The sequence below is a fragment of the Actinomadura craniellae genome (assembly GCF_003289645.1).
GTDB lineage: Bacteria > Actinomycetota > Actinomycetes > Streptosporangiales > Streptosporangiaceae > Actinomadura_D > Actinomadura_D craniellae.
Map to the genome: position 1 here is coordinate 115,344 of NZ_QLYX01000001.1, position 56,874 is coordinate 172,217.

Genomic DNA, 56,874 nt, shown 5'->3' on the forward strand with positions numbered 1-56,874 from the left:
CGTCCCGCCGGGCAGGGAGAGGCCGTTCAGGTCGGCCCGGCCGGTGGAGACGTTCGGGGTGGGGAGCAGGTCGGCGCCCGATTCGTACCACAGGTGCAGGGAGGCGTTCGGCAGCCGTCCGGCGAGTTCGACCTGCTCGTCGCGGTGGATGTGGTCGGCGGGTGACCGGTCGGCGTGCACCACGATCACCCGGCGTCCGGAGGAGGTGGCCGCCAGGTGGTCCAGCATGGACAGCATGGGGGTGACGCCGATGCCCGCCGAGGCCAGCAGGAGCGGGGCGTCACCCTCGGGAAGCGTCAGGTCGCCGAAGGGCAGGGAGACTTCCAGGACGTCACCGGCCTGGGCGTGGGCGTGTAGCCAGGACGACACTTCGCCGTCGGGGACGGAGCCGTCGGCCGCCCTCTCCCGCTTGACGGTGATGCGCCAGTTCTCCCGGCCGGGTGCGGCTGACAGGCTGTATTGGCGGATCTGCCGGGCGCCGTCGGGGAGTTCCGCCCGCACGCTGACGTACTGCCCCGGCCGGAACGGCGGCAGCGGCAGCCCGTCGGGTCGCCGCAGGACGAAGGAGGCCGCGCCGGCGGACTCGTCCCGGCGTTCGGCGATCTCCAGTTTCCGCCAGACGTCGCCGTCGGCGACCGACGCCTGCTCGTACAGCCGGGCCTCCAGGGCGATGAGCGCGTTGGCCATCAGCCAGTAGACCTCGTCCCACGCGGCGGCGACCTCGGGGGTGACGGCGTCGCCGAGCACCTCGGCGACGGCGCCCAGCAGGTGCCGGCCGACGACCGTGTACTGGTCGGGGGTGATCCCCAGCGAGGCGTGCTTGTGGGCGATGCGCGACAGGACGGCGTCGGGGCGCTCGTCGGGGCGCTCCACCAGCATGGTGGCGAAGGCGGCGACGGCGCCGGCGAGGGCCTCCCGCTGGGCGCCGCTGGCCTGGTTCGCCCGGTTGAAGAGGTTCCGCAGCAGGTCGGGGTGCTCCTCGAACAGCCGCCGGTAGAACAGTTCGGTGATGGCGGGCAGGGCGGCGCCCACGGCCGGGAGGGTGGCTCGCACGACCGGGGTCGACTGGACGGAAAGCATCGGCACTCCTTTACTGGTATCTGATACTCCAATTTTTGGTCCGGCGCGGGCCGCGCGGGCGGCACCGGCCGGCACGCGACCGTCAGTCCGGGGCCCGGCCCAGGGACAGCAGCACGGGCCCGGTGGGGGAAGCCGCGAGATCGTCGACGGTGACGTGGTCCAGCGAGGCGTAGAAGGCCTCCTGCGCCTGGCGCAGCGCGTACCGCAACCGGCAGGCGCCCGCCAGGGGGCAGGGGTGGTCCCCTTCGCACACGACCGTCTCCCGGTCGCCCTCCAGCGCGCGGACCAGCTCGCCCACCCGCGTGCGGCGGCCCGGATCGGTGAGCGCGAGCCCGCCGTTGCGTCCCCGCCGGGCCTCGATCACGCCCAGATGCTGCAGGTGGGAGATCGCCTTCGCCATGTGCGTGTAGGGGACGTTCATGGCCTCGGCGATCTGCCGGGTGGTGAGCAGGTCCTCGCCGCCCATGACGGCCAGGCGCATCACCGCCCGGAGCGCCAGATCCGTGTACCTGGTCAGTCGCACACCTGCACGCTAGCAAAGTTGCATCCAAGATTCGTATTTAACGGACTGTGATACGCACCTCACCGGGGACCGACCCCGGGCCGGGCGCCCTGCGACGGCTCCCTTGCCCGCGCGGGCGGGAGGCCCCAGGCTGGCGGGCATGCGGTTGATGCATCTGGGCCTGCCCGTGCGCGACGTCCGGCGCAGCCGGCGGTTCTACGAGACCTACTTCGGGTTCGACCCGGCCACCGTCCAGGAGTACGAGGACGGGACGACGATCATCCGGGACGTCGGCGGGTTCGACCTCGCCCTGCACGGCGGCCAGGAGGTCGGAGCGCTGCCGGAGTTCCTGCACTTCGGCTTCCGGCTGTCCGGCCCGGAGGCGGTGCGCGAGCTGCTGGCCCGGGTGGAGGCCGGCGGGGCCGAGATCATCGAACGGTACGACACGCCCGCCCACGTGTCGTTCAAGTGCGCCGACCCGGACGGCCACCGGGTGGAGGCGTACTGGGAACCCGGGTGAGGGCTCGGTGCGGTGAACCCAGGTGCCGTGCGGTGCCGGAGCGCGGAGGAAATGCCGGTGGGCCAGGGGGCGGCCGCCGGCTCTTCGGCGGTTGCCGGGCTGCGAGGCGCGACGTGACCATGCCGGTGGTGGCGGATCCTGCGCAACGGTCGCTCAGTCACCGGGCAAGGTTGCATGCAACCTGCATGCTAAAGTGCTGGCATGGGAGTCATACAGATCCGGGACGTCCCTGACGAGACCGAGCGGACGCTGAAGGCGCGGGCCGAGCGCGAGGGCAAGTCGCTGACGGCCTACGTGCGCGACCTGCTGAACGAGGAGGCCGCCACCCCGACCCTGGACGAGGTGATGGCCAGGATCGCCGCTGATGAGCCGGTGCCCTACGACCCCGACTTCGTCCGCGAGAGCCTGCGCGAGGGGCATCGGTGAGCCTGGTCGTCGACGCCTCCATCGTCTTCCGCCTGCTGGCCAACGTGAAAGGCGACGACCTTCTCCGGCAGCGGCTGGCCCGCAAGCTCCATGCCCCGGCGGTGATCGACGTGGAGATCGCCTCGGTGGTGCGCGGGCATGTGATCACCAGCAAGCCGCAGGTGCGCATCTCCGAAGCGCGGGCGCAGATCATGCTGGAGCGCTACTCCCAGCTCAAGATCGTCCGCCATCCCATGCAACCGCTCCAGCGCCGCGTGCTGGAACTGCGGAACAACCTCACCGCCTACGACGGCATGTACGTGGCCCTCGCCGAACTGCTGGGGGTGCCGCTGCTCACCGACGACGCCAAGTTCGCCGGTTCGACGGGACACCGGGCCGAGATCCACCGCTACCCGCCACCCCAGGCGTAGCACGACGGCCGCACCGGGCACCTCGGGATGCGCCCGCGGCCCTCGGGCGGAGGCGTGCCGGAAATCCGGAAAGGCGCTCAGCGCAGTTCGACGCCGATGACGCAGGTGTCGTCGTCGGTGTCGGAGTTGCTGTGCGTGAGCAGGTGGTCCAGCCGCTGCTCCAGCGGCACGGCCGCCGCCCCCTCCGCGGTGGTCAGCAGGCGGTTCAGCGACTCGTCGAGGGAGCCGTCCCGGCGCTCCACCAGGCCGTCGGTGTACATCAGCAGGACGTCCCCGGCCTCCAGCGTCAGCCGCTCCTCGCCGTACTCGGCCTCGTCCAGCGCGCCGAGGATCAGGCCGCCGACCATCGGCAGGCCGGCCGTCCGGCCGCCGCGGAGCAGCACGGGCGGCAGGTGCCCGGCCCGCGCCCAGCGCAGCACCCGGGTCTCCGGGTCGTAGAGGGCGCACAGCGCGGTGGCGGTGACGTTGTCGGTCAGGTGGCAGGTGACCAGGTTGAGCCAGGCCAGCAACTGGCCGGGGCCGGCGCCGGTGGCGGCCAGGCCGCGCAGCGCGTTGCGCAGCACGACCATCCCGGTGGCGGCCTCGATGCCGTGCCCGGCGACGTCGCCGATGCTCAGCAGCACCTCCCCGGACGGCAAGACCACGGTGTCGTACCAGTCGCCGCCGACCAGGTGGTCGCTCTCGGCCGGCCGGTAGCGGACGGAGACGCGCAGGTCGGAGACGTCGAACGGCCCCCGGGTGGGCGGCATGATGGCGTGCTGCAACTGCCGGGCCAGCCGGTTGCGCTCGGCCGCCTGCTGCTCGGTGTGGGCGAGCCGGTCCCGGGTGGCGGCCAGCGCCACCTCCGTCCAGTGCTGGGCCGAGATGTCCTGGTAGGCGCCGCGTGTCGCGAGCAGGTGCCCGCCCTCGTCCAGGACGGGTTCGGCGACGACCCGGATGTGCCGGGTGACCCCGTCGGGGCGCTGCAACCGGAACGCGGCGGAGGCGGGCCGCCGGTGGTGCAGCAGGGCGCGCAGGAACCGGCCGATGTCGTTGCCGTCGTCGGGGTGGGCGTGCCCGGGCAGGCCGGCCAGCGGGACGGGCGGCGCCGTGGGCGGCAGCCCGTACAGGTCGAAGAGCTGGTCGTTCCAGGTGATCTCGCCGGTGAGGGCGTTCTCCTCGAACCCGCCGATGCGGCCCAGCCGCTGGGCGTGCTGGAGCAGGCTGGCCAGCCGGGCCGCCTCGTCCTGCACCCGCCAGATGAGCAGCACGCTGTCGCCGTGCCGGCTGACGCTGATCCCGGCGACGGCGGTCAGCGGCACCTCGTCCACCAGCGCGGTCAGCGCCATCCGCTCGGCGCGGAACGGCTCGCCGGTGGCGTGGACCCGCTCGACCTTGTCGAACAGCCCGCCTCCGTCGGCGGCCAGCGGGTACGCCTCCAGCAGCAGCGTCCCGGCGAGGACGCCGCGCGGGCGGCCGGCCGGGTCCACGAAACGGGCGTTGATGTGGTGGATGCGGAAGTCGGCGAGCCGCCCGTTGGCGTCCAGGTGCGGCCGGAGCACCAGGGCGGGGTCGTGCAGGCCGTCGGTGAGGTCGACGAGTTCCACCAGGTCGCGGGGCGGCGCGGGCAGGGCGGTGCCGCAGGCGGGACGGGTCTCCAGGGCGTGCGCGCACAGCTCGGCCAGGGCCTCGATCTGCCGCTCGACCCGCGGCGGCTGCGGCTCCAGCGGCTCCGGCCAGCAGATCTCCAGGACGCCGATGATGCGCCCGCCGGTGCCCGCGGGCACGGTCACCCGGCCGCCGCCGGGGACCTCGCGGTGCCCGACCGAGGGCAACCCGGACTCGGCGAGGGACGGGAACCACACCGCGCGCCGCTCCAGCAGGGCCCGGCGGGCCGGGGTGGCGACGCCCGGCGGGACGTAACGCCACCGCCCGGCCTCGCCGGCGGGGAACCCGGCGCAGCCGGCGAGGGCGAGGGACTCGTCGGGCCCGGCGGCCCAGACGGCGACCGCCGTGGCGCCCAGCGGGGCCAGCGCGTTCTGCAGCAGGGACTCGGCGACCGCCTGCGCGTCGCCGGCGGCCAGGGCGCCGCTCTCGGCGGTGCGCAGCCGCACCCCCAGGGAGGGGTCATCGGCGGCGGTCCGCTCCAGGAAGGTGCGGGTGACCTCGGCGAGGCGGTCGTGCGCCGCCTGGTTGACGATCTCGGCGGCCAGCTCCAGCGGGGACACGTTGGACTGCCCGGCGAGGGAGTCGAGCTGCCGGGCCGCCTCCGCCGGGCCGCAGCGCAGCCGCTCCACCAGGACGCCCTTGGCGAGCTCGATCACGCCGCGCCCGTCGGCCGCGGCGTGCGCCTGCCGCACCTCCAGGCGCAGCCGCTCCACGGTGGCCGCCAACCGGCCCAGGCTGGGCAGCGCCGGGGCACCGCTCCCGGCCGGCAGCCCCGGGACGGGGCTGCCGGGCGTGTCCCCCGCCGGGGCTCCGGGGGCGTCGCCGGGCGGCCGGTCCTCGGCCGCGGGCTCGCCGGGCCGCCGGGAAGAGTGCACTGGGCTTGCTCCTTGCCAGGAAGGGGACGGGTCGGGCGGTCGCGGCCTACGCGCCCAGCCAGCGGTGGATGCAGGCGATGAGGTCGTCGGCGTCCAGCGGTTTGGTGACGTAGTCGTTGGCGCCGGAGGCCAGGCTTTTCTCCTGGTCGCCGGGCATCGCCTTGGCGGTCACCATGATGATGGGCAGGTCGGCGTGTTCGGGCATCGCCCGGATCGCCGTGGTGGCGGTGTAGCCGTCCATCTCCGGCATCATCACGTCCATCAGGACCAGGTCGGTGCCGGGGTGCGCGGCGAGGGCTTCGATGCCGGCCCGGCCGTTCTCGGCGTGGATCACCTGCATGCCCTGAAGTTCCAGGATGCCGGTGAGGGCGAACACGTTGCGGGCGTCGTCGTCGACGACGAGCACCGTGCGGCCGGCCAGCGTGGTGTCGATCTCGCGGAGGGCGGGCTCGCCGGGGGCCTCGGGCCGGCCCAGCGGCAGCACGTCGCCGGGCGCCTCGGCCGACAGGTGCAGGGCGATGCGCTCGCGCAGCTCGTCCAGGCCGGACAGCAGTTCCAGCGGGCGGTCTCCGGCGCGTGACCGCAGCGCGCCCTCCCGGCCGGGGTCCAGCAGCCGGCCGGCGTGCGCCAGGACCGGGACGCCGAGCAGCGCCGAGTCGCCCGCCAGGGCGTCCAGGAAGCGCGCCGCCGCGTCCTCGGGCATGTCGAGTTGCAGCACGACGCAGTGGCAGGCCGCCGCGGCGAGCGCGGCGGCCGCCTCCTCGGGGCCGACGGCGGTGACGATCTCGACGGGGCCGCGCGGGTCGGCCGGTTCGCGGTGGTCGGTCAGGTCGGCGACTGCGCGCTCGGCGACCAGGGACAGCAGCCCGTTCGGGCGCTCCTCGATCACCAGCAGCCGGCGCCGGCGGGGGGCCGCCGGCGGCTCGGGGGCGGCGATCTCGCCCGCGGTCACCACCCGCGGCGCGTCCGCGAAGACCGCGGGGGCGTCCTCGAAGTCGGGGCGGGCGACGGGCAGGTAGAGGGTGAAGGTGCTGCCCCTGCCCGGCGTGCTCGTGGCGGTGATCGCGCCGCCCAGCAGGTAGGCGATCTCCCGGCTGATGGACAGGCCCAACCCGGTGCCGCCGTACTTGCGGCTGGTGGTGCCGTCCGCCTGCTGGAAGGCGCCGAAGATCGATTCGAGCTGGTGCTCGGCGATGCCGACCCCGGTGTCCTTCACCCGGAAGGCGAGGGCCGGGCCGTGGGCGCGGACCGAGGGCGGCGGCTCCGCGGCATCGGCCGGTTCGATCCGCAGCTCGACGGCGCCCGCCTCGGTGAACTTGACCGCGTTGGACAGCAGGTTGCGCAGCACCTGCCGTAGCCGCGAGTCGTCGGTGAGCAGGTCGCCGGGCACGCCGGGCGCGGTGGTGATCCGGAAGTCCAGGCTCTTCTGCGAGGTCATCGGCTGGAAGGTGGCCTCGACGTAGTCCAGCAGGTGGCGCAGCGGCACCCGTTCGGGGGTGATGTCCATCTTGCCCGCCTCGACCTTGGACAGGTCCAGGATGTCGTTGATCAGTTGCAGCAGGTCGGAGCCGGCGGAGTGGATGATGCCCGCGTACTCCACCTGCTTGGGGGTGAGGTTGCGGCCCGGGTTCTGGGCGAGCAGCTGGGCCAGGATCAGCAGGCTGTTGAGCGGGGTGCGCAGCTCGTGGCTCATGTTGGCCAGGAACTCCGACTTGTACTTGGACGCCAGCGAGAGCTGCTGGGCGCGGGTCTCCAGCTCCTGGCGGGCCTGCTCGATCTCCAGGTTCTTGGTCTCGATGTCGCGGTTCTGGCTGGCCAGCAGCGCGGCCTTCTCCTCCAGCTCGGCGTTGGAGAGTTGCAGCTCCTCCTGCCGGACCTGCAACTCCTCCGAGCGGGCCTGGAGCTCGGCGGCCAGCCGCTGGGACTCCTCCAGCAGCTCGTCGGTGCGGGCGTTGGCGATGATGGTGTTGACGTTGACGCCGACGGTCTCCATCAGCTGTTCGAGGAAGTCCCGCTGCACCGGGGTGAACCGGTGCACCGAGGCCAGCTCGATCACGCCCAGCACCTGGTCCTCGGCGATGATCGGCAGGATCACCAGGCTCCGCGGCGCGCTGTGGCCCAGGCCGGAGGAGACCGCCACGTAGTCGCCGGGAACCTCGTCCACCGCGATGGTCTGCCGGCTGCGCGCGGCCTGGCCGACCAGCGACCGGCCGAGGTGGAACCGGGTGGGGCGGGCGGAGGCGGCCGGGTCGCCGTCCTCGGGACGGCCGTAGGAGCCGACCAGTTCGAGGACGGTGCCGTCGCCGGTGTCCTCGGCCAGGTAGAACGCGCCGTACTGGGCGGCGACGAGCGGGGTCAGCTCGTCCATGATCAGCTCGGCGACGACGGCGAGGTCGCGGTGGCCCTGCATCAGGCCGGAGACCCGGGCGAGGTTGGTCTTGAGCCAGTCCTGCTCCTGGTTGGCGCGGGTGGTCTCGCGCAGGGACCCCACCATCGAGTTGATGTTGTCCTTGAGCTCGGCGACCTCGCCGGAGGCGTCGACGGTGATGGAGCGGGTGAGGTCCCCGGAGGTCACCGCGCTGGTCACCTCGGCGATCGCCCGCACCTGCCGGGTGAGGTTGCCGGCCAGCTCGTTGACGTTCTCGGTGAGCCGCTTCCAGGTGCCCGAGACGCCCTCGACCTCGGCCTGCCCGCCGAGCCGGCCCTCGCTGCCGACCTCGCGGGCCACCCGGGTGACCTCGGCGGCGAACGCCGAGAGCTGGTCGACCATGGTGTTGATGGTGGTCTTGAGTTCGAGGATCTCGCCGCGGGCGTCCACGTCGATCTTCTTGGTCAGGTCGCCCTGCGCGACGGCGGTGGTGACCTGGGCGATGTTGCGCACCTGGTTGGTCAGGTTGTTCGCCATCGAGTTGACGTTGTCGGTGAGGTCCTTCCAGGTGCCCGCCACGTTCGGCACCTGGGCCTGCCCGCCGAGCTGGCCCTCGGTGCCGACCTCGCGGGCGACCCGGGTGACCTCGTCGGCGAACGCCGACAGCGTGTCGACCATGGTGTTGATCGTCTGGGCCAGCGCGGCGACCTCGCCGCGGGCGTCCACGGTGATCTTCTGGGACAGGTCGCCGCGGGCGACGGCGGTGGCCACCTGGGCGATGGAGCGCACCTGGCCGGTCAGGTTGGACGCCATCACGTTGACGTTGTCGGTGAGGTCCTTCCAGGTGCCGGACACGCCGCGGACCGTGGCCTGGCCGCCGAGGTCGCCCTCGGTGCCGACCTCGCGGGCCACCCTGGTCACCTCGTCGGCGAACGCCGAGAGCTGGTCGACCATCGTGTTGATGGTCTCCTTGAGTTCGAGGATCTCACCGCGGGCGTCCACCCGGATCTTCTGGGACAGGTCGCCGCGGGCGACGGCGGTCGTCACCTCGGCGATGGAGCGGACCTGGGCGGTGAGGTTGTCGGCCATCACGTTGACCGACTCGGTGAGGTCCTTCCAGGTGCCGGAGACGCCCTTGACGTCGGCCTGGCCGCCGAGGCGTCCTTCGGTGCCGACCTCGCGGGCGACCCTGGTCACTTCGTCGGCGAAGGAGGAGAGCTGGTCGACCATCGTGTTGATGGTCTCCTTGAGTTCCAGGATCTCGCCGCGGGCGTCCACCCGGATCTTCTGGGTGAGGTCGCCGCGGGCCACCGCGGTGGCGACCTCGGCGATGGAGCGGACCTGGCCGGTGAGGTTGCCCGCCATGAAGTTGACGGAGTCGGTGAGGTCGCGCCAGGTGCCGGAGACGCCCTTGACGTCGGCCTGGCCGCCGAGGCGTCCTTCGGTGCCGACCTCGCGGGCGACGCGGGTGACCTCGTCGGCGAAGGAGGACAGCTGGTCGACCATCGTGTTGATGGTGTTCTTCAGTTCGAGGATTTCGCCGCGGGCGTCCACGGTGATCTTCTGGGACAGGTCGCCGCGGGCCACCGCGGTCGTCACCTCGGCGATGGAGCGGACCTGGCCGGTGAGGTTGCCGGCCATGAAGTTGACGGAGTCGGTGAGGTCGCGCCAGGTGCCGGAGACCCCCTGGACGTCGGCCTGGCCGCCGAGGCGGCCCTCGCTGCCGACTTCGCGGGCGACGCGGGTGACCTCGTCGGCGAAGGAGGACAGTTGGTCGACCATCGTGTTGACGGTGTTCTTGAGTTCGAGGATCTCGCCGCGGGCGTCCACGTCGATCTTCTGGGACAGGTCGCCGTTGGCGACCGCCGTGGCGACCTGGGCGATGTCGCGGACCTGGGTGGTGAGGTTGCCGGCCATGGCGTTCACCGAGTCGGTCAGGTCCTCCCAGGTGCCCGACACCCCGGGCACCTTGGCCTGGCCGCCGAGGCGGCCCTCGGTGCCGACCTCGCGGGCCACCCGGGTGACCTCGGAGGTGAACAGCGACAGCTGGTCCACCATGCCGTTGAACACCGAGGCGATCTCGCCGAGCAGCCCGTCGGCGTCGTCCGGGAGCCGGGTGCCGAAGTCGCCGTCCCGGACGGCGGTCAGCCCGGCCAGCAACTGCCGCAGCTCCGCCTCCCCGACCTTGCCGGCACCTTGCGCGGCCCTGCCGCGGCTCACCGCCTCGTCCGTGCCCACCTTCGCCCTACCCTTCATGCCGGTCCGGCCGGCTCCGCCCGTGCGAGCGTTTGCCCTGGGGCAAATGTATGGACCGTTGCGAGGCTACCCGACCTCCCAGGACGGTCGTCCCGCCGTCGCGTACCGATCCCGCACCGGTTTCCCCGGGGCCGGGGCGTGCCCCCGACGGGGAGATTCCGCCGGCGGTGCCCGCGTGAAACGATCGTGGCGGAACCGGACGCCGGGAGGGTGAGGGGACGATGAGCGTACCGAACGTCACGTTAAACAACGAGGTCACGATGCCGCAGCTCGGGTTCGGGGTGTGGCTGATGGACGACGCCGAGGCCGCGGAGTCGGTGGTGACCGCGCTCCGGGCCGGGTACCGCAGCGTGGACACCGCGATGATCTACCGCAACGAGGAGGGGACGGGCCGGGCGCTGCGCGCCTCCGGCGTCCCGCGCGCGGAGGTGTTCGTCACCACCAAGGTGTGGAACACCGACCAGGGCCACGACCCCGCGCTGCGGGCGTTCGACGCCAGCATGGCCCGGCTCGGGCTGGACGTGCTGGACCTCTACCTGATCCACTGGCCGGCGCCCGCCCAGGACCGGTACGTCGAGACCTGGCGGGCACTGGAACGGCTGCACGCCGACGGCCGGGTGCGGGCGATCGGGGTGTCCAACTTCACCGTCGCGCACCTGCGCCGGCTGCTCGACGAGACCGGGGTGGTGCCGGCGGTCAACCAGATCGAGCTGCACCCCTACCTGGCGCAGGCGGAACTGCGCGCCTTCCACGCCGAGCACGGCATCGTCACCGAGGCGTGGGCGCCGCTGGGCCAGGGCAAGAGCCTGCTGGACGATCCGGTGCTGCGGCGGATCGGCGCCGCGCACGGCCGCAGCCCCGCCCAGGTCGTGCTCCGCTGGCATCTGCGGCTCGGCAACGTGGTGATCCCCAAGTCGGTCACCCCGTCCCGCATCGCCGAGAACATCGACGTCTTCGACTTCGAGCTCACCGACGCGGAGATGGCCGAGATCGGCGCCCTGGACGAGGGGCGGCGGCTCGGCCCGGACCCGGAGGTCGTCTCCTAGCGGGCCCGGCCGCGCGGCTTGAGCGGGGTGGTCGGCAAGGACGGCGCGGCCAGCGGGGCACCGGCGTAGCCCCGCACGGTGCCGAAGCGCTCGTCGCCGGCGTTCCACGCGGCCCGGTACCCGGTGATCTCCTCGCCGGTGCGGGCGACGAAGTTCCACCACATGACGATCTTCTCGTCGAACGGCTCGCCGCCCAGCAGCATCACGCCGGCGGCCGACTCCGCGCGCAGCGGCAGCTCGGCCCGGCCGCTGCCCAGGTAGAGCAGCGAGCCGGGGACCAGCCGGACCCCGTCGACGTCGGCGGCGCCGTGCATGGCCAGCGCCGCGTACTCGAAGTCGGGTTCCAGCGGCAGCCGCACGTCCGCGCCCTCGGCCAGGGCGAGGTCGGCGCCCACCAGCGGGGAGTAGGCCCGGCCGGGCGAGACGGCGCCGTCCAGCTCACCCATGATCACTGTCGCGCACAGGCCCGGGGCGGTGACCTCGGGGAGCGCCGGGTGGTGCTCGAAGTGCGGCGCGACCTGGCGGTAAGCGTCGGGGAGGGCCACCCACAGCTGGGCGCCGTGCAGGATGGCCGGGTGGTCGGCGGGTGACTCCTCCGAGTGCGAGATGGCCCGCCCGGCGGTCATCAGGCTCAGCTGGCCGGGCCGCACCGGTTGCAGGCTGCCCAGGCTGTCGCGGTGCAGCACCTCACCGGAGTGCAGCCAGCTCACCGTCTGCAACCCGGTGTGCGGGTGCGGCGGCACCTGCATTCCGGGCTCGTCGACGATGTCGTCGGGGCCGTAGTGGTCGATGAAGCACCAGGCGCCGATCATCCGCCGGCCCAGGGTCGGCAGCAGCCGCCGCACCCGGGTGCTCTCGCCCAGTTGCACCTGGCGCGCGGCCATCAACTCGCGGACCGGCTCGCCGGGCACGCCGCCGCGGCCGCCCAGCACCGCCGGGTCGGGCCGCAGGTCGAGATTGCTCATGCTCGTTCTCCCCCCGCCCGGCGAGCGGGCCGGGCACCCCCCACTGTAGGAGAGTGCCCGGCCCTGGTGGACGGTCAGCCCGCCGAGATCGACGTCCAGTACAGCGACCGGGCGACCTGGGCGAACAGTCCCTTCGGATGGTTGCGGAACAGCGGTTCGGTGCCGAACAGCACCACCGCGGCACCGCGCTCGTCCACGCCCCGCACCACCGTGGCCTGGCCCTGCGCGGCGGCGGGACCGCCGGTGCCGTCGGCGTTGGGCCGCCAGTGCCCGGACACCAGCGGCCCGGTGCCGGCGTACCGCTGCTCGGCCGTGACCTCCGGGCCGAGCCCGGTGAACCAGCGCGGCGAGTACACGAACGAGTGCGCCGGCGCCCCAGCGGTGATCGGCCCGCCCGCGTTGGTCACCGAGACCACGCCGTTGGCGTCGCCGCGGCCCGCCACGTGGGTGGCGGTCAGCAGCCCGGCCGCCTGGTTGAACGTGGCGCCGGTGCCGCCCCGGGTGACGACCCCGCCGCGGGCGAGGAAGCCGTCCAGCGCGGTCCGCGCCGCCTCGTTCAGCTGGGCGAAGGACAGCCCGCTGGAGACGTACAGGACGTCCACCCCGGACCAGTCGAAGCCCGCGTTGAGCACGGCGGTCGAGACGGGCTTGAGGGTGAAGCCCATCTCCTGCAGCGAGTAGACCTCGTCGGCGCCACCGGCCACCGCGACGGTCAGCCGGCGCAGCGGCTGCCCGCCCGCCGACCGGGCCCGGTCGAACCGCACGCCGTACCGGTCGGCCAGCGTCCCGGCCAGGGAGCGGGCCGAGCGCGGGACGACCACGCCGCCGTCACCGCTCCACTTCACCGCGACGCCCTCGGCGAGCAGCGCGTTCAGCGCGGAGACCTCGGCCGGGGTGTCCAGCCGCAGCGCCAGGTCGCCCCAGCCCTCCACCGCGCCGGCGGGGGAGGCCACCGGCACCGGCCTGGTCTGGACCCGGCGCAGGTCCCCGGAGGTCACCGCGTCGACGGTGGCGCCCCACAGGTGGGCCAGGCTCCAGCCGGAGATGTCGTACATCGCGTCCACCTTGGGACTGATGTCGGCGCCCGGCTCCAGCATCACGTTGGCCAGGCCGCGCTTGGGCTGGTGCATGTCGACCACGTACGAGCCCGCCGGGTAGGTCTTGCCGCCCAGCGAGAACGGCCTGACGGCGCGGGTCACCCGCACGTCGTTGGCGACCATGTGGTCCACCAGCCTGGCCGCCGCGGTGGCGGACCGCTGCCCGGACCCGGCCGGCACCACGTACGCCCGGGGGAACGTCGTGGTGTAGACGTCCTCGGGGCCGAAGCCCGGCACGATGCCCAGCGGGGCGGGGCGGGAGGGCTCACCGGCCGCGCCGCGCCGGAACACCTCGATCTGGTCCGCGACCATCTGGGCCCGCTTGGCGTGCACGTGGGAGATCGTGGCGTCGATCGTGGCGCCCGCGATGGCGGTGTTGATCGCCGCGCGGCGGCGCAGTTCCGCCTCGGGCAGGTTGGTGTAGTCGGCGTTGTTGACCCGCAGCGGGATCTCGACGGTGTGCGAGGCGACCGCGCCGTGGAACGGGGCGTACTGCGGGGTGAAGATCGGCGGCCAGTCGTCCCAGCCCTCGTCCCAGTCGCGGAACGGGATCTGCGGGGGCTGGACGCCGTCGGCCTCGGGGGTGTAGCCCAGCGCCTTGACCGCGGCCTCCATGCCCAGGCCGTTGGCGTAGGTGTTCTTGATGAACAGGTCGTACTCGTAGTTCTGCCCGTGCGGCGGGGTGGTCGGCTCGATCAGCGTGCCGTTCACGTAGCCGTGCAGGTCGATCATCGCCACCGGCTGGGTGTCGATCATCACCTGCTGCATGGCCCGCACCTCGGGCTGGGAGCCGGTGATGAAGTCGCGGTTCATGTCGAACCCGGCGCCGTTGGCCCGGGTGCCGCCGGCCCGGCCGTCGGGGTTGGCGGTGACGTTGAAGTACAGCCGGGTCGAGTCCAGCAGCGCCCGGGTGGCGGGGTCCTTGGCGGCGGCCAGCCGCTCGATCGCCTTGAGGGTGGCGTCCGTGCCCTCCCACTCGTTGCCGTGGATGTTGTTGTTGATGAAGACCGGGGCCTTGTAGTCGCGCTTGATCCAGGGGTCGCGGGCCGCGGCGGCCGGGTCGTCCTCGATCTTCTCCCGCATCCGCTCCTGGGCGCGGGCCTCGGCGCCGCTCTCGGGCGCGGTCACGGTGACCAGGTACAGCTCGCGTCCCTGGTGGCTGCGGCCGATGACCTCGACGCTGACCCGGTCGCCGACCCGCTGCAGCGCGTTCAGCTTCGGCGCGATCGCGTGGTAAGGCGTCAGCCCCAGCTTGATCGAGAAGTCGGCGGGGTTGGTGGCGGGCTCGGTGAGCGTGACCCGGCGCGGGTAGCCCTTGGACCGGTCCCGGGGGAACCGGGTGTGGTCCGCGCCGCGGCCGAGGCCGCGGACGGCGCCCGCGGTGGAGTTCCGCTCCGGACCGTTGCCGAAGTCGCGGAGCGTGTGGGGGGAGCGGCGGGGCTGCGGGTCGGCCGCCGCGGGCATGGCGGGAAGGGCGAGCGTGGACACGACGACCACGCCCAGCAGCGGATGGGAGAAACGTTTCAACACCGGTGACCTCCGTGCAGAAGGTGTCATTCCGGTGTCTATCGCCCAAGATCGTCAGGCGCCAGGGGGGAGCGGATGACGATCGGCTCACAACTGTGTACGGGCGCCGCCGCTCAGGGCAGCGGGACGTTGTAGGCGAGCAGGGCGGCGTCGCCCGCCCTGTCACCGGCCGGGTCACCGGCTGGGTCGATCCGCAGTTCCATGGGGGAGCAGTTGCGCACCAGCGGGAAGACGCGCCGGTAGTCCTCCAGCGGGACGCCCAGCGACTCGCACAGCACCAGCCGGAGCAGCGTGTTGTGCGCCACCACCAGCACCCGCCCGCCGGGGGCGCCCGCCGCGATCCGGCGCAGCGCGGCGGTGCCGCGCTTGGCCGCCAGCCGGAAGTCCTCGGCGCCGGGGAACGCGCCGCCGACCGGGTCGGCCCGGAACGCGGCGGCCTGCTCGGGCGGCAGTTCGGCCAGCGTCCGGCCCTCGGCGGAGCCGAAGTCGACCTCCGCCAGGTCGGCGTCGATCCGGACCGTCAGGCCGAGCGCCCGGGCCGCCGGCGCGGCGGTCGCCCGGGCCCGGCTCAGCGGGGAGGCCCAGACCTCGGCCGGTTTCAGGCCTGGTTCCAGGCCCGCCGCCCAGCGGCCGAGCCGTTCGGCCTGCTCCGCCCCCCGGGCGGTCAGCGCCACGTCGCTGCTGCCGGCGTACCGGTTCTCGGCGTGCCACACGGTCTCGCCGTGCCGCACCAGGTACAGGGTCGTGCTCGTCATCGTCGAGATCCCACCGTCGCTCCGTGCCCCGCGTCCGCCGCCATCCTGACGCGCGGTGACGGTGCCTCGCAGGCGTTCACCGGACGGCGGTGTTCCCCGGAACGCCCGGCCCTACCGGTGCCGCCGGCCGGGCTTCGGGGGTTACGCCCTGTATGCGGGCGCTTTACCTGAGTGGGAATTAGGAGGGTATCGCACGTGTTACCTCCCATTGATAGATCCATGACCGATATGACGTGATCCCTCAAGGGTCTGTTCCGGGTGTCCGCAACTTTGGAACGCTCGAAACCCCGCGAATATGGGGATATCGTGCCCATGGGCGGTGGCGCACCCGGCGGATCACACCGAAGCGGCGGTCAGTCGTGCGTGACCTGGCATGAGGTTGTATGTTACGTAGGTATTACACCCTCGTTACGGCCGGGGTCTCGGTCCCGCTGCCTCGCACGATGGACCACGTCGTACACCGCACTCGGATGAGGTAGGGATTCGTGAGCGCTCTCACTTCGGCCGAAGCGCCCTTTGGCGCCCCGGGCCCGGACACCGCCGAACGGATCGCGCTGACCCGTCCCCAGCTCGTCGCCCGGGCGGCGTACGCCCTGCGCGGCAACGACCAGGGGCGGCTGCACGTCGCCGCGCCCAACCTGTACCCGCACATGTGGAGCTGGGACGCCGCGTTCGTCGCGATCGGCCTGGCCCGGCTGTCCACGCTCCGCGCGCTGGACGAGCTCGAGACGCTGTTCGCCGCCCAGTGGCGCACCGGCCTGGTGCCGCACATCGTCTTCACCGACGGCGACGCCCCCTACGAACCCGGCCCCAAGCGGTGGACCTGCCGTGAGCTGTGCGCCGACGCGCCGAGCGGCGCGTCCACCAGCGGGCTGATCCAGCCGCCGGTGCACGGGGTGGCGGTGCGCCGCATCCTCGACGCCGCCCGCTCCGCCCCCGCCGCCGAGCGCCGCGAGGTCGTCGAGCGCATCCGCGCGCTCTGGCCGTCGCTGCTCGCCTGGCACCGCTACCTGGCCGCCTACCGGGACGCCGACGGCCTCGGCCAGCTGATGATCTACCACGGCTGGGAGAGCGGGATGGACAACTCCCCCCGCTGGGACGCCCCCTACGCCGCCGTGCTGCCCGGCGCCGAGTTCGTCCCGTTCCGCCGCGCCGACCTGAACGCGCTCGGCCTCACCGGGGGCGCCCCCTCGCAGCGTCCGACCGACGCCGAGTACGCCAAGTACCAGTGGCTGATCCAGGAACTGCGGCAGGTCCGCTACGACGACAGCCGGGCGCGCGACTCGCTCAGCTTCCGGGTCGCCGACGTCTTCGCGGCCGCGATCTTCGTCGCCGCCAACGAGGAACTGGCCACGGTCGCCGACGAGCTCGGGCTGCCCGGCGCCGACGAGCTGATCGGGTACGCCGACCGGTTCCGGCACGGGGTGCTGGCCACCACCGACGAGCGGGGCTTCGCCGCCGACCTCGACCTGCGCGCCGGGACGGTCCTGCGCACCGAGACGATCGCCGGCTTCGCGCCGCTGTTGTCGGGCGGGCTCGACCCGGCCCGGCAGGCGGCCCTGCTCGCCGAGCTCACCTCGCCGCGCTGGTGCGGGCACCCCGCGCTGCAGTACGCCGTGCCGCCCACCACCAGCCCGCTGGCGGTCGAGTTCGACCCGGTCCGCTACTGGCGGGGCCCGCAGTGGCCGCCGATGACCTGGCTGCTGATCTGGGGGCTGGAGCGCTCCGGCGAGCAGGAGGCCGCGCTGGCCATCCGCGAGGCCGCCATCGACCAGCTCGCCGACGGGCTGTTCGCCGAGTACTACGACCCGTTCACCAGCGCCCCGCTGGGCGCCCGCCCCCAGTCCTGGAGCGCCGCGGTCGCCCTCGACCTGCTGGCCCGCTGAGGTCCTAGCCCGGAGAGGGCGCGTGGCCGGTGCGGAGCGCCGCCAGCGCCCGCCGGGCGTCCTCGGGGTCGGCGCCGAGGTCGTGGCCGCTGAACAGGTGCACGTCGTCGCCCACGTCGATCTCCAGCAGCCGTGACCGCACCCCGTGGTGCCGCCGCTCGTCGACCCGCACCGCGACCACGTCCGCCCACGGCACGTGCCGCCGGCCCGCGAACCCGCGGACCACGGTCACCCCGGTGCCGTCGGCCGCCAGCCGGACCGGGGCCAGCACGTCGCGCAGCGCCAGCACCCCGGCCGCCACGGCGCCCGCCCCGGCCAGCAGCACGCCGCGCGGGTCGCCGAGCGAGAGCGCGGCCAGCACCGCCAAAGCCAGCGCCGCCGCCCCCTTCAGGGCCGCGTGCCGGCCCGGCACCCGCCATGCGATCTCCGCCATTCCCCCAGCATGCCAGCCCGCCGGAGCCGGCGGCGCTCACGGCGTGCGGACGGGGACGCGGCGGCCCCACCGGGTCCGGCCCCAGGGCTTGAGGATCGACAGCCCGGTCATCACGACATAGAGGGTCAGCGCCACGCTCGGGCCGACGACCAGGTCGGCGGCGACGCCGCCCGGCACCGGCTCCCCGGTGCGCACCGCGGCCGCGGCCTCGTGCAGGCCGGAGCGCAGCGCGAAGGTGGAGGCGGTCAGCGCGACCACGGTCAGCACGAACTTGACCGCCACCCAGTAGTGCCGGAACAGCCCCCAGACCGTGCCGAGCGCCAGGGCCAGCCCGGTGAGCAGCGCGAGCAGGCCGATCGGGACGAGCAGCGTGTCGCCCAGCAGTTCCATCGCCAGGTAGGCGCCGTGCACCAGCGCGGGGTCCCCGCTCGCCAGCGCGGCGATGCCCAGCGCGAGCAGGCCGAGGTCGAGCCCCAGCCAGCCGGCCGAGAAGATCACGTGCAGCAGCAGGACGGCCCGGCGGGCTCGGCGGGGGAGCCGGCGGGGCGCGGAGGCGGTGTTCATGCGGCGACCCTGCCGGGCGGGTCCGCCCGCCCGCGTCGCCCCGGCAGCGGCTCGGCGACTGCTCCGGCGGACGTACGGGGCGCCCCGGCCGCTACCCCGGCCGGGGTACGGAACCCGGCGGGCCGCCGGGGAGTCCAACGGCTCGGTCCCCTGCGGTGAGGAGCACGACATGACCGAGAACGGACCACCGGACTGCCCGCGCTGCGGCACCGAGCCGCTGCCGGTCCTGTACGGCCTCCCGGGACCCGAGATGTTCGAGGCGGCCGAGCGGGGCGAGATCTCCCTCGGCGGCTGCGAGGTCTACGACGACGCTCCGCGCTGGCGGTGCCGGGGCTGCGGCGGGGAGTTCGGCCGGCTCGGCGACCCGCGATGAACCGCCCGGCCCGGTCTAGGGGGCTGCGACCGGGCCGGGCGGTGGCTCAGGTGCGGTCCAGCGCGCGGTCCAGGTTGACCGCGGCGCTGATCAGGGCCAGGTGGGTGAACGCCTGCGGGAAGTTGCCCAGCGCCTCGCCCGACGGCCCGATCTCCTCGGCGTACAGGCCCACGTGGTTGGCGTAGGTGAGCATCTTCTCGAAGACCATCCGGGCCTCCTTGACCCGTCCGGCCTGGGTGAGCGCGTCGACGTACCAGAACGAGCAGAGGTTGAAGGTGCCTTCCTCGCCGGTCAGGCCGTCGTGCCCGGTGATCGCGTACCGGTGCACCAGGCTGTCGGAGACCAGTTCGTGGCCGATCCGGTCCAGGCTCATCAGGAACCGGGGGTCGGTGGGCCCGGAGAACTTCACCAGCGGCATGCACAGCAGCGAGGCGTCCAGGTGCTTGCTGCCGGGGTACATGACGTAGCTGCCGAGGTCGGGGTCCCAGCACTCCTGCTGGACGAAGCGGTACGCCTTGGCCGCGTGCTTGCGCCACTTGGCGAGCGGGCCGGGCAGCCCCCGGTCGTGCGCCAGCCGGCCGGCCCGCTCGAAGGCCACCCAGGTCATCAGCGCCGAGTAGGTGAAGCGCTGGCGCGGGCCGCGCACCTCCCAGACGCCCTCGTCCGGCTCCTCCCAGTGGGCGGCCAGCCAGTCGAGCCGCTTCGACAGCGCCGCCCACAGGTCGTAGGAGATCGGCACCTCGCGGTTGTAGAGGTAGACCGAGTCCATCAGCTCGCCGTAGACGTCGAGCTGCCGCTGGCCGACCGCGTTGTTGCCGATCCGGACGGGCCGGGAGTCGCGGTAGCCGGAGAGGTGGTCGAGGACCTGCTCGGGGATCTTGTCGCTGCCGTCGACCGTGTACATGATCATGATGTCACGTTCCAAAGTCGCCGATTCGCAGCGCCGCTCGATCCACTCCATGAACGCGGCGGCCTCCTCCAGGAAGCCGAGCGTCATCAGCGAGTAGATGGTGAACGCGGCGTCGCGCAGCCAGCTGTAGCGGTAGTCCCAGTTGCGCACCCCGCCCACGTGCTCGGGCAGCGAGGTGGTCGGCGCCGCGACCAGGGCGCCGGTGGGGTGGTAGACCAGCAGCTTGAGCGCCAGGGCGGAGCGCTGCACCATTTCCCGCCAGCGGCCCCGGTAGCGCGACTGCCCCACCCACCGCTGCCAGAACGAGGAGGTCTGCAGGAACAGCTCGTCGACCTCGCCCGGCACCAGCGGGTGGACGTCGCCGTTCCACTCCAGGATCAGCTCGGCGGTCTCGCCCTCCTCCAGGGTGAAGCTCGCCCGGACGCCGTCCTCGACGATCGTGAGCGGGACGCTGGAGCGCAGCACGCACCGCCCGGCCGGCGACTCGAAGACGGCGCCCATGCCCGCCACGAGATGCACCGTGTGGTCCACCCGGGCGTAGTCGAAGGCCGGGTGGCAGGCGACCTCGAAGGTGGCCCGCCCGCGCACCGCCCGGGCCTGCCGGACGAGGAGGTCACGGGGCAGGGCTACGCCGCTGGTCTCCGGCACCATGAAGTCGATCACCTCGCCGACGGCCTCGGCCGTCATGTAGCGGGTCATCAGGATGTTGGTGTCGGGGAGGTAGAGCTGTTTCGGGCGGGTCATCGTGCGGCAGGACAGCGAGAAATAGCCGCCCTTTCCGGCGTCGAGCAGGGACGCGAACAGGGAGGGCGCGTCGAACCGGGCGGGACAGTACCAGTCGATGGTCCCGTCCGTGCCGACGAGCGCGACGGTGCGCAGATCGCCGATGATGGCGTGCTCTTCGATCGGGAGGTAGCGGCCGTCCTGGGCCGCGCTACGTGGGGGCACAGCTCCGATGATCCGGCCGTATGTTACATCCGCTTTTCTGGCACGTTACAACGGCAATGCGGTATGGAACGGTCCATCCTTATTTGCGGTGAATGGACGGCGACAAATCAGAACGGCTTCCGAAATGCCGGATTCAATACTTTCTGTACTGCTTGCTGTGCCCCGCGCTCCCGCCGCGCGTACGGACCTGCCAAGCTGTGCTTCGCCCCGGATTGTAGAGAAACCGCAGAGACAGCTCTCGTGGAGGACCCGTGAACCTGTTCGACCTCTCCGGCAAGGTGGCCGTCGTCACCGGAGGCACCCGAGGCATCGGGTTGATGATGGCCCGCGGCCTGCTGGAGGCCGGCGCCCGCGTCTACATCAGCTCCCGCAAGGCGGACGCCTGCGCGGCGGCCGAGGAGGAGCTCAAGGCGTACGGGACGGTCACCGCGATCCCCGCGGACCTGTCCACCGAGGAGGAGTGCCTGCGGCTCACCGCCGAGATCACCGAGCGGGAGCAGGCCGTGCACATCCTGGTCAACAACGCAGGCGCCAACTGGGGTGCGCCGCTGGAGGAGTACCCGGCCTTCGCCTGGGACAAGGTGCTGGACCTCAACCTCAAGTCCCCGTTCTTCCTCACCCGGGCGATGCTGCCGCTGCTGGAGGCGGCCGGCACCCACGACGACCCCGCCCGGGTGATCAACGTGGGCAGCATCGACGGCCTGCACGTGCCGACGCTGAACACCTACGCCTACTCCACCAGCAAGGCCGCCCTGCACCACCTGACCCGGGTGCTGGCCGGCGAACTCGGCCCGCGCCACATCACGGTGAACGCGGTGGCCCCGGGCCCGTTCGAGTCGAAGATGATGGCGGCGACCCTGGAGACGTTCGGCGACGCGATCGCCGAACGCGCCCCGCTCCGCCGGATCGGCCGCCCCGACGACATGGCCGGGGTCGCGGTCTACCTGGCGAGCCGGGCCGGCTCCTACGTCACCGGCGCGGTCATCCCGGTGGACGGCGGCATCGCCACCACCCTCTGAACTCGCGAGGGAGCGGAGGCGCGCCTCCGCTCCCTCAGCTCCAGTCGGGGTGCCCGACGCCCTTCGGGCCGATGGCCACCGGGCTGTCGGCGCCGGGCTGGCCGGTGGGCTGCGGGCTCGCGGTCGGCGGTGCGGCGAAATCGGCGCGCATCGCCCAGATCTCGGGCGTCTCCACCGGTCCGCGGACGAAGGACATCCAGGCCCCGTTGGGGGAGAAGCCCGGATCCATCTCGTGCTCCGGGGTCTCCACCACCCGGTGGCCCGAACCGTCGCGCCTGATGACGGCGATGTCGCTGTTCTGGCCACTCCCGTAGGAACGGGTGTAGCCGATCCACTGGCCGTCCGGCGACCAGATCGGGTCGCCGGCGCCGTTCGGGGACGTGTCCTCGGTGGTGATCTGGGTCCACTCCTGCGGCTCGGCCGGGTCCAGGCAGTAGATCTGGTTGGTGCCGCTCTTGTCGCTCCAGAACGCCAGCTTGCCGTCCCTGGACCAGGTGGGGTCGTCCTTGCCGTACGGGTCGGTGGTCAGCGGGGTCACCTGCCGGGACCGCACGTCGACGACGTGGATCTGGGGGCGCCCGGCCACGGTGGCCATGAAGGCGATCCGCCCGCCGTCGGGGGACCAGGCCACCCGGGTCTTCCCCCGCACCTGGTCGGAGAGCATGGTCTCACCGGAGCCGTCGGCCCGGACGATCCGCAGTTCGGAGCCGCCCTCCTTGACCCGGGTGAAGGCCACCTGCTCCCGATTGGGCGACCACTGCGGCAGGATGTCACACCCGTCGCCGTCGACCAGCCGCCGCCGGGGCGCCCCGGCGTTCGGTGTAGTGATCGCGATGTAGGCGCGGCATTCCCGGGGCCAGCCGGGCGCGACGTCGACGCGGACGAGCATCTGGTCCGTCGGCAGCGGAGCGGGGCCGCCCGACGAGTCCGAGTCGTTCTTGTCGCCGTCGGGAAGCATGGTGAACACGCCCCAGATCCCGGCGGCCACGAGCACCACGCCGAGCCCGCTCGCCAGGGCGGCACGCCGGCCGCGGTTCCCGCCCGCCGGCCGGCCCGCGGCCCGGGTGGCGGGCTGTTCCGGGAACCCCACGACCGCGGGGCCGGGCGGCGGCGGCCCGGGTGGCGGTGGCTGGACGGGCGGGCCGGGTGGCGGGGACCACCGGGGACCCTGATCCGCCACGGTCTCCCCGGCCGGCCCGCCCGCCGCGGGAGCGCTCTCGGCCGGGCGCGGCGGCTCCACCGGGGCGGGAACCGGCGGCGGGGCCGGGCGGGCGGCCTCCGGGGCGGGTGCCGGCGGCGGGAACTCGGGCGACTCGGCGGGCAGGGATCCCGCGGGCAGGGTCTCGGCCGCCGGGGCGGGCCGGGTCGGCGGGACGGCGGGCTCCTCCGGTTGCGGGACGCCCGCCTCATCGGGCCGCCAGGACTCGTGCAGCGTGGTGGTCGCCGCCTCCTCCACGGCCGCCGCCCCACCGGCGGCGGCACCCCCGCCCACCAGGGCCAGCAGCAGTTCCTGGGCGGACGGCCGGTTGCCGGGCTCCTTGTCGAGGGCCCGCCGGACCAGGTCGCCCAGCGGTTCGGGCAGCGCGCCGACCTCGGGCTCGGCGTGCACCACCCGGGCGGCGAGCACCTGGAAGGTGCCCCGGCCGAAGGGATGGCTGCCGTTCCCGGCGTACGCCACCAGGCAGCCCCAGGCGAAGACGTCCACCGCGGGGGTGACCGGCCGGTTGAGGATCTGCTCGGGGGCGATCCAGCCCGGGCTGCCGACCACCTGGCCGGTGCGGGTGTGCTCGGAGACGGCGTCCAGCGCCCGGGCGATACCGAAGTCGATCACGCGCGGCCCGGAGATCGACAGCAGCACGTTGCCGGGCTTGAGGTCGCGGTGCACCAGCCCCGCGGCGTGGATGGCGACCAGCGCGGCGGCCACCCCCACCGCCACGCCGTGCAGCATGCCGGGCGACAGCGCGCCGTTCATCGTCACGTGCTCGGCCAGCGTGGGGCCGTCGATGAACTCGGTGACCATGTAGGCCAGGTCGTCGGCCTGGCCGTGGTCGAGCACCTGGGCGGTGCAGAAGGAGGCGACCCGTTCGGCGTTGGCGACCTCGTCGCGGAACCGGGCCAGGAACGCGGGGTCGCCGGACAGTTCGGGGCGGACCAGCTTGACCGCGACCGTCCGCCCGTCGGGGGCGGTGCCGAGGTAGACGGCGCCCATGCCGCCCTCGCCGATCTTCGAGCGGATCTCGTACGCGCCCACCCGCGCCGGATCCCCCGGCTGCAGGGGACGCTCCGTCGCGGCGCGCCGCTGACCGTCCACTGGTGACACCCTCTATCTAGTGGCCCTGCGGCCCCGTCCCCCCAAACCCGCCCTGACCGTACCGTGATCGGCGGTCGCGGCATACCCGGGCGGAGCCAGGCCGGTGCACTTCCGGCAAATCAGATGATCCGACCAGGGAAAAGGTTCAGCCCGCGGCCGGGTCCGGCCCCTCGATCATGCCGTCCAGCCGTTCCAGGATGACACCCTCGCGCAGCGCCCACGGGCACAGTTCCAGCTCCCGCACCCCGAACAGGTCCATCGCGGCGTCCGCGACGATCGCCCCCGCGGCCAGTTGCGGGGCCCGCGACTCGGAGACCCCGGGCAGCTCGGCGCGCTCGGCGGCGGTCATCTTGACCAGCCGCTCGGCCCAGTCGGTGAGCGTGTCGTGCGCCAGGACGCGCCGGACGTAGAGCCCATCGCTGGAGGGCGCGACCCCGGTGATCCGGGCGAGCTGGCGGAAGGTCTTGGACGTCGCCACCGCATGGTCGGGCGGCCCGAACCGGGCGACCTCACCGACCCGGCGGGCGATCTCGGCCCGGACGTACCGGCGCAACTCCCGCGTCTCCTCGGGAGTGGGCGGGTCACCGGTGAGCCACTCGCGGTTGAGCCGCCCGGCGCCGAGCGGCAGGGAGATCGCCACGTCCGGCGCCTCGTCGATGCCGGAGGCGATCTCCAGGGACCCGCCGCCGATGTCGACCACCAGCAGCCGGCCCGACGACCAGCCGAACCACCGCCGGACGGCGAGGAACGTCAGCCGGGCCTCGTCCCGGCCGGGCAGCACCTGGACGGCGGCGCCGAGGTCGGCCTGCAGCCGGGCCAGCACCTCCTCACCGTTGACGGCCTCGCGGATCGCGGAGGTGGCGAACGCCAGGACGTCCTCGACCCCCTTGTCCTCGGCCACCCGCAGCGCGTCGGCCACGAACGTGCGCAGCCGGGACTCCCCCTCCGGGGACAGGCTCTGGTCGCTCTGCAGGTGGTCGGCCAGCCGCAGTTCGGCCTTGTAGGAGTACGCCGGCAGGGGGCGGGCGCCGCGATGCGCGTCCATCACCAGCAGGTGCACAGTGTTCGAGCCCACGTCGAGCACACCCAGTCGCATACTGACGACGCTACCGAACCCCCAGGGCAAACTGATCAGATGGTCCGGTCTCGGCAGGGTGTCGGTACAGAGATGGTCAGGTCACGGGCGGAGCGACGATGCGCCAGGCCCGCGGTGAGACGGTCCAGGTACGGTGCTCGACCGGGCCGGAGACCTCGCCGTCGCTGTTGATCGGGAACGGCTCGCCGCGCACCGTGACGCGCGTCGCCGTGCGGCGGACGACGTCGGCGCGGTGCTGGTGGGTGCCGTCGCGCAGGCCCAGCGCGTACCCGACCCGGGCGACCGGGCCGGTCGCGGCGGAGACGACCAGGTCCAGCAGGCCGTCCCGGGGGGAGGCGCCCGGGGCGAGCCGGCCGGCGCCGCCCGCGATGGCCGGGGCGTTGCTCAGCGCGACCATCAGCACCCGGTCGTCGGCGACGGTCTCCCCGTCGGCCTCCACCCGCAGCCGCCAGCCCGGGTGCCGGATACCGGCAAGTACCGCGCCCACCGGGAACGCGGCGGTCTTGAGATAGGGCTTGAACCGGGTCGCGGCGGCGGCCGCCGCCGCGCCGACGCCGACGTGCACCGCGTTGACCGCGATGTCGTCGCCGTCGTCGACGAGCAGGTCGAGTTCGCGGGGCCGGCCGGTGAGCAGCAGCCGGGCCGCCTCCCCGGGGTCGAGCGGGATGCCCAGGTTGCGGGCGAGGTCGTTGCCGGTGCCGAGCGGCAGCAGGCCCACCGTCCGGCGGTCGAGTTCCCCGCGCCGGTGCAGGGCGCGGACCAGTGCGTGGATGGAGCCGTCCCCGCCCGCGGCGACGACGGTCGTGGCGTCGTGCTCGGCCAGGAGCTTGTCGAGTTGGTCGGGCTCCGCGCAGGGGACGACCGTGACCTCCTCGGTGCCGCCCGCCCGGAGCGCGTCCACCGCCCGGCGCACGTTCTCGGCGTCGGTGGTGCCCGCCTTGGCATTGGTGATGACCAGCAACGTTGTCTCCTCCCGATCCGGAGGGCATATAGCCGGGAGGGCGACGGTCAAACCGGTCGTTCAGCCGGGGGCGGGAACGGGCTCGGCGGTGCGGCCGGCGTCGTAGGCGGTGCGGGCCGCGGCGATCTCGCCCTGGTGCCGGGCCGCCCAGGAGGTGAACCCGGCCAGGTGCTCGTACAGTTCGCGGGCCATGCCGGTCGCCGCGTACTCCACCCGGGGCGGCACGGTGGGGTAGACGGTCCGGGTGAGCAGGCCGTCGCGTTCCAGGTTGCGCAGGGTGAGGGTGAGCATGCGGCGGCTGATGCCCGTGATCTGCCGTTCGAGCTCGGTGAAGCGCACCGGGCCGTGGGCGGTGGCGACGAGGACGCTGATGCTCCACTTGCCGCTGATCCGGTCGATGACCTCGATCACCGGGCATACGTCCTTGATGTCGAACTCGGGGTCCATGCCGCCTGCCTTTCCGGGGAATTCCATGGTCACATGCCGTTTCCTCAGTAACAACGAGTGTCCTTCAGCTGCTCATCCGGGTGCGGGCAGCAGCCGGTTGAGCAGGTCGTCGAGGCTGACGATGCCGATCGGCCGGCCATCGAGGCCGAGGACGGCGGCGAGCTGGGCGCGGTCGCGCCGCAGCGCCGTCACGGCCTGGGTGATCGGCGTGTTCGCCGGCAGTTGCGGCACCGGCCGGGCCAGCTCGGCGGCGGCGCGCGACCCGAACGGATCGGTCAGCGCCTCCCGGACGTGCAGCGCCCCGGCGATCGAGCCGTTGCCGCCGCGGACGACCAGCCGGGTGTGGCCGCTGGCCGCGGCGGCCCGGCAGATCTCGTCGAGGTCGGCCGTGGCGGGCACGGTGGTCACCTCGGCGATCGGGACCACCAGCGGCTCGATGGTGGCCTGCCGGGTGGTGATGGCGCTGCTCAGCAGGGCGTGGTCGAAGCGGTCGATCAACCCCAGCCGGCGCGACTCGCCCAGCAGGAACCGCAGCCGCTGCGGGTCGGTGCGGGTGGCGATCTCGTCGCGCGGCCGGACGCCGCCCAGCCGCAGCACGAGGTTGCTCGCACCGTTCAACACGGCCAGCAGCGGCCGCACCAGCCGGGTGAACCCGCGGAACGGCAGCGCGAGCAGGATCGCCGAGCGCTCGGGGTGCGCGATCGCCCAGGACTTGGGCGCCATCTCGCCGACGACCATGTGCAGGTAGGTCACCACGGTGAGGGCGACCGCGAACGCGATGGGGTGGAGCAGGGCCTCGGGCACCCCCGCCGCGTGCAGCGGGCCCTCCAGCGCGTGCGCGAAGATCGGTTCGGACACCATGCCCAGCCCCAGCGTGCACATGGTGATGCCGAGCTGTGCCCCGGCCAGCATGAGGGACAGTTCCCGGATGCCGGCCACGGCGGAGGTGGCGGCGCGGCTGCCCCGGGCCGCCGCGCGCTCCAGCCGGTGCCGCTTCGCCGCGACCAGCGCGAACTCGGCCCCGACGAAGAACCCGTTCCCCGCCAGCAGCGCCCCGGTCACCACGGCTCCGGTCAGCGGGTCCATCGTTCCTCCTCGGTCCCGGCCGCAGCGGGTTCGGGTGCCGGCCGGACCCGCAGCCGGGCGCGGGCGGGCACCCGCCGGCGCAGTGCCAGCACCTCGGTCTCGACGGTGCCGGGCCGGGCGTCCACGGGCATGCTGTCCGGGTCCTGGGGCACCGTGACGGTGTCGCCGACGGCGGCCATCCGGCCGAGCGCCACCATGATCAGGCCGGCGAGCGTGTCGTAGTGCTCGCCTTCGGGGAGCGCGGCCCCGGTGGCCTGGTTGATCTCGTCGATGCGCAGGCCCGCGTCGACCTCCCAGCCAGTCTCGGTGCGGGCGGTCAGTGCGGGGGCCGGGTCGTTCTCGTCGGTGATCTCCCCGACCAGTTCCTCGGCGACGTCCTCGAAGGTGACGATGCCGGCCAGCCCGCCGTACTCGTCGACCACGCAGATGAACTCCTCGCGGGCCTCGTGCATGCGCTGCACCAGGGTGTGCAGCGGCAGTGTCGCCGGGACGAGCAGGGCCGGCCGGGCCAGCGGGCCCACCGTCAGCTCCTCGAACGGCGCCGCGGGCCCCGCGGCGCGGGCGGCGGCGAGTTCCCGGGCGCCCACCACCCCGACGACCTCGTCGATCTCCTGGCCGAGCACCGGGTAGTTGGAGTGCCCGGTACGGGTGATGATCTTCAGTAGCTCGGTGACCGTCGTGTCGGCGGTGGTCGTGACCACCTTCGGCCGCGGCACCATCACCTCGTCCGCGCTGTGCTCTCCGAAGGTCAGCGCGCGGTCCAGCAACTGGGTCAGGTCGGGTGGCAGATGCCCGCTACGCCCGGATTCCCCGATGATGTCGCTGAGCTCCTCCAGGGTGGCGCCGTGGTGGAGTTCCTCCACCGGTTCCACCCCGACCCGGCGCAGTAGCCGGTTGGCGGAGGCGTCGAACAGCCGGACCACCGGGCCGGCCACCGTCAGGTAGGCCAGCGTCGAGGCGGCGAGCATCCGGGCCAGCGGCTCGGGCCGGGCGATGGCCCAGTTCTTGGGCGCGAGCTCGCCCAGCACCATCTGCACCACGGTCGCCAGTGCGAAGCCCACCGCGACCGAGATCGGCCCCGCTCCGGCCACTCCCAGGCCGGTGAGCAGCGGTTCCAGCAGCTGGGCCAGCGCCGGTTCGGCGATGAACCCCACCACCAGGGCGGTCACGGTGATGCCGAGCTGGGCGCCTGACAGCATGAACGACAGCCGGGCCATCACCTGGAGCGCCCGGCGGGCCCGGACGTCGCCCTGCTCGGCCTGCGCGCTCAGCACTGCCCGGTCGGCCGTGGTGTAGGCGAACTCCTGGGCCACGAAGTAGCCGGTGGCCACCGTGAGCACCAGCACCGCGACGATCCCCAGCAGGGCGCTCGTCATGACACCGGCCTCTGCGACGGGCCGGGACTATGGTCGCAGTCCGCGGACACGGACGCACCAACCCCTTCCACTTCTTCCTGTTCAACCTGCAAGAACGGACAGGTCACTCCCTACGGTTCCCCGCCGGAAAATACGCAAAAACACGGACGTTCAGGACAGGAGAGCGCCCGACTGCGGAGCGTGTCCGGTTCACTGCGGTGCGGATTTTACTTTGCTCAACGTTGTCACCTCTTGCCCTATGTATATATCGGTCAGTACTTTCACCTGATATCGGCCTGTTACCTACCTCCCTCCGGGGGGTGCGGGCCGATCGCCGAATCTCCGCGGCGCCCCCTCGGGCCCGCGGGAGCCGGGGACCCACTGTCTCTGGGGTGAATCCGCCGCGTGCGGTAGGGCGACTCCTGGCCCGAACCCGTCAGCTAACCCGGTAGGCGCCCTAGGGAGATGCTGATGGATCCGATTGGTAAGAAACTGCTGGACGTCGCCAAGGCCGAGCTCGGTTACCAGGAGCAGGCGGGCGGCTACACCAAGTTCGGGGACTGGTACGGCAAGAACGTCGAACAGGATCCCGCCTTCAAGACCGCGCCCTGGTGCGACATGTTCCTGGCCTGGGCCGCCAACAAGACGGGCGTCAAGGACTGGGCCGGCCAGTTCGCCTACACCCCCTCGCACGCGAATTGGTTCCGGGAGAAGGGAGCCTGGGGGACGACGCCCGAACCCGGGGCGGTCGTGTTCTTCGCCTGGTCGGGCTCCAAGGACCTGGACTCCATCCAGCACGTGGGTCTGGTCGAGCGGGTCGGCGGCGACGGAAGCGTCCACACCATCGAGGCCAACACCGACGGCGTGCACCTCAAACGCCAGGTCCGCGACAGCGGCACCATCGTCGGCTACGGCTACCCCGCCAAGGTCGTGGTGCCCGGCCGGTCGGTCGAGTCGGTGACCGGCGCCGAACGCCAGGGCGACCAGCGCGCGGGCGAGAAGGGGAAGACCGAGCGGGGCACGGGCGAGCGCAAGCACGTCCCCAAACACGGCAACCACGGCGTCTCGCCCGGTGAGGTCGGCGACGGCGGCACGTCGTCCGGGGTGTCTTCGAACACCCTCGCGCCGGGCGGGCGGCCCGCCGACCCCGTCGAGCAGGAGGTGGTCCTCTGCAGCCTGCTGGCGGCCATCGTCATCGGTACCGCGGCACTCGCCGTCGGCCGCTCCACCGCGGCCCGGCTGCCCGCCTCGCCGGTACGGGTCCGCAAGAAGGGCCGCCACCACCGCTGCCCGGCGGAACTGCCCGCCGGCATGGTTCCGGACGACCTGACGGCGGCCGAGGACACGACGGCGACCATCGCCGCTGTGACCGAAACCCTCGCACAGGCCGGTCCGGAAGACGACCGGCGGGTCGTTCCGGCGGAGCCGGTCACCGTCGCCGAGACCGAGGCCGAGGCCGAGGCGGCGCGCACCGCCACCGTGTCCCTGCCCCGGCTGCGCAGGCGGGGCAAGCACCACCGCGGGCCGGTGGAACTGCCCGACGGGATGACGACCGCCGACCTGGCCGAGGCCGACGCCGCCACCGAGTCGATGCCCGCGATCAGCGCGGCGGCGGCCGCCGAGGCCGAGGACCGCGAGTTCTGGGGCCGGATCGCCCACCTCGAAGAGGACGGGGAACTGGCCTTCTGGAGTTCGCTGCACGCGGCGAAGGCGGAGGAGCGGGTCGAGGCCGTCCGCTGAGCGGGTTCCGGGCCGCGGCGGATGCCGCCGCCGCGGCCCGGGTCCCAGGGCTATATCGTCCTGAGCGGTTCGCGCATGGTGGCGATCTCGTCCTTCTGCCCGGTGATGACGGTGCCCGCCAGGGTCCTGGACGATATCTACCAGGGCCACCCGTGCCGACCTACGGTGGAGCCGGTCCACGGGGAGGAGCTCCGAGCCATGAGCGAGACCCTGCGGCGGCGGCTCGGGGTGACCGACGCGGTGGTGATCGGCCTGGGCGCGATGCTCGGCGCGGGCATCTTCGCGGCGCTGGCGCCCGCCGCCGCGGCGGCCGGGTCCGGGTTGCTCGCCGGGCTGGCGCTGGCCGCGGCGGTGGCGTACTGCAACGCCACCTCCTCGGCCCGGCTCGCCGCCCGCCACCCGCAGTCCGGGGGGACGTACGTTTACGGCCGCGAGCGGCTGGGGGAGTTCTGGGGGTACCTTGCCGGCTGGTGCTTCGTCGTCGGCAAGACCGCCTCCTGCGCGGCGATGGCCCTGACCGTCGGCGCGTACGCGTGGCCGGGCCGGGAGCGCGCGGTGGCCGTGGCGGCGGTGGTCGCGCTGACCGCGGTGAACTACGCCGGGGTGCGGAAGGCGGCCTGGCTCACCCGGGCGATCGTCGCGGCCGTGCTGGCGGTGCTCGCCGCCGTGGTGACCGCCTGCCTCACCGCGGGCGCGGCCGACCCCGCCCGGCTGGACCTGGGGTTGGGCACCGGGCCGGGCGGGGTGCTCCAGGCCGCGGGGCTGCTGTTCTTCGCCTTCGCCGGGTACGCACGGATCGCCACCTTGGGGGAGGAGGTGCGCGACCCCGCGCGGACCATCCCCCGGGCGATCCCGATCGCGCTGGGCATCGCCCTGGCGGTGTACGCGGCGGTGGCCGTCGCCGTCCTGGCCGTTCTCGGCCCGGCGGACCTGGCGTCCGCCGCCGCCCCTCTGGCCGACGCCGTGCGCGCGGCCGGCGCCGGATGGCTGGTCCCGGTGGTGCGCGTGGGAGCCGCCGTCGCCGCGCTCGGATCGTTGCTGGCGCTGATCCTCGGGGTCTCCCGGACCGTCCTGGCGATGGCTCGCGACCGGCACCTGCCGCACGTCCTGGCCGCGGTGCACCCCCGGTTCGGCGTGCCGCACCGGGCGGAACTGGCCGTGGGCGCCGTCGTCGCGATCCTGGTCCTGGTGGCGGACCTGCGCGGCGCGATCGGGTTCTCCTCCTTCGGCGTGCTGGTCTACTACGCCGTCGCCAACGCCGCCGCCTGCACCCTGACCGCCGCCGAGAACCGCCCACCCCGGCTGATCCCCGTCGCCGGGCTGGGCGGCTGCCTCCTGCTGGCCTGCACCCTGCCGCCGCCGGCGGTCCTCACCGGCACGGCCGTCCTCGCGGCCGGGGCCCTGGCCTACGCCCTGCGCCGGTCCGCCGCGGCCAGGAGGTAGACATGTGGCGCGGCCGTCAGTTCCGCGCCGTCCGGCCGCGGCGTACCGTCGACCGTGGCGGGCCCGGAGGCGATCTGTCCGAAGAGCCGGCCGCCGGGGTCGGGCCGGCCGCGCTGGACCGCTGAGCCGCCCCCATCCGCTCCGGGCCCGCCACCACATGCGCCGGGTTCTTCAGTTGGAGTGCAGGTCGCGGCGGCGGAAGCCGGCGAGACCGGCGGCGACCAGGGCGGCGGCGAGGGCGGTCAGCGCGACCAGCGGGAGCAGGTCGAACTCGGCGCCGGGCAGCTGCGGGACGTGGCCGAACGGTGACAGGTTCATCGTCCAGGACGGCAGCTTGAGCAGGCCGCTGAAGATCCCGACCGTCAGGGCGTACACCAGCAGCACCCAGGACAGCGCGATCGCCCGGGGCGCGAGCCCGAACAGCGCGACGGCGACCCCGACGGTCACCCACAGCGCGGGCACGTAGCAGAGGCCCGCGCCCAGGATCCGGAACAGTTGCCCCGCATCGCCCGCCGTGGCCGCCGCGCCCAGGCCCAGGCCCAGCGCGCTGAGCAGGATCACCGCGGCGCCGCCGAACAGGGCGACGGCCAGCTGACCGCTCATCCACCGGGCCCGGGACGTGGCCGTGGCCAGCACCGGCTCGGCCCGCCCGGCGGTCTCCTCACCGCGCAGCCGCTGCGCCGCCAGGATCGCGTAGATCGCGGAGATCGTCGCCAGCATGGAGAGGATCAGCGCCAGGAACGCGTCGGTGAAGCTCGTGCCGGGGCTCTGCGCCACCCACTCCCGCAGGGCCCGGTTCCCCTCGATGGCGCTCTCCACGTCCTGGATGAGGGACCCGTACATCAGCCCGAACAGGAACATTGCCGTGCCCCACCACAGCAGGGCGGCCCGGTGCAGCCGCAGCGCCAGGCCGAACGGGGTGCCCAGGAATCCCGACCCGGTGCGCGGCCCGGGCCGGGGCCGGACCAGCCCGGCGCCGACGTCCCGCCGGGAGGTGAGGGCGAACGCGACCGCGACGAGCGCCACGGCGAGGACGGGGGCGGGCACCAGCGGCCACCACCGCTCGTCGACGTAGGGCCGCATGGCCTGGGCCCAGCCGATCGGCGACAGCCACGACAGCGCACCATCGCCCATGTCACCGGCCGCGCGTAGCGCGTAGGCAAGGCCGATCAGCGCCCCCGCCAGGCCGGCCGCGCCGCGGGCGTACTCCACCAGCTGTGCGGTCACGGCGGTGATGGCGGTGAACAGCAGGCCCACCGCGGTGAGTCCGGCGCCGAACGCCAGCGAGCCCGCCCAGGTGATGCTCTCGACTCCGCTGGTGCCCAGCCCCAGCACGATCAGCGCGCCCAGCACCAGGTTCGTGCCGCCGACCACGATCAGCGCGGCCGTGGTGACCGCGTGCCGGCCCACCACCGCGGCCCGGACGAGCTCGGCCCGGCCGCTCTCCTCCTCGGTGCGGGTGTGCCGGACGAACAGCAGCACGCTCATCAGCGCGACGAAGATCGCCAGGAAGCCCAGGATCTCGTTCCCCATCATCGCGCCGAACGTGTAGTCGTCGAGGCCGTGCCCCGGGCCGCTCAGCGCGGCCCCGGTCGGGCTGGTCATCAGCTCCGCCCTGGTCTGCCGGTCGCCCACTGTCGGGTAGTTGGTCGGGAAGGTGGAAACGCTCCCGACCGTGGAGAACGTCAGCGCGGCGATCCACACCGGGATCCGGACCCGGTCGCGGCGCAGCGCGAACCGGACCAGCGCCCCGGTGCCGGTCAGCGACCCGCCCCGGGCGTGCGCCCCGGCGTGTACGGCGACCGCGGTCATGAAGCGGCCTCGGCGCGCACCCCGTTGGCGGCGAGTTCGTCACCGTAGTGCCGCAGGAACAGCTCCTCCAGCGTGGGCGGGTGGCTGACCAGGCTGCGCAGGCCCGCCTCGCCCAGCGCCCGGACGGCGGTGGTGAGGTGCTCACCATCGACGTCGAAGCGCACCCGCGCGGCCTCGGCCTGGACGTTGTGCACGCCGGGCAGTTCGGCGAGGCCGGTGACCGGGTGGGCCGTCTCGGCCTCGATCGTGGTGCGGGTGAGATGGCGCATCTCGCTCAGCGCGCCGCTCTGCACGACCTTGCCCTGCCGGATGATGCTCACCCGGTCGCAGAGCTTCTCGACCTGGGCGAGGATGTGGCTGGACAGCAGGACCGTGCGCCCGGCCTCCCTGGCCTCCAGGATGCACTCCTGGAAGACGGCCTCCATCAGCGGGTCCAGGCCCGCGGTGGGCTCGTCGAGGACCAGCAGTTCGGCGTCGGAGGCGAGCGCGGACACCAGCGCCACCTTCTGCCGGTTGCCCTTGGAGTAGGTGCGGCCCTTCTTGGACGGGTCGAGGTCGAACCGCTCGCAGAGCTCGTTGCGGCGTGCCCGGTCGAGCCCGCCGCGCAACCGTCCCAGCAGGTCGATGGCCTGTCCTCCGGTCAGGGCGGGCCACAGGTCCACGTCGCCGGGCACGTACGCCAGCCGCCGGTGCAGCTGGACCGCGTTGCGCCAGGGGTCGCCGCCCAGCAGCACGGCGCGGCCGGAGTCGGCTCGCAGCAACCCGAGCAGCACCCGGATGGTGGTGGACTTCCCGGCGCCGTTCGGCCCCAGGAAGCCGTGCACCTCGCCGGTGGTGACCTGGAGGTCGAGGCCGTCGAGGGCGCGCGTCCGGCCGAAGGTCTTCACCAGACCGGAGACGTCGATGGCGGTAGTCATGCGCTGAGATTACACAGTCTTCATGAATTCGTGAAGGTACTAAAATCGAGGGGAAGGGTGACAGGAGGGAGCCGGTAGGGTTTTCCCACTTGATCGAGGGGGTGAGCGTGCCACTGTCGGACACCGCGGACCACGAGGAGGCCCTGCTCCGTCTCGTGGAGCAGTTCGCTCTGGTGCTGCATGAGAGCGGGCTGCCCAGGATGACCGCCCGCGTCTTCGCGTACATCATCGCCGACGACGCCGAGAGCTACACGGCCGGCGAGCTCTCCGCCGGCCTGCGGGTCAGCCCCGCCGCGATCTCCACGGCCGTGCGGCAGCTCGTCCAGACCGGCCTGGTGGCCCGGGAGCGCCGTCCCGGGGAGCGCAGCGACCATTACCGGATCTACGACGATGACGTCTGGAGCGCCATCACCGTGCAGCGCCTGCCGCTGCTGCGCCGCTACGAGGAGATACTGGCCGCCGGCCTGGAGGGATTGGACCCCGCCCGCCCCGGCGCCCGGCGCGTCCGCGAGACCATGGAGTACTTCCGCTTCATGCGGGCCGAGTTCCCCCAGGTGGCCGAACGCTGGCGCGAGTACCGCAGGCAGCACGGCCTAGGCCGCCCCGACTAACCGCCCTCGGCCATGTCCAGCACCCGGGTGACGGTGTTCCAGTTACGGACCGTAGCGTCCACCTTGAGGTGCTTGGCCAGCAACGGATTGAGCTTCGCCCGCCCCAACCCATGGGGAAAGTACAGGTAAAGCTCCCGCTCCCCGAGGTGCATCTCCTCCGGCGCATAAGCCCGCGGATCGATCACCTCCGGCAACCCCGGATCCGGCGCCCCGCTCAGAAACGCCACCGCGAACTTGGCCGGATCACGCACCGGCACCGGATTACGATCGACCACCCCCCGCAGCTCGGCGGCGGTACGCATCATGACCACCACGGTGAGCCCCAACTCACCAGTGATGCGCCCCTCGATCTCGGCGGCAAGCTCGCCCCCCGCCCGGTCCGGCGCGGTGAAGACGGCGTTACCGGTCCGCAGGTATGTCGTGACGTCGGCGTACCCCAGCCCAACCAGCAACTCCCGCAGATCAGCCATGGCAATCTTGTTAGGCCCACCCACATTGATGCCACGCAGCAACGCCACATACCTGGTCATCGCACACCCCTCACCCGGTTGCCCGGGCATCATAGGGGCCACCCCCGACATTCCCCCCAACACCTCCAGCCGGCCAGGCACACACCAGAAGCAAGCGAAGACCTCACACCCCAGGCCAACCCAAGGCGATCCCCACAACACCAACTCCGCACCACCCGGCAAAGCCCTGACTGCACCCCGTCAACAAGAGCCCCCTACGGCGTGTCTCGAAGTGGGTCAGGTGCCGATGGTCCTGGTTTGCTCGCGAAAGATCCAGCCCCTCAACCCCACCCCGTTGACCTGGCCAAAGCCCGCCACCGGGCGCATACATCCTCAACGATCACGTCGGCAAGGGAGCGGTGCGGGCCCAGCCGCTGGCGGTACCGCAGGGGCTTGTGACCTCACTTCGAGACAGGCCTTAGCCGCCCACCAGACCACCAGCCCCACGCGAATCCCCAGCCCACCCCCAAACCTAAGGGAACAAAAACACAAAGCCGCTCGCGAAAACCCGCAATCGCAACCACAAGAGAACATGGGAAGCGCAACCACAAGGGCCCAAGCCGCAACCACAACTAGAAAGCGCAACCACAGGGGCCCAAGCGCAACCACAAGGCGCCAGCGCAACCACAGGGGGCGTGGGGGCGGAGCCCCCACATCGGGGGCCCGGGGGTCGCCCCCCGGAAAAACATGGCGGCCCAACGGCGAAGCCGCCCCCGAAGGGGGCGGCGAGCAGACTACACCCGGCTCGTGGGCGATACTGGGTTCGAACCAGTGGCCTCTTCCGTGTCAGGGAAGCGCTCTCCCGCTGAGCTAATCGCCCGTTCCTGGGGGTGCCAGGGGTGGGGGGTGGTGCCGGGTGTGACGTGGAGGTGGAGACGGGATTTGAACCCGTGTACACGGCTTTGCAGGCCGTTGCCTCGCCTCTCGGCCACTCCACCGGAGTGAGGCCGCGCTGCTGGCCTCTCCGAGCGGAAGACGGGATTCGAACCCGCGACCCTCACCTTGGCAAGGTGATGCTCTACCACTGAGCCACTTCCGCGTGCGGCTTCGGGTTTTCCCGAGGCGCAGGGACAACTGTAGCGGAATCCGGGCGTGCTCGCGCGCGGGGTGGTGTGAAGCGGTGCGCTGTGGCAAGGGGTGGGATATGAAGACGATGCGAACGCGTGTGGTCCGGGCGGAGGGGGATGCGCGGGCTCTGCTCGGGGTCTACCTCAATGACCATCTGGCGGGGGCGACGGCGGGCTTGGGGTTGGTTCGGCGGACGGCTCGTTTCCATGGGGGCGCGGCGGGGGAGACGTTGCGTGGGCTGGCCGAGGAGATCGCTGCGGACCGCGAGGCGCTGCTGGACATGATGATCACGCTGCGGGTGCCGATCCGGCGCTACAAGATCGGCGTGGGGTGGGCGATGGAGCGGTTGGGCCGGTTGAAGCTGAATGGCCGCTTGCTGAGCCGGTCGCCGCTGAGCGGGGTGGTGGAGTTGGAGAGCCTGCGCATGGGGGTGCAGGGCAAGGCGGAGACTTGGCACACTCTGCGCCTGTTGGCGAATGTCGAGCCGCGGCTGGATCCGGTCCGGTTGGACGGGTTGGTCGAGCGGGCGCGCCGGCAGGCGAAAACGTTGGAGGAGTTGTGCGAGGAGGAGACGGTGGCGGTGTTCGTCCGGGAGGCCGGGTGAGCGGTCGCTCACCCGGCCGGTGACGTTCAGAGCCCGGCGGCGCGACCGATGATCTCCTTCATGATCTCGTTGGAGCCGGCCCAGATGCGGGTGACCCGGGCGTCCATCCAGGCCCGGGCGACCCGGTACTCGCGCATGTAGCCGTAGCCGCCGAACAGCTGGACACAGCCGTCGATCACCTGGTTCTGCACGTCGGAGCTCCACCACTTGGCCTTGGAGGCGTCCACGGTGGTGAGCTCGCCGGTGGTGTGCTCCAGCAGGCAGGCGTCCACGAACGCCCGGGCCACGTCGAGCCGGGTGACGAGGTCGGCGACCAGGAACTTGTTGTGCTGGAAGGAGCCGATCGGCTGCCCGAACGCGGTGCGCTCCTTGACGTACTCGACCGTCTCGTCGAGCACGCCCTGGGCGTGCGCGATGTTGGCGACGGCGCAGGAGAGCCGTTCCTGCGGCAGCCGCTCCATCATGTGGATGAAGCCGCGGTTCAGCTCGCCGATGACGTGCGTGCCGGGCACCCGGACGTTGTCGAAGAACAGTTCCGAGGTGTCGGCCTCGGGCTGGCCGACCTTGTCGAGCTTGGTGCCGCGGGTGAAGCCGGGCATGCCGGCCTCGACCCCGAACAGGGTGATGCCCTTGGCGCCCCTGGCCGGGTCGGTCTTGGCGGCGACGATGACCAGGTCGGCCGAGCCGCCGTTGGTGATGAAGGTCTTGGACCCGTTGATCACCCAGTCGTCGCCGTCGCGTACCGCCGTGGTCTTGAGCGCGGCGAGGTCGGAGCCGCCGGAGGGCTCGGTCATCCCGATGGCGGTGACGATCTCGCCGGTGCAGAAGCCGGGCAGCCAGCGCTTCTTGGCCTCCTCGGTGGCCAGTTCCAGCAGGTAGGGGGCGCAGATGTCGATGTGGATGCTGAAGATGGAGTTGTAGGCCACCGCCACTCGCGCCAGTTCCTCGCCGACCACGGCGTTGAACCGGAAGTCGCCGGCGTCCTGGCCGCCGTACTGCTCGGGCACCTGCATGCCGAGGATGCCGAGCCGGCCGGCCTCCAGCCAGACCTCGCGGGGGAGCGCCCGCTCCTCCCTGATGCGTTCGTCGAGCGGGAGCAGCGTCCGCTCCACGAACTCCCGGACCGACTCCCTGAACAGTTCGTGGTCGGCCTCGTACACCCGTCGCCGCATTACCGTCCTCCAGCCGTGCGCGGACATTGGCGGTCAGTCTACTGAGCAGTCGCTTATTCTCGGGGGGTGCCCCGACTCGAACCGGCCGCCCTTGCGGAGGAGACCTCCGACGACCTGTGGGCCGACCACGACCCACCCGCCTCGCGCCGCCTGCTGCTGGCCGCGGTCGACTCCTTCGCCGAACTCGGCTACCACGGGACCACCACCCGGCAGATCGCCGCCACGGCCGGGATGAGCCCCGCCGCCCTGTACGTCCACTACCGCACCAAGGGCGACCTGCTGTTCCAGATCGCGCTGACCGCCCACGAGTCGGTGGTGGCCACGCTGCACGCCGCGATGGACCCCCGGGCCGCCCGCCCGGCCCGGATCCGCGCCATGGTGTACGCCTTCACCCGCTGGCACGCCCGCCACCACCGGGCCGCCCGGGTCATCCAGCAGCACGAACTGGCCGCGCTGCCCGCCGACCACCGCGAGCGGGTGTACGCGCTGCGCCGCGAGACGGCCCGCATGTTCCTCGACGAGGTGAGCGCCGGCGTGGCGGCCGGGGAGTTCGACGTGCCCGACCCGGCGGGGACCACCCGCGCGCTGACCTCGCTGGGCATCGACGTCGCCCGCTGGTACGACCCCGCCGGCGCCCGGAGCCCCGAGGAGATCGCCGCCCTGTACGCGCACCTGGCCCTGCGCATGCTCGGCGTCCGCCCGGCCGGCTGACCTCGCTCAGGTCGCCACCGGGATGTACGCGGTCTCCACCCAGCGCGGCGGTTCGGGCGGGTTCGCTCCGATCAGCGCGGCGACGAGCCGGTAGGACGCGGGCTCCTCGGGCCACGGGGTGAACCCGTCGGTGAGCACGATGACCACCTGGGGCCGCTCGCGGAGCGCCGCCTCGATGCCCACCCGCATGTCGGTGCCGCCGCCCCCGGCGAGCGTCACCTGGCCCGCGGAGGTCACCCGGGACACCGCGTGCACGTCGGCGTCGCAGGCCAGCACGCTGACCCGGTTGCCGCCGACACCGACCTCCCGGAGCACGCCGGTGATCTCGGCCAGCGCCGCCGCGAGATCGTCCTCGCCCATGGAACCGGAGGTGTCGACGACGATCGCCACCCGGGGCAGCGGGCGGCGCAGGCTCGGCAGCACCACCCCGCGCAGCGCCGGGGTGCGCCGCGACGGGCGGCGGTAGGTGTAGTCGACGGCACCGCCGGTCCAGGCCACCGCCTCACGGACGGCCCCCGCCAGCACCCGCCGCCAGTCGACCACGGGTTCCAGGATCTGCTCGGCCCAGCGCTTCCAGCCGGCCGGCAGGTGGCCCCGGCTGCGCTGGTGCGCGCGCATCGCCTCCGCGGTGCTCCGGCGCAGCGCGTCCGCCTCGACCGGGCCCATCCCGCGCGGCCCGCCCCGCTCCCAGGGGGCCGGCCGGCCGTGCGCCCCGGACCCGCAGTCGAGCACGACCGTCTTCGACGGCGGTATCCCCGGGATGTACTGCTCGAACAGCTGCCCCTCGGACAGCCCGAAGTCGCCGGGCACCACCCGGCCCGCCGGCAGCGCCAACCGGTCGGCCAGCAGGTCGTCGTTGATCTCGCAGTCCTGGGCGAGGTTGACCCGCAGCCGGTCGCGCTGGTCGGCCGCGGGCAGCCGGTCGGCCCGGCCGTGGTGGTCGCGCAGCAGGTGCGCCACCTCGTGGATCCACACCCCGGCGAGTTCGGGCACCGGGGTGGCGGCGACGAAGCCGGGCGAGACGTAGCAGCGCCAGTGCCGGTCGACGGCCATCGTCGGCACCGCGTCGCTCGGCACGATCGACAGCGAGTACAGGGCGGACGACAGGTAGGGGCGGTCGGTCGCCGCCCGGTACCGGGCGGCGAGCAGCTTGACCCGGTCGAGCCCGGTCACTTCAGGGCGCCGGACAGCTGGAGCAGGTCCAGGAAGCCGTCGATGCCGCTGGGCACCGGCCAGTCGAGGTCGCGCATCGCCGCCAGGTCCATCGCCGCCCGGGCCGCCACATCGGGGGAGCCGGCGTCGACGGCCTTGGCCAGCACCGCCCAGCCGGCCTCCCAGCGCGCCCGGGTGAGCTCGCTCTGGACGGCCGAGACCACCGCGGTCAGGAACGCCAGCTGCCGGTCGCCGCGGTCGGGCAGCGCGAAGGCGTCCGGGTCGGCCAGCACCCGGTTCGGGTCGGGCAGGTCGAGCTCCTCCAGGTAGGTCAGCAGTTCCAGGCCGGCGCCGTCGCCCACGGCACCGACCACCACGGCCGCCAGCGCCTCACCGCCTGCCCCGGTGGCGTACGCGGTGGCGATCAGCCGCAACGCCATCTCCCAGGTGCGCGGCGACGGCCAGGCGCCGCCGCGGGCCTCGGCGTCGGCGGGCAGGTGGTGGACGAGCCCGGGCCGGGCGGTGAGGAACCCGGAGATGGCGCCCCGCGCCCGGGCGATCGCCCCCGGCACCCTGGCCGGGTCGACGACCGGGATGGGGACGGCCGGCCAGGTGCCGGCCATGCCGCGGGCCACCGTCCGCGGGTCGTGCGTCCAGTGCAGGTGGACGAACCGGTTGGCCAGCGGCGGGCTCAGATGCCAGCCGTCCGCGGCGCTCGACGGCGGGTTGGCGGCGGCGACCACCCGGACGGGCCCGGGCAGGGTCAGGCTGCCCACCCGCCGCTCCAGCACCACCCGCAGCAGCGCCGCCTGGACGGCGGGCGGCGCCGACGACAGCTCGTCGAAGAAGATCAGCCCGCGCCCGGCCGCGGTCAGCCGGACCGCCCAGTCGGGCGGCGCCATCGGCACGCCGGTAGTGGCCGGGTCGTCGCCGATGATCGGCAGCCCGGCGAAGTCGGACGGCTCGTGCACGCTGGCGATGACGGTCTCCAGCGGGACGCCGAGCCCGGCGGCGAGCTGTTCCATGCCCGCGGACTTGCCGATGCCGGGCTCGCCCCACAGCAGCACGGGCTGGTTGGCGGCGACCGCCAGGGCCAGCGCGGTGAGCTGCGTGTTCTCGGCCGGCTCGGTGCGCCAGGCACGGGCCTGGGCGTTGAGCGCGTCCGCGGCGGCCAGCGGGTCGGGGGGCAGGTCGTTCACTCGTCGTCCTCGTCGTCCTCGTCCTGCTCCTCGTCGTACGCGTCGTACCACTCGTGGCCGACGTCGGGGCACTCGCGCTGCAGCCGCTCGTCCAGGAACTTCAGGTCGGTGCGCCGGTGCCGGCGGATCAGGTTACTCAGCGACCACTCCTGGTGGTCGAGCACGTCGATTCGCGCCCCGGCGTCCAGCAGCGCGCGGACGAGCGCCGTGGACCCTCCGTCGCCCACGGCCACGTGCAGCGGGGTGCGCTGGTGGTGATCCTCGGCCTCCAGGTCGAGCCCGGCCGCCAGCAGCCGGGGCAGCAGCGCCTCGTGGTCGACCAGGTGCAGCAGGTGCAGCAGGGAGCGCTGCCGGCCGTCGCGCACGTGCGGGCTGATCCCGGCGTCCAGCAGCGCCAGCACCCCGGGGGCGTCGCCGTGCTGCACCCGGTTGAACAGTTCCCTCCGCTGGGCGCGCAACCCCTTGGGCAGCCACCGGCCGCCGCCGCGCCAGGCCCGCTGCACGGCGAAACACCCGGAGATCTCGCCGCCCAGCGCCTGGAGGGCCTGCTCGCGCCGCTGCTCCTCGGCGGTGTGCGGCATGGTGAGGCCGTCGCCGCCGGGCGCCACCTCGTGCCACTCGCCGCGGCAGCGGACCCGCACCGGAACAGGGGATGCTTCGGGGTCGGGTGGCCCGGCCGGGCCCGCGTCGGCCGGGCGGGCGGGGAACAGCGCCGCGCGGATCAGCGGGTGCAACCGCTCGGGGGTGAGCACGCCCTCCCGCAGCAGGTCCAGGTCCACCGGCCGCCGCCAGCTCGACGCCGGGGCGATCGGGGCGTCGCCGGCGCCCTCACGCCGGATCAGCTTGAGGCGCGGCCGCCCGTCCCGGGCGTCGATCAGCACCGAGTAGCGCCAGCCGTGCGGGATGACCAGCCGGTCGGCGCCGAGCAGCTCGGCCTCCGCAGCCAGCCGGGTGAGGGCCAGGGGCAGCGCCGTCAGCACCGGCAGCGGGTCGATCTTCTTGTTGTAGTAGCGCCCGAGGTCGAGCGGCGTGGGGTCGAGGTCGATGCCGGCGGCGGCGAACGCGGCCTCGACCTCTCCCCGCCCGTGCAGCAGGGAGACCCACTCGGTGCGCGCGACGGGATCGCCGGGACCGGGGTCGGCGGCGGGCAGTTCGGCCGCGCCGAGCGGGGTGCCGTCGGGGCGGAAGAACGGGGTCCGGTCGCCGCCGCCCCACCGCTCGCGCAGCTCATCGGTGCGCCGGGCGTCCCAGAGGTGCCGCGACCGGGCCCAGCTGTACCGGGCACCGAAGGGGAACTCCGCCGCGCTGCCCTCCTTGCTGCGCATCCGGCCGAAGGCCAGGGTGAGCCGCTGCGACCCGTCGGCCATGGTGGGCGTCCGGAGCCGCAGCACCGCCCCGCCCGCCTGGTCGTGGTCGGCGAGGATCACCGCCTGGTGGGTGGCGAGCGTCGAGCGGCCGCCCAGGATCCGGGGCAGGTGCCAGCGCGCCAGCTCCGGGGCGAGGTGCAGCAGGTCGTCCTCCAGCGCCGCCGCGACCTCGGCGCCGTGCGTCCGGGCGACCTCGGCCGGGTCGAACGCGACGTCGACGTTCGCCGCGGCGCAGGCGCCGCGCCAGTCTCCGGCCAGCCGCCGCTCGGTGGCCCGCTCGATCATCTGGCGGGGCACTGCGTACCGGCGGACCCGTGCCCAGCTGGACCGCTCCTCGGGCGTGAGCACCCGCGGTGCCGTCGCGCTCACCGGTAGACGCTCCCGATCGCGTGCAGGTCGGGGTGCACCTGGGCGGCCGGGCGCAGCCGCGGCGCGAAGGTCCGCTTCACCTTGCGGGGCACGCCGGGGCCCAGCCCCACGTACTCCAGCCGGGTGCCGGCGGTGACCCCGGCCAGCAGGGTCTTGGCCCCCCGGCCGGTGAGCCCGGTGTGCCGCAGCTCCAGCCGGCGCAGCGGGCTGCCGGGCAGCGCGGCGGCCAGCGCGGCCGCTCCCGCGTCGCCGGTGGCGTTGGGCGGCGCGCCCAGGCTGCGCTCCGACGGCGGGCGGCCCAGGTCCAGGGCCTCGATCCCGCCGAGCGCGCCGGCCAGGGCCTGCGCCCCGGCCGGGCCGATGCCGTTGCCGCCCAGGCCCAGCCGGATCGGCCGCGCCGGGTCGGCCGCGCCGGCGAGTACCGCCGCGCCGGTGTCGCCCAGGTGGTTGGCCGGTAGGTACAGCTCGCGCACCCCGGCGTCGCGGACCAGGGCGGCCAGCAGGTCGGCGGTGTCGGCGCCGAGCCCGTTGCCGCCCAGGAACAGCCGCTCGACCGGCACCGGCCGGTCGGCGAGCACGTCGAGCAGGGCACGCAGCCCCGCGGCGGTGAGGCCGGTGTTGACCAGGTCCAGGGTGCGGATCGCGGTGTTGTCGCGCAGCATCGCGGCGACCGCCCGGGCGCCGGCGTCGCCCACCGGGTTGCGCTTGAGCCACAGCGCCCGGACGGTGCCGTCACCGGCCAGCCGGTCGGCGAGCGCGGCGGCCCCGGAGCCGCCGATGCGGTTGCAGCCCAGGTAGAGGGTCTCGAACCCGTGCCCGCCGGCCAGCGCGGCGGCGACCGCCCCGGCACCGGCGTCCTCCAGCGCGTTGGTGCCCAGCAGCAGGTGGACGGCGTGCGGCGAGCGCGCGGCGGCGGGCAGCACCCGGGCCGCCCCCGCCGCGCCGAGCCCCTGCTTGCACAGGTCGACCCGCCCGTCCGGCTGGAGGGTGCCCAGCGTGCAGGACTCGGTGACTGTCACCGGGGCCGGGTCGGCCAGCCGGGCGAGCAACGGGTCCAGCCCGGCCGGGTCGGCGAGCGGCACGTCGGGGTGCTCGATCGCGGGGCAGCGTACGGGCGTCGGCTCCTTCATCACCACTCCACCGGTCGGTAGTCCTTCAGGAACAGGCCGGACAGCCGTTCCCCGCCGATCCCGCGCACGATCGGGTCGTACACCCGGGCGGCGCCGTCGATGACGTCCAGCGGCGGGCGGAACCCCGCCGCCCGCTGCGCCGTCTTGCCGGGATGGGGTCGCTCGTCGGTCACCCAGCCGGTGTCCACGCTGGTCATGTGGATGCCGGCGGCCGCGTAGTCGGCGGCCGAGGTGCGGGTCAGCATGTTCAGCGCGGCCTTGGCCATGTTGGTGTGCGGGTGCCGGACGGTCTTGTGCTCGCGGGAGAAGCTGCCCTCCATCGCCGACACCTGCACCACGTACCGGTCGGGCCGGGGCGACGCCTCCAGCAGGCCGCGCAGCCGGGAGGTGAGCAGGAACGGGACGAAGGCGTTCACCAGCTGGGCCTCCATCCACTCGGCGGGCTCCACCTCGTGCAGCCGCAGGCTCCAGCTGTTGCGGGCGCGCAGGTCCAGCGGCTGGCCGGTCTCGTCGGTGCGCCCGGCCGGGAACAGCGCCGCGAGCTCGTCCTCGCGCACCGCCACCGCGGAACCCCCGCCGGTCCGGTCGCCCGCGGCGCCGATGCGCACCAGCGCGGCCCGCCCGGTCAGCGGCGCGGCCTCGGCCGCGCGCACCTCCCGGTGGTAGGCGGCCGGGCGGCGGATCGTCTGCGCCGCGTTGTTGACCAGGATGTCGAGGTGGTCGAACCGCTCGTGCACGGCGTCCAGCAGACCCGCCACCGCCGGCATGTCGAGGAAGTCCACGCCGTGGACGTGCAGCCGGTCGAGCCAGTCGCCGGAGTCGGGGACGGCGGCGTACCGGCGGGCGGCGTCGCCGGGAAACCGGGTGGTGACCAGCACCTCGGCGCCGTCGCGCAGCATCTTCAGCGCCACCTGGAACCCGATCTTGATCCGGCCGCCGGTCACCACGGCGCGGCGCCCGTGCAGGTCGCAGCGGGCGTGCCGGCGGGCCAGGTTCTCCTCGGCGCACGGCGGGCAGAGCAGGTGGTACTCCGAGTGCACCTGCCGGTAGGTCGCCTTGCAGACGTAGCAGCGCCGGGAACCGGCCAGCGGGCGGACCGCCCCGGAGACGTCCGGCTCCGGCTCGGGCCCGGGGTCCTGCTCCCGGTAGCGGGCCGCGGCGGAGGTCGCCGCGCGGTCGTGCCGCCGCCGGTCGGCGTGCCGGGCCGCCTTGCGGGCCTTCTTGCCGGCCCGGTACACCTGCGCCGCGGCCTCCCGTACCGCCTCCCAGCCGGGGTCGGCCGGGTCGGCGGCACGGGCCGCGGCGAGCACCCGCAGGCACGCGTCGATGTCCGCCGGGTCGGGGTGGACCGGGGGCATCGACACTCCTCACCAAGACGAAGGCGGCGAGGCCGACCGGATTCGAACCGGCGTCCTCCAGCTCGCTGCTAGGGCGCGACGACCTCTGCGCTACGACCTCGCCGCCGGGCCAGGCTAGCGAAGGCGACCGACATTCCGGACCTTCGCCGGCCTGGGGCGTCGACGCTCCCCACGAACGAAGGCGGCAAGGCCGACCGGATTCGAACCGGCGTCCTCCAGCTTGCTGCTAGGGCGCGACGACCTCTGCGCTACGACCTTGCCGCGCGGACAGGCTAGCGAAGATCGCGGACATTCCGGTCGGAATCAAAGATCTTCATCGTCCGGCGGGGAATTCCGCGGCAGGCCCTGGACAGGGCACGGGGTGGATCGGTCCAGGGTCTCTCGATGATCGCTTCGACCGGAGCGTACGATGTACCGGATTTTCGCTAGGAGGCCCCGTTGACCATGGCAGATGAAACGGCCGCGCCCGCACGGGACGGCGCGCGTCTCGCGCTGCTGCGCGAGGTGGAGGACCGGGTGCTGTGGTTGTCCACGGCGATGATCGACCACGCCAACCGGGTCCGCCCCAATCCCGGCGGGGTGAAGGTGGGCGGGCACCAGTCCTCCAGCGCCTCGATGACCTCGATCATGACGGCGCTGTGGTTCGGGCAGCTGCGGGCCGAGGACAGGGTGTCGGTGAAACCGCACGCCTCCCCGGTGCTGCACGCGATCAACTACCTGCTCGGCGAACTGGACGAGGATCGCCTGACGACGCTGCGCGCCTTCGGCGGCCTGCAGAGCTACCCGAGCCGCACCAAGGACCCCGACCCGGTGGACTACTCGACCGGCTCGGTGGGCATCGGCGCCACGGCCCCCATCTGGGGCACGCTGGCCCGGCGGTACGTGAACACCCACTTCGACCCGGTGGGTTCGGGCCGGCAGTACTCGCTGCTGGGGGACGCCGAACTCGACGAGGGCGCGATCTGGGAGGCGATCCTCGACCCCATGGTCACCGAGCTCGGCGAGCTCGTGTGGATCGTCGACCTCAACCGGCAGTCCCTGGACCGGGTCCTGCCGCTGATCGGCACTCCCCGCTTCGAGGGCATGTTCGAGGCCGCCGGCTGGCAGGTCCTGACGGTCAAGTACGGCCGCCTGCTGCAGGACCTGTTCGCCCGCCCCGGCGGCGCCGCCCTGCGGGCCCGGATCGACGCGATGCCGAACCCCGAGTACCAGCGGCTGCTGCGCTGCCCGCCGCAGCAACTCCGCGAGCGCGTTCCCGGCGACGGCCCGGACCGCGCCCGGATCAGCGCGCTGCTCGACGACCTGGACGACCAGGAACTGCACGCGGCGATCCGTAACCTCGGCGGCCACGACCTGGCCGCCCTGGCCGACGCCTTCGCCGCCATCGACGACACCCGCCCCACCGTGATCTTCGCCTACACCATCAAGGGCCACCGGCTGGCCAGCGAAGGCCACCCGCAGAACCACTCCGCCCTGGTCACCGCGGCCCAACTCGAGGAGCTGGCCCACCGCGTCGGCGCCGACCCGACCACCCCCTGGGCCCGCTTCGCACCCGGAACCGCGGCGGCGGCCCTGTGCGCCGACACCGCGCAACGCCTGCGCCGCACCCTCCTGCCCGCCCGGCCGCCGGCCCCCGACCTGCCGGCGGACCTGGGCCGCACCCCCGCGGGGACGGAGACCACCCAGGCCGCCCTGGGGCGCGTCCTGCTGGACCTCACCCGCACGGCTCCCCAGACCGCCCAGCGCATCGTCACCGTCAGCCCCGACGTCAGTTCCAGCACCAACCTCGGCGGCTGGGTCAACAAGGTCGGCGTCTGGTCCCACACCACCCGCCACGACTGGTTCGACGACGACGCCGAAACCATCCTGCACTGGCGCGAACGCCCCGAAGGCCGCCACATCGAACTGGGAATCGCCGAAACGAACCTGGTCGGGATGCTGGGCGAGCTGGGCGCCACCTGGAGCCGCTGGGGCCAGCCGCTGCTCCCCATCGGGGTCCTGTACGACCCGTTCCTGGAACGCGCCCTGGAACCCTGGTCCTTCGGTATCTACGCCGGCGGCCAGTCCATCCTGGTGGGCACCCCGTCAGGGGTCACCCTCGCGGCCGAGGGCGGCGCCCACCAGTCGATCAAAACCCCGTCCATCGGCCTGGAACAACCAGGCTGCACCGCCTACGAACCGGCCTTCGCCCTGGACCTCCAGTGGTGCCTCCTGGCCGCCTTGGCCCAGCTCGGCAAACCAGACGGAACCTCGGCGTACCTACGCCTCTCCACCCGTCCCATAGACCAGACCCTCGCGGCGGTCCCGCAGGACCCGGCGGCCAGAGAACGCCGCCGCAAACAGTCCATAGCCGGCGCCTACGCCCTACGCCGCCACCAGGGGACCCCCGCGGTGACCCTCTGCGCCATGGGCGCCACCATCCCCGAGGCCCTGCAGGCGGCGGACCGCCTGACGACCATGGGCTTCGGCACCGACGTCATCTGCATCACCAGCCCTGGCCTCCTCTTCGAGGCCCTGCGCGCCCGCCGCGGCCACGGCACCGCCCCCACCTGGATCCTCGACGCGATCTTCCCGAAAACCAGAACCGCGCCGATGGTCACCCTCCTGGACGGCCACCCCCACACCCTGGCCTTCTTGGCAGGCATCCACGGCACCCCCGCCACCCACCTGGGCGTCACCACTTTCGGCCAGTCAGGCGCCCTCCCCGACGTCTACCACCACCACGCCCTGGACACCGACAGCGTCATAGCAGCCGCCCTGGACCTCATCGACTAGCGGAACACCCACCCCCAACCAGGCCGGGTGCGGCGCCCCCTTCACTGCAGGGCAGGCCTGACCGCCCACGGAGACGCGGGTGGACGGCCCCGCCGTCCGGGACCAACTCGGAAGGAAAGCGGGAAGCCACCACCAGCGCCGCCCCTGCCGCCGCTGGGGTCGATGAAGGCCACGTGGTGGCTGGTATCGCCGTCCGTGGGAGCCGATGCGCCCGAAGCGAGGGCCAGCGCAGGGGCACCGCCCATCAACATGCCGCACAGCACTCCGGGCTCGCACCCCAGCCCCGCGGAAGTGAGGACGGTGCGCAGGCGACCCGCCGTGATGCGGGATCCGCCACAGCATGCAGCCACAGCATGCAGCCACACCCTCCGAACGCGAGCCGCCTACCTCAGATAGGGAAACCCCCGGCAACCATCCCGCCTGGCCCAGGCCCCAGCAAACACCCCCCAACCCGAAAACCCAGAGAGCACAACCACAGGGGCGCCAAGCGCAACCACAACCAGAAAGCGCAACCACAAGGCGCCAAGCGCAACCACAGGGGGCGTGGGGGCGGAGCCCCCACATCGGGGGCCCGGGGGTCGCCCCCCGGAAAAACATGGCGGCCCAACAGCGAAGCCGCCCCCGAAGGGGGCGGCAAGCAGAGTACACCCGGCTCGTGGGCGATACTGGGTTCGAACCAGTGGCCTCTTCCGTGTCAGGGAAGCGCTCTCCCGCTGAGCTAATCGCCCGTTCCTGGGGGTGCCAGGGGTGGGGGTGGTGCCGGGTGTGACGTGGAGGTGGAGACGGGATTTGAACCCGTGTACACGGCTTTGCAGGCCGTTGCCTCGCCTCTCGGCCACTCCACCGGAGTGAGGCCGCGCTGCTGGCCTCTCCGAGCGGAAGACGGGATTCGAACCCGCGACCCTCACCTTGGCAAGGTGATGCTCTACCACTGAGCCACTTCCGCGTGCTCCGGGCGGTCTCCCGCCTGGTGACAGTGAAACCTTAGCCAATCGGCGGCTGTTCCCCAAACTGGATTACCGTGTGCCGCCCCTCGGCACCGAGGCCCGGCAGACAAACGTCACAATGAGCGACATGAAGGACGCCTTCGCCCATGTCGGGGGAGTGCTGGCCACCGGCCTGGCCGAGGTGACCGGCGATCCGGCCGCGCTCGACTCGCGGGGCTGGTGGGCCGTGGTCGTCACCTACGAGGGCGAGGTGACCTGCGCGCGCTTCACCGAGGTGCGCCGTGCCCCGCACCCGACCGGCCGCTGGTCCGGCGCGGCGGGCTGGTCGTCCTCGCTGAACGAGGCCGGCTATGTGGCGGGGGTGCGGCGGATCCGCGCGGAGATCGCGGACGGGGTCGTCTACCAGGCCAACCTGTGCCGTGTCCTGTCGGCGCCGCTGCCCCGCGAGCACGACATCGCCGGTCTCGGCGCGCGGCTGGCGGTGGGCAACCCGGCCCCGTACGCGATGACCCTGCGGCTGCCGGGGCTGGGGGTGGCGTCGGCCTCGCCCGAGCTGTACCTGTCCCGGGCGGGGGAGGTGGTCGAGTCGCGTCCGATCAAGGGCACCGGCCGGACCGCGGCCGACCTGCTGCCCAAGGACCATGCGGAGAACGTGATGATCGTCGACCTGGTCCGCAACGACTTGGGCCGGGTGGCGGTGCCGGGCTCGGTCGAGGTGCCCGCGCTGTGCGCGCTGGAGGAGCACCCCGGGCTGGTGCACCTGGTGTCGACGGTGCGGGCCCGGCTGGCCCCGGGGGCGGGCTGGCCGGAACTGCTGGCGGTGACCTTCCCGCCGGGGTCGGTCACGGGTGCGCCCAAGTCCAGCGCGCTGGCGTTGCTGGAGGAGCTCGAACCGGTGCCTCGGGGGCCGTACTGTGGGGCCGTCGGATGGGTCGACGCGGACTCCGGGCGCGGCGCGCTGGCCGTCGGCATCAGGACGTTCTGGACCGCCGACGGTTTGGTGCGCTTCGGCACCGGGGCCGGTGTGACCTGGGGGTCCGACCCGCACGGAGAATGGCGCGAGACCGAACTCAAGGCGGCCAGGCTGCTGGCCGTCGCCGGTGAGGGGGGAAACGGTGAAGGTCTGGATCAACGGTGAGTTGCACGAGCCGGAGCGGGCCGTGGTGTCGGCGCTCGACCACGGCCTCCTGGTGGGCGACGGCGTCTTCGAGACGATCAAGGCGGTCCGCGGCGAGCCGTTCGCGCTGACCCGGCATCTGGACCGGCTGGCCGTCTCGGCCGCTGGCCTGGGCCTGCCCGAGCCGGACGCGGACGCGCTGCGCGAGGCGGTGCACCAGGTGCTGGCCGCGTCGCCGGCCTGGCCGCTGGGCCGGATCCGCATCACCTACACCAGCGGCCCGGGCCCGTTGGGCTCCGACCGGGGCCCGGACGGGCCGACGGCCACCGTGATCGCCGCCGAGCAGCCGCCGTTCCCGCCCACCGCGGACGTGGCCGTGGTGCCCTGGCCGCGCAACGAGCGCGGCGCGGTGACCGGGCTCAAGACCATCTCCTACGCCGAGAACGCGCTCGCCCTGGCCCATGCCAAGCGCCGGGGCGGCGGCGAGGCGATCTTCGGGAACCTGGCCGGGAACCTGTGCGAGGGCACCGGCACGAACGTCTTCGTGGTGCGCGACGGCCGGCTGCTCACCCCGCCGCTGGCCGCGGGCTGCCTGGCCGGGGTGACCCGGGCACTGGTCCTGGAGTGGTACGGCGGCGAGGAGGCCGACCTGCCGCTGGCCGAGTTCACCGGGGTCGAGGAGGCGTTCCTGACCTCCACCACCCGGGACGTCCAGCCGATCCGGGCGATCGACGGCGTCCTGCTGCCGGCCGCGCCCGGCCCGGTCACCCGCAAGGCGATGGAGATCTTCGCGGCGCGCTCCGCCGAGCGGAACGACCCCTGAGCACGGGTCATCCCTCCACTGCCTTGAGACCGACGACCCCGGCCAGGATCAGGCCGAGGAAGCCCAGTCGGCCGGGGCGCGCTCTCGCCCCGGGGGATGAGCGCCGACCGCATCAAGGCCGGCCTGGCGGCCCTCGTCGCCGGGATCTGACCGTGGAAGGTGGTGTCTTTGTAACACCACAGTGCTTATATGGTCGCCGCCGGGTGTTCAGACTGGGGGACGTGGCTGACTTCGATCTCCTTGTGCTCGGATCCGGTCCCGGCGGGCAGCGGGCGGCGATCGCCGCGGCCAAGCTCGGGCGCCGCGTCGCCGTCGTCGACCGCCGCAACATGATCGGCGGAGTGTGCATCAACACTGGAACGATCCCGTCCAAAACCCTCCGCGAGGCGGTCCTTTATCTCACCGGCCTCAACCAGCGCGAGCTGTACGGGCAGAGCTACCGGGTCAAAGACGACATCACGGTGGCAGACCTGGGCATGCGCACCCAGCACGTCATCGGCCGCGAGGTGGACGTGATCCGCAGCCAACTCGCCCGCAACCGGGTCACCGTCCTGCCCGGCACCGGCCGTTTCCTGGACCCCCGGACGGTCGAGGTGGCCGACGCCTCCGGCCAGGGGCACAAGGTCACCGCTGAGAAGATCGTCATCGCTACCGGAACCCGGCCCGCCCGGCCCGACAGCGTCGAGTTCGACGACCGCACGATCATCGACTCCGACGGCATCATCCGCCTCGAACACGTCCCCGACACGATGGTGGTGGTCGGCGCCGGAGTGATCGGCATCGAGTACGCCTCGATGTTCGCCGCACTCGGCACCAAGGTGACGGTGGTGGAACGGCGCGACCGGATGCTCGAATTCTGCGACCTGGAGATCATCGAGGCGCTGAAGTACCACCTGCGCGACCTGGCGGTGACCTTCCGGTTCGGCGAGAGCGTGGCCGCGGTCGAGCGTCGCCCACGGGGCACGATCACGGTGCTGGAGAGCGGCAAGCGGATCCCTGCCGACACGGTGATGTACTCGGCCGGCCGGCACGGCATGACCGACGACCTCGACCTGCCCGCCGCCGGGCTGACCGCGGACGCGCGCGGCCGGATCTCCGTGGACGAGCACTACCGGACCGAGGTGCCACACATCTACGCCGTAGGCGACGTGATCGGCTTCCCCTCGCTGGCCGCGACCTCGATGGAGCAGGGCCGGCTGGCCGCGCACCACGCCTGCGAGGAGCCCGTCAACGCCATCCACCAGCTCCAGCCGATCGGGATCTACACCATCCCGGAGATCAGTTTCGTGGGACGCACCGAGGACGAGCTGACCTCCGCCCGGGTGCCGTTCGAGGTCGGGGTGTCGCGCTACCGGGAGCTGGCCCGCGGGCAGATCATCGGCGACTCCTACGGCATGCTCAAGCTGCTCGTCTCGCCCGACGACCGGTCCCTGCTGGGCGTGCACGTCTTCGGCACGGGCGCCACCGAGCTGGTGCACATCGGGCAGACCGTGATGGGCTGCGGCGGCACCATCGACTATCTGGTCAACACGGTCTTCAACTATCCGACGCTGGCCGAGTCGTACAAGGTCGCGGCGCTCGACGCGATGAACAAGATGCGGCATATCGCCCGGCTCAGCGAGTGAGCCTCAGGAGGGCCAGAGCAGGTTCTCCAGTTCGACGTCGATGTCGACGAACTCCGACTCGTGCCCGGCGGACACCAGCCGGTAGGTCTGATGCAGGAAGTCCGCGAGCGGCGCCAGCGGCACCTCGAACAGCGCGGTGCCGAACGGCGACGACAGCGAGATGTGCAGGATCCGGTCGGTGCCCGGCCCGACCCGCACGTCGCCGTCCCCCACCGGGCGGACGATGCCCACGGTGAGCAACTCCCGGGCGAAGATCCACTCCACCGGGTCGTCATTGCCGACGTAGAAGGTCATCCTGATCGCGTACGGATCGTCTGACGCGTAGTCCAGCCCGGCCAGCAGCGGCACGGCGGGACGACCGGGCACGACGAGCCGGAGGCCGAGCTCGGCCGAGACGGTGGTGCTGCTGCTCATGGCCATTCCTTCAGACGTCGGTCCGCTACGCGCGGGCGTGCCGATGATGGGGACTGCTCTCCCTTCCTCGGATGTCCCCGCGATCTATGACGCCTAACTGAGAAAACGCGTGAGATCATTCCACCGGTTGCTTTGCGTGTGATGTATATCACGGTAGGTGACGCAGTCTCTGACCTGGTCAAAAGCGAATATTCCACAGCATCCCGGTCGGTCACGGCGTCCCCTTGCCTGCCTGTAGCCTCACCAAGAGAAACGAGCGAGCGGGGCCGATCGGTTGCGTCGATCGGGCCGGCGGCCCGTACCGGCCAGTGTGTTGACATAAGGTAAAAAACGTGGCGATCAACCAAGAAAAGGGCGCGGCAGCGCCGTCCGAGGGGGAGCCGGTGCTCGGCATGTTCCCCCGCTTCCGGGAGTACATCCGGCGTAACCCTGTCCTCAACACCACCTGGCAGATCGGCGTCTTCACGGTCGGCGTGACGGTGCTCCTCGCCGGCCTGGTCATGATGATCGCGCCCGGCCCCGGCATTTTGGGCATCATCGTCGGCCTTGCGATCCTTGCCACCGAGTTCGCCTGGGCGCAACGCGCGCTGCACCGGGCCCGAGCGGCGGCCGAACGCGCCAAGGAGAAGGCCCTCGACCCCCGCGCCAAGCGCCGCAACATCATCCTCGGCGTCACCGGCGGCATCCTGGCCGGCGCCGTGGTGACGGCCTACCTCGTCATCCACGGCCTCCAACCCCCCTGGCAGGTCAACCTGTTCAGCCTGGACTGACCTGCTCGACGCGCGAGAACCCCCTGACATGCGCTACTCTTTCGGACGTCGGGACCACAACCAGGCCCCGGCCGGGGCGATTAGCTCAGTGGGAGAGCGCTTCGTTCACACCGAAGAGGTCACTGGTTCGAACCCAGTATCGCCCACAGCAGTTCAGAGAGGGTCTCGGAGTACTTCCGGGGCCCTTTTTCGATCTTGTGAGGTCGGCGGGAGCCAAACGGGGAGCCACCGTCACGGGACTTAGGCGGACTTGCTTCGACCGAAGACGGTGTTCATCGTCTCGGCGCCTTGGGTGATGACCGGCTTGAGTTGGTGCCGGTAGATCTTCTCGGTGACGGCGGTACCGGCGTGGCCGACGAGGTCGGCGATGGTCTCAATCGGCACGCCGCTGTAACTCATGATCGATACGAACGAGTGGCGGAGTTCGCGGGGTGTCCAGTCCTCGCCGATGCCCGCCTTGCGGGTGATGGCCCGGAACGCGCGCCGGACGTTGCCTGCGGCCAGGGGAGTGCCGGTGCGGGTGCAGAAGACGAGCCCGTGATCCTGCCAGAGCGCGCCAGCCTTGAGCCGCTGGGCGGCTTGGCGGGTGTGGTGGCGCTTGAGCGCCTCGGTGACCTCCTTGGGGAGTTCGAGTGTGCGGCGGGACTCGCGAGTCTTGGTGTCGCCGTGAGCGCGGACGGAGCGCCAGACGTAGACGGCGAACCGCTGGTGATCGAAACCGACCTCGGTGACCGGGCGCCAACCGGTGTCGTCGCCCGCCCATGCGACGACGTGATCCCACTGGAGGGCCCGCGCTTCCTCGGTGCGCACGCCCGTCATGAGGCTCAGGACGACATAGGCGTTCAGCGGTGAGGACTTGGCGTGCTTCAGGACGGCCGTCGCCTGCTCCGGGGTGAGAGCCTTGCTCGGCCGTCCCGTTCTGCCCTTGGGAGTGGTGACGAGTTCGGCGACGTTCCGCATCACCTTGTCGCGGGCCTGGGCCTGCCGGATGGATCGCTTGAGGATCGAGTGAACGCCCTGAAGACTCCGGGTCGCCAACTTGTCCTTGAGGCCGTCGAGCCATTCATCGACGTCATCGGCGCGCAGATCCTTGAGCTTGGCCGCACCGATGAGCGGGATGACGTGCTTTTCGGCCAAGATGCGATTCGTGGTGACCGTCCCCTCGTCACGGCCCTTGAGCCCCTTGGACAACCAGTCTTCGACGGCGTCCCGAACGGTGTAGTTGGCGGGGCTGTCGATGCCGGCTTCGAGGTTCTTGACGGCTTCAACGAGCTTGTCCCGCACCTCGGTCTTGGTCTTGCCCTTCCTCTTGAGGCGCTTGCGCTTGCCGTTGGGGAGGAACCCGAGGGAGATGGCTCCCGTGAAGCCGTCCCCCTCGGGGTAGATGGTCCCTTCGTACTTCCCGATCAGGATCTTCGCCAAGAGATCCCTCCTAGTCAGGGGCGTTGTGACCCTTGCTCACTGACCTCTTCGTGAAGGCCAGCGCAAACGAAGTTAACACAAGACGTCCCAAGACGTCCCTGTCGGCTACGGGCGCGGAGTCCTCGTTTCGAGGGAGTCGATGAATTCCTTGAGTTGGTCGTCCGTGATGCGGCGCAGCTTGCCGATCTTGATGCTGCGAAGTTGACCGGTACGGAGCAGGAAATAGACCTTGTCTCGTCCGACCTGGAGTTTTTCGGCTACCTGCTCGACGGTGTATGCCTGCAACGCTCACCTCCTCGTGCCCCGAGGTCCCTCGGGTGCGGTGTGGGTTCGTGATGTACCTCCATCCGTCACGGTGTGTGATCGTCTTTGTCTTCGTCTACGAGTTGTTCTCGCGCCTTACGTGCAGACGCACGCGAGGCGTAGACGTAGACAAGTCACTGAGAGTGTTCACCGGTCGCGCGCCATCGCCCCCGGCTCACCTGAATGACGCGGTCGGCATCGGCGAGTGCGCGAAGCCGTTGGTAGATCCACGGCCGACTCATGCCGGTGCCGTTGACGAGGTGCGCGACGGGAGTGCCCTCTACGGGCGCGCCGGTCAGCATGTCCCACAGGGTGGACTCGGGGTCGTCCTCGGCTTCGTCTCTCGTCCCGACACCGGCCGCTTCCTTCGGAGCCGTGCGGGTGCTCACCGGTTGCAGGTGAAGTCCCGCATGGGCCTCCTCGACGGCCGTGCGCGAAACGAGGTCGAGTCCGGGACGGTTGTTCGCGTGCCGGTCGGCGGTCTCGGCAACGGTGGCGTCTGTGAGGAGGTAGGCGCGTCCTCGCCGAGGTGTGTCGTGTTCGGGGGCGGTGATGAGGAACTTCCCGGGGGCGTTGAGGGCGTGGGCATGCCATCCGGTGGCGAGCATGCCTTGTCCGAGGATGAGGTCAACGTCCCTGCGCTCGCGGACGCG

Annotated in this window: 46 protein-coding genes, 9 tRNA genes and 1 riboswitch (2 of these 56 running past the window's edge); of the genes, 18 read left to right on the forward strand and 37 right to left on the reverse strand. The window is 72.6% G+C overall.

From position 1 onward, the window contains the following. Both DPM19_RS00450 and DPM19_RS00455 read right to left on the reverse strand, forming a co-directional pair. Positions 1-1,080 carry the 5' portion of a globin domain-containing protein gene (locus DPM19_RS00450; protein ID WP_111862744.1) on the reverse strand. 126 nt of this gene lie to the left of the window's left edge, so 1,080 of the gene's 1,206 nt are visible here — the first part of the coding sequence; it begins with the start codon at positions 1,078-1,080; its stop codon lies off the left edge, out of view. Positions 1,081-1,162: 82 nt separating this feature from the next. Further along, the gene (locus tag DPM19_RS00455; protein WP_111862745.1) at positions 1,163-1,603 is read right to left on the reverse strand and encodes an RrF2 family transcriptional regulator; all 441 of its coding nucleotides are present in this window, start codon (positions 1,601-1,603) and stop codon (positions 1,163-1,165) included. 139 nt (positions 1,604-1,742) lie between these two features. Here DPM19_RS00455 and DPM19_RS00460 point away from each other — a divergent pair, with 139 nt between their 5' ends. From DPM19_RS00460 to DPM19_RS00470, 3 genes are all read left to right on the forward strand, one after another. After that, positions 1,743-2,102, forward strand: a complete 360-nt coding sequence (locus DPM19_RS00460; RefSeq protein WP_111862746.1) for a VOC family protein — start codon at positions 1,743-1,745, stop codon at positions 2,100-2,102. A 201-nt stretch (positions 2,103-2,303) separates the two neighbouring features. Continuing rightward, entirely contained in the window at positions 2,304-2,528 is a 225-nt protein-coding gene (locus DPM19_RS00465) for a FitA-like ribbon-helix-helix domain-containing protein (RefSeq protein ID WP_111862747.1), read from the forward strand. Then, positions 2,525-2,938: a type II toxin-antitoxin system VapC family toxin gene (locus DPM19_RS00470; RefSeq protein ID WP_111862748.1), complete on the forward strand. Its 414-nt coding sequence runs from the start codon at positions 2,525-2,527 to the stop codon at positions 2,936-2,938. Before DPM19_RS00465 ends, DPM19_RS00470 begins: the two co-directional genes overlap by 4 nt. A 77-nt stretch (positions 2,939-3,015) precedes the next feature. On the opposite strand, the gene DPM19_RS00475 is transcribed toward DPM19_RS00470, so the two are convergent. Then, positions 3,016-5,460, reverse strand: coding sequence for a SpoIIE family protein phosphatase (locus DPM19_RS00475; RefSeq protein ID WP_111862749.1), 2,445 nt, complete (start codon positions 5,458-5,460; stop codon positions 3,016-3,018). A 46-nt stretch (positions 5,461-5,506) separates the two neighbouring features. Beyond that, entirely contained in the window at positions 5,507-10,066 is a 4,560-nt protein-coding gene (locus tag DPM19_RS00480) for a HAMP domain-containing protein (RefSeq protein ID WP_233509728.1), read from the reverse strand. Positions 10,067-10,305: 239 nt separating this feature from the next. Between DPM19_RS00480 and DPM19_RS00485 the strand changes: the two genes are divergently transcribed. Then, positions 10,306-11,130 carry an aldo/keto reductase gene (locus DPM19_RS00485; protein ID WP_111862751.1) on the forward strand — a complete coding sequence of 275 codons (825 nt, stop codon included), beginning with the start codon at positions 10,306-10,308 and terminating at the stop codon, positions 11,128-11,130. Here the strand turns inward: DPM19_RS00485 and DPM19_RS00490 are convergent. The 3 genes from DPM19_RS00490 to DPM19_RS00500 all read right to left on the reverse strand — a co-directional run bounded on the left by DPM19_RS00490 (position 11,127) and on the right by DPM19_RS00500 (position 15,474). Beyond that, positions 11,127-12,095 (reverse strand): pirin family protein, encoded by a 969-nt coding sequence (locus DPM19_RS00490; protein ID WP_111862752.1) that lies wholly within the window; start codon positions 12,093-12,095, stop codon positions 11,127-11,129. The genes DPM19_RS00485 and DPM19_RS00490 overlap by 4 nt on opposite strands. Before the next feature lie 74 nt (positions 12,096-12,169). Further along, the gene (locus DPM19_RS00495; protein ID WP_233509729.1) at positions 12,170-14,722 is read right to left on the reverse strand and encodes a M14 family zinc carboxypeptidase; all 2,553 of its coding nucleotides are present in this window, start codon (positions 14,720-14,722) and stop codon (positions 12,170-12,172) included. 110 nt (positions 14,723-14,832) lie between these two features. Next, positions 14,833-15,474, reverse strand: a complete 642-nt coding sequence (locus DPM19_RS00500; protein ID WP_111862754.1) for a histidine phosphatase family protein — start codon at positions 15,472-15,474, stop codon at positions 14,833-14,835. A 485-nt stretch (positions 15,475-15,959) separates the two neighbouring features. Here DPM19_RS00500 and ggh point away from each other — a divergent pair, with 485 nt between their 5' ends. Next, on the forward strand, positions 15,960-17,360 hold the full coding sequence (gene ggh / locus DPM19_RS00505; RefSeq protein WP_233509730.1) for a glucosylglycerate hydrolase: 1,401 nt from the start codon (positions 15,960-15,962) through the stop codon (positions 17,358-17,360). Between the two features lie 4 nt (positions 17,361-17,364). On the opposite strand, the gene DPM19_RS00510 is transcribed toward ggh, so the two are convergent. Continuing rightward, positions 17,365-17,793, reverse strand: coding sequence for a PH domain-containing protein (locus tag DPM19_RS00510; RefSeq protein ID WP_111862755.1), 429 nt, complete (start codon positions 17,791-17,793; stop codon positions 17,365-17,367). A 36-nt stretch (positions 17,794-17,829) separates the two neighbouring features. After that, positions 17,830-18,357 (reverse strand): DUF2269 domain-containing protein, encoded by a 528-nt coding sequence (locus DPM19_RS00515; RefSeq protein ID WP_111862756.1) that lies wholly within the window; start codon positions 18,355-18,357, stop codon positions 17,830-17,832. Between the two features lie 169 nt (positions 18,358-18,526). Between DPM19_RS00515 and DPM19_RS00520 the strand changes: the two genes are divergently transcribed. Next, the gene (locus DPM19_RS00520; protein ID WP_111862757.1) at positions 18,527-18,730 is read left to right on the forward strand and encodes a hypothetical protein; all 204 of its coding nucleotides are present in this window, start codon (positions 18,527-18,529) and stop codon (positions 18,728-18,730) included. 46 nt (positions 18,731-18,776) lie between these two features. On the opposite strand, the gene DPM19_RS00525 is transcribed toward DPM19_RS00520, so the two are convergent. Beyond that, positions 18,777-20,588 carry a glycoside hydrolase family 15 protein gene (locus DPM19_RS00525; RefSeq protein ID WP_111862758.1) on the reverse strand — a complete coding sequence of 604 codons (1,812 nt, stop codon included), beginning with the start codon at positions 20,586-20,588 and terminating at the stop codon, positions 18,777-18,779. Positions 20,589-20,839: 251 nt separating this feature from the next. Here DPM19_RS00525 and DPM19_RS00530 point away from each other — a divergent pair, with 251 nt between their 5' ends. Continuing rightward, positions 20,840-21,607, forward strand: a complete 768-nt coding sequence (locus DPM19_RS00530) for an SDR family oxidoreductase (RefSeq protein ID WP_111862759.1) — start codon at positions 20,840-20,842, stop codon at positions 21,605-21,607. Positions 21,608-21,641: 34 nt separating this feature from the next. Here the strand turns inward: DPM19_RS00530 and DPM19_RS35100 are convergent, their stop codons facing one another. The 6 genes from DPM19_RS35100 to DPM19_RS00565 all read right to left on the reverse strand — a co-directional run bounded on the left by DPM19_RS35100 (position 21,642) and on the right by DPM19_RS00565 (position 28,884). Further along, positions 21,642-23,918, reverse strand: a complete 2,277-nt coding sequence (locus DPM19_RS35100; RefSeq protein WP_158566660.1) for a protein kinase domain-containing protein — start codon at positions 23,916-23,918, stop codon at positions 21,642-21,644. 145 nt (positions 23,919-24,063) lie between these two features. Next, positions 24,064-25,014, reverse strand: a complete 951-nt coding sequence (locus tag DPM19_RS00545) for a Ppx/GppA phosphatase family protein (protein WP_111862761.1) — start codon at positions 25,012-25,014, stop codon at positions 24,064-24,066. 76 nt (positions 25,015-25,090) lie between these two features. Further along, a complete protein-coding gene (locus tag DPM19_RS00550) occupies positions 25,091-25,975 on the reverse strand; it encodes a diacylglycerol/lipid kinase family protein (protein ID WP_111862762.1) in 885 nt (294 codons plus the stop codon). A 60-nt stretch (positions 25,976-26,035) separates the two neighbouring features. Continuing rightward, on the reverse strand, positions 26,036-26,449 hold the full coding sequence (locus DPM19_RS00555; protein ID WP_111863315.1) for a winged helix-turn-helix transcriptional regulator: 414 nt from the start codon (positions 26,447-26,449) through the stop codon (positions 26,036-26,038). Positions 26,450-26,494: 45 nt separating this feature from the next. Further along, entirely contained in the window at positions 26,495-27,508 is a 1,014-nt protein-coding gene (locus DPM19_RS00560) for a hemolysin family protein (RefSeq protein WP_111862763.1), read from the reverse strand. Next, positions 27,496-28,884, reverse strand: a complete 1,389-nt coding sequence (locus DPM19_RS00565) for a hemolysin family protein (protein ID WP_111862764.1) — start codon at positions 28,882-28,884, stop codon at positions 27,496-27,498. The genes DPM19_RS00560 and DPM19_RS00565 overlap by 13 nt, the downstream gene beginning before the upstream one ends. Positions 28,885-29,185: 301 nt before the next feature. Further along, positions 29,186-29,333: riboswitch (cyclic di-AMP (ydaO/yuaA leader) on the forward strand. A gap of 1 nt (position 29,334) precedes the next feature. Between DPM19_RS00565 and DPM19_RS00570 the strand changes: the two genes are divergently transcribed. Next, a complete protein-coding gene (locus tag DPM19_RS00570; protein ID WP_158566661.1) occupies positions 29,335-30,603 on the forward strand; it encodes a CHAP domain-containing protein in 1,269 nt (422 codons plus the stop codon). A 198-nt stretch (positions 30,604-30,801) separates the two neighbouring features. After that, the gene (locus DPM19_RS00575; protein ID WP_111862766.1) at positions 30,802-32,046 is read left to right on the forward strand and encodes an APC family permease; all 1,245 of its coding nucleotides are present in this window, start codon (positions 30,802-30,804) and stop codon (positions 32,044-32,046) included. A 171-nt stretch (positions 32,047-32,217) separates the two neighbouring features. Here DPM19_RS00575 and DPM19_RS00580 read toward each other — a convergent pair whose 3' ends face one another. Both DPM19_RS00580 and DPM19_RS00585 read right to left on the reverse strand, forming a co-directional pair. Further along, positions 32,218-33,858, reverse strand: a complete 1,641-nt coding sequence (locus DPM19_RS00580; RefSeq protein WP_111862767.1) for an ABC transporter permease — start codon at positions 33,856-33,858, stop codon at positions 32,218-32,220. Beyond that, the gene (locus DPM19_RS00585; protein ID WP_111862768.1) at positions 33,855-34,775 is read right to left on the reverse strand and encodes an ABC transporter ATP-binding protein; all 921 of its coding nucleotides are present in this window, start codon (positions 34,773-34,775) and stop codon (positions 33,855-33,857) included. Before DPM19_RS00585 ends, DPM19_RS00580 begins: the two co-directional genes overlap by 4 nt. Positions 34,776-34,882: 107 nt before the next feature. Here DPM19_RS00585 and DPM19_RS00590 point away from each other — a divergent pair, with 107 nt between their 5' ends. Beyond that, positions 34,883-35,386 (forward strand): GbsR/MarR family transcriptional regulator, encoded by a 504-nt coding sequence (locus DPM19_RS00590; protein ID WP_199484756.1) that lies wholly within the window; start codon positions 34,883-34,885, stop codon positions 35,384-35,386. On the opposite strand, the gene DPM19_RS00595 is transcribed toward DPM19_RS00590, so the two are convergent. The 4 genes from DPM19_RS00595 to DPM19_RS00610 all read right to left on the reverse strand — a co-directional run bounded on the left by DPM19_RS00595 (position 35,383) and on the right by DPM19_RS00610 (position 36,934). After that, positions 35,383-35,967, reverse strand: coding sequence for a DUF1697 domain-containing protein (locus tag DPM19_RS00595; protein WP_407642463.1), 585 nt, complete (start codon positions 35,965-35,967; stop codon positions 35,383-35,385). The two genes, DPM19_RS00590 and DPM19_RS00595, sit on opposite strands and share 4 nt — an antisense overlap. Before the next feature lie 676 nt (positions 35,968-36,643). After that, positions 36,644-36,715: transfer RNA gene (locus DPM19_RS00600), tRNA-Val, on the reverse strand. Positions 36,716-36,759: 44 nt separating this feature from the next. Then, positions 36,760-36,833 (reverse strand) — tRNA-Cys (locus DPM19_RS00605). A gap of 29 nt (positions 36,834-36,862) precedes the next feature. Next, positions 36,863-36,934, reverse strand: a tRNA-Gly gene (locus DPM19_RS00610). Positions 36,935-37,039: 105 nt separating this feature from the next. Between DPM19_RS00610 and DPM19_RS00615 the strand changes: the two genes are divergently transcribed. Then, positions 37,040-37,567: a hypothetical protein gene (locus DPM19_RS00615; RefSeq protein ID WP_146778706.1), complete on the forward strand. Its 528-nt coding sequence runs from the start codon at positions 37,040-37,042 to the stop codon at positions 37,565-37,567. 26 nt (positions 37,568-37,593) lie between these two features. Here DPM19_RS00615 and DPM19_RS00620 read toward each other — a convergent pair whose 3' ends face one another. Further along, on the reverse strand, positions 37,594-38,739 hold the full coding sequence (locus tag DPM19_RS00620; RefSeq protein ID WP_111862770.1) for an acyl-CoA dehydrogenase family protein: 1,146 nt from the start codon (positions 38,737-38,739) through the stop codon (positions 37,594-37,596). A 66-nt stretch (positions 38,740-38,805) separates the two neighbouring features. Between DPM19_RS00620 and DPM19_RS00625 the strand changes: the two genes are divergently transcribed. Next, a complete protein-coding gene (locus tag DPM19_RS00625; RefSeq protein WP_233509731.1) occupies positions 38,806-39,450 on the forward strand; it encodes a TetR/AcrR family transcriptional regulator in 645 nt (214 codons plus the stop codon). Between the two features lie 6 nt (positions 39,451-39,456). On the opposite strand, the gene DPM19_RS00630 is transcribed toward DPM19_RS00625, so the two are convergent. The 7 genes from DPM19_RS00630 to DPM19_RS00660 all read right to left on the reverse strand — a co-directional run bounded on the left by DPM19_RS00630 (position 39,457) and on the right by DPM19_RS00660 (position 46,283). Then, positions 39,457-40,623 carry a vWA domain-containing protein gene (locus tag DPM19_RS00630; RefSeq protein ID WP_111862771.1) on the reverse strand — a complete coding sequence of 389 codons (1,167 nt, stop codon included), beginning with the start codon at positions 40,621-40,623 and terminating at the stop codon, positions 39,457-39,459. Further along, positions 40,620-41,801 (reverse strand): AAA family ATPase, encoded by a 1,182-nt coding sequence (locus tag DPM19_RS00635; RefSeq protein WP_111862772.1) that lies wholly within the window; start codon positions 41,799-41,801, stop codon positions 40,620-40,622. Before DPM19_RS00635 ends, DPM19_RS00630 begins: the two co-directional genes overlap by 4 nt. Continuing rightward, positions 41,798-43,537 (reverse strand): ankyrin repeat domain-containing protein, encoded by a 1,740-nt coding sequence (locus DPM19_RS00640; protein ID WP_111862773.1) that lies wholly within the window; start codon positions 43,535-43,537, stop codon positions 41,798-41,800. Before DPM19_RS00640 ends, DPM19_RS00635 begins: the two co-directional genes overlap by 4 nt. Next, complete coding sequence (locus DPM19_RS00645) at positions 43,534-44,667, reverse strand: leucine-rich repeat domain-containing protein (RefSeq protein WP_111863319.1); 1,134 nt, start codon at positions 44,665-44,667, stop codon at positions 43,534-43,536. The genes DPM19_RS00640 and DPM19_RS00645 overlap by 4 nt, the downstream gene beginning before the upstream one ends. Next, on the reverse strand, positions 44,667-46,025 hold the full coding sequence (locus DPM19_RS00650) for an SDR family NAD(P)-dependent oxidoreductase (protein ID WP_111862774.1): 1,359 nt from the start codon (positions 46,023-46,025) through the stop codon (positions 44,667-44,669). Before DPM19_RS00650 ends, DPM19_RS00645 begins: the two co-directional genes overlap by 1 nt. 27 nt (positions 46,026-46,052) lie before the next feature. Beyond that, a tRNA-Arg gene (locus DPM19_RS00655) sits at positions 46,053-46,125 on the reverse strand. A gap of 85 nt (positions 46,126-46,210) precedes the next feature. Next, positions 46,211-46,283: transfer RNA gene (locus DPM19_RS00660), tRNA-Cys, on the reverse strand. Positions 46,284-46,469: 186 nt separating this feature from the next. On the opposite strand from DPM19_RS00660, the gene DPM19_RS00665 reads away from it, so the two are divergent. After that, positions 46,470-48,800 carry a transketolase-like TK C-terminal-containing protein gene (locus DPM19_RS00665; RefSeq protein ID WP_111863320.1) on the forward strand — a complete coding sequence of 777 codons (2,331 nt, stop codon included), beginning with the start codon at positions 46,470-46,472 and terminating at the stop codon, positions 48,798-48,800. 656 nt (positions 48,801-49,456) lie between these two features. Here the strand turns inward: DPM19_RS00665 and DPM19_RS00670 are convergent. From DPM19_RS00670 to DPM19_RS00680, 3 genes are all read right to left on the reverse strand, one after another. Continuing rightward, positions 49,457-49,528: transfer RNA gene (locus tag DPM19_RS00670), tRNA-Val, on the reverse strand. 43 nt (positions 49,529-49,571) lie between these two features. After that, a tRNA-Cys gene (locus DPM19_RS00675) sits at positions 49,572-49,645 on the reverse strand. A 29-nt stretch (positions 49,646-49,674) separates the two neighbouring features. Continuing rightward, positions 49,675-49,746 (reverse strand) — tRNA-Gly (locus tag DPM19_RS00680). Between the two features lie 128 nt (positions 49,747-49,874). Between DPM19_RS00680 and DPM19_RS00685 the strand changes: the two genes are divergently transcribed. The 3 genes from DPM19_RS00685 (at position 49,875) to sthA (ending at position 53,312) form a co-directional block, all read left to right on the forward strand. Continuing rightward, a complete protein-coding gene (locus DPM19_RS00685) occupies positions 49,875-50,885 on the forward strand; it encodes a chorismate-binding protein (RefSeq protein ID WP_199484818.1) in 1,011 nt (336 codons plus the stop codon). Next, the gene (locus DPM19_RS00690; protein WP_111862776.1) at positions 50,863-51,687 is read left to right on the forward strand and encodes an aminotransferase class IV; all 825 of its coding nucleotides are present in this window, start codon (positions 50,863-50,865) and stop codon (positions 51,685-51,687) included. The genes DPM19_RS00685 and DPM19_RS00690 overlap by 23 nt, the downstream gene beginning before the upstream one ends. Before the next feature lie 221 nt (positions 51,688-51,908). Further along, positions 51,909-53,312, forward strand: coding sequence for a Si-specific NAD(P)(+) transhydrogenase (sthA, locus tag DPM19_RS00700; RefSeq protein ID WP_111862777.1), 1,404 nt, complete (start codon positions 51,909-51,911; stop codon positions 53,310-53,312). A 3-nt stretch (positions 53,313-53,315) separates the two neighbouring features. Here the strand turns inward: sthA and DPM19_RS00705 are convergent, their stop codons facing one another. Continuing rightward, complete coding sequence (locus DPM19_RS00705; protein ID WP_111862778.1) at positions 53,316-53,726, reverse strand: SsgA family sporulation/cell division regulator; 411 nt, start codon at positions 53,724-53,726, stop codon at positions 53,316-53,318. Positions 53,727-54,058: 332 nt separating this feature from the next. On the opposite strand from DPM19_RS00705, the gene DPM19_RS00710 reads away from it, so the two are divergent. Further along, positions 54,059-54,496: a PGPGW domain-containing protein gene (locus tag DPM19_RS00710; RefSeq protein WP_233509732.1), complete on the forward strand. Its 438-nt coding sequence runs from the start codon at positions 54,059-54,061 to the stop codon at positions 54,494-54,496. Positions 54,497-54,570: 74 nt separating this feature from the next. Continuing rightward, positions 54,571-54,642 (forward strand) — tRNA-Val (locus DPM19_RS00715). Positions 54,643-54,736: 94 nt separating this feature from the next. Here the strand turns inward: DPM19_RS00715 and DPM19_RS00720 are convergent. From DPM19_RS00720 to DPM19_RS00730, 3 genes are all read right to left on the reverse strand, one after another. Further along, positions 54,737-55,918, reverse strand: a complete 1,182-nt coding sequence (locus DPM19_RS00720; protein ID WP_233509733.1) for a site-specific integrase — start codon at positions 55,916-55,918, stop codon at positions 54,737-54,739. 105 nt (positions 55,919-56,023) lie between these two features. Next, positions 56,024-56,203, reverse strand: coding sequence for a helix-turn-helix domain-containing protein (locus DPM19_RS00725; RefSeq protein ID WP_111862780.1), 180 nt, complete (start codon positions 56,201-56,203; stop codon positions 56,024-56,026). A 152-nt stretch (positions 56,204-56,355) separates the two neighbouring features. Then, on the reverse strand, positions 56,356-56,874 hold the end of the coding sequence (locus DPM19_RS00730) for an FtsK/SpoIIIE domain-containing protein (protein ID WP_233509734.1). The gene runs 1,245 nt beyond the window's last position; only the last 519 of its 1,764 coding nucleotides appear in the window; its start codon lies beyond the right edge, outside the window; its stop codon occupies positions 56,356-56,358.

Coding starts and splice junctions, on each gene's coding strand:
- DPM19_RS00515 (WP_111862756.1), bottom strand. CDS start 18,357: ATGAACACCGCCTCCGCGCCCCGCCGGCTCCCCCGCCGAGCCCGCCGG.
- DPM19_RS00665 (WP_111863320.1), top strand. CDS start 46,470: ATGGCAGATGAAACGGCCGCGCCCGCACGGGACGGCGCGCGTCTCGCG.
- DPM19_RS00555 (WP_111863315.1), bottom strand. CDS start 26,449: ATGGAATTCCCCGGAAAGGCAGGCGGCATGGACCCCGAGTTCGACATC.
- DPM19_RS00615 (WP_146778706.1), top strand. CDS start 37,040: ATGAAGACGATGCGAACGCGTGTGGTCCGGGCGGAGGGGGATGCGCGG.
- DPM19_RS00620 (WP_111862770.1), bottom strand. CDS start 38,739: ATGCGGCGACGGGTGTACGAGGCCGACCACGAACTGTTCAGGGAGTCG.
- DPM19_RS00565 (WP_111862764.1), bottom strand. CDS start 28,884: ATGACGAGCGCCCTGCTGGGGATCGTCGCGGTGCTGGTGCTCACGGTG.
- DPM19_RS00490 (WP_111862752.1), bottom strand. CDS start 12,095: ATGAGCAATCTCGACCTGCGGCCCGACCCGGCGGTGCTGGGCGGCCGC.
- DPM19_RS00500 (WP_111862754.1), bottom strand. CDS start 15,474: ATGACGAGCACGACCCTGTACCTGGTGCGGCACGGCGAGACCGTGTGG.
- DPM19_RS00705 (WP_111862778.1), bottom strand. CDS start 53,726: ATGAGCAGCAGCACCACCGTCTCGGCCGAGCTCGGCCTCCGGCTCGTC.
- DPM19_RS00645 (WP_111863319.1), bottom strand. CDS start 44,667: ATGAAGGAGCCGACGCCCGTACGCTGCCCCGCGATCGAGCACCCCGAC.
- DPM19_RS00585 (WP_111862768.1), bottom strand. CDS start 34,775: ATGACTACCGCCATCGACGTCTCCGGTCTGGTGAAGACCTTCGGCCGG.
- DPM19_RS00485 (WP_111862751.1), top strand. CDS start 10,306: ATGAGCGTACCGAACGTCACGTTAAACAACGAGGTCACGATGCCGCAG.
- DPM19_RS00595 (WP_407642463.1), bottom strand. CDS start 35,967: ATGTCGGGGGTGGCCCCTATGATGCCCGGGCAACCGGGTGAGGGGTGT.
- DPM19_RS00460 (WP_111862746.1), top strand. CDS start 1,743: ATGCGGTTGATGCATCTGGGCCTGCCCGTGCGCGACGTCCGGCGCAGC.
- DPM19_RS00560 (WP_111862763.1), bottom strand. CDS start 27,508: ATGGACCCGCTGACCGGAGCCGTGGTGACCGGGGCGCTGCTGGCGGGG.
- DPM19_RS00575 (WP_111862766.1), top strand. CDS start 30,802: ATGAGCGAGACCCTGCGGCGGCGGCTCGGGGTGACCGACGCGGTGGTG.
- DPM19_RS00510 (WP_111862755.1), bottom strand. CDS start 17,793: ATGGCGGAGATCGCATGGCGGGTGCCGGGCCGGCACGCGGCCCTGAAG.
- DPM19_RS00685 (WP_199484818.1), top strand. CDS start 49,875: ATGAAGGACGCCTTCGCCCATGTCGGGGGAGTGCTGGCCACCGGCCTG.
- DPM19_RS00545 (WP_111862761.1), bottom strand. CDS start 25,014: ATGCGACTGGGTGTGCTCGACGTGGGCTCGAACACTGTGCACCTGCTG.
- DPM19_RS00465 (WP_111862747.1), top strand. CDS start 2,304: ATGGGAGTCATACAGATCCGGGACGTCCCTGACGAGACCGAGCGGACG.
- DPM19_RS00520 (WP_111862757.1), top strand. CDS start 18,527: ATGACCGAGAACGGACCACCGGACTGCCCGCGCTGCGGCACCGAGCCG.
- DPM19_RS00570 (WP_158566661.1), top strand. CDS start 29,335: ATGGATCCGATTGGTAAGAAACTGCTGGACGTCGCCAAGGCCGAGCTC.
- DPM19_RS00580 (WP_111862767.1), bottom strand. CDS start 33,858: ATGACCGCGGTCGCCGTACACGCCGGGGCGCACGCCCGGGGCGGGTCG.
- DPM19_RS00650 (WP_111862774.1), bottom strand. CDS start 46,025: ATGCCCCCGGTCCACCCCGACCCGGCGGACATCGACGCGTGCCTGCGG.